Consider the following 53,203-nt stretch of genomic DNA (forward strand, 5'->3'; position numbering starts at 1 on the left):
GCATCGGTTCCAGGGCCTCCCAGTCGATGCGGTCGAACGCCGCCTGCGCGGTCACGAGGACCGCGGCGTCGAACGCGCGGCCGGGGAGGTCCTCGACCGCGACGGGGCGGGCGCCGAACTCGCCGGGATCGACGAGCGGGTCGACGCCCCAGACCTCCGCGCCGGCGTCGGTCAGCCGCTCGACCACGCCGATCGCGGGCGACGAGCGCGTCTCCGCGACGCCCGGCCGGTAAGTAAAGCCGAGGACGAGCACCGACGCGTCCGCGAGGGCGACGCCCTCGGCGGCGAGTTCGCGTTCGAGCAGGTCGACGGTGACCCCGGGCATCGCCTCGTTGATCCCCCTCGCGGTCCGGGTGAGTTCGAGGTCCCGGCCGACCCGCGAGAGCAGGAAGTACGGGTAGTTCGGGATGCAGTGGCCGCCGACGCCCGGTCCGGGGTCGTGGAGGTGACACATCGGGATGTCGTTGGCGGTCTCGATCGCCTCGCGGACCGAGACCCCGAGGTCGTCGGCGGCCGTCGCCAGTTCGTTCACGAGCGCGATGTTGACGTCGCGGTAGACCCCTTCGAACACCTTCACCGCCTCCGCGGTCGTCGCGTCGGAGACGACGTGAACCGCGTTGTCGGTGATCTCGTCGTAGAGCGCCGCGGCCGCGCGGGCGCTCTCGTCGTCGACGCCGCCGACGACCTTCGGGTACCGCCCGCGGATGTCCCGCAGGGCGGTCCCCGAGGCCGTCCGCTCGGGGCAGAACGCGACGCCGAACTCGTCGGGGTCGAGGCCGCTCTCGGCGGCGAGGTGGGGGACGAGGACGTCCCGGCAGGTCCCCGGCGGGAGCGTCGACTCGGCGATCACGAGGTCGCCCGGCGAGAGGCCGGCCGCGATGTCGTCGGCGACCGCCTCGACGGTCGTCAGGTCGGGGTCGTCCCCGTCGTCGAGCAGCGTCGGGACGATGACGACGTGGACGCGCGCCTCGGCCGCCGCGGTCGCCCCGTCGGTCGTCGCCCGCAACCGGCCGCGCTCGACCTGTTCGGCGACGAGGTCGTCGAGGCCGGGTTCGCCGGCGACGTGGCTCTCGCCCGCGTTCACGGTCTCGACGACGTCCGGGTCGACGTCGACGCCGATCACGTCGCCGGCGACGTCGGCGTAGACGGCCGCCAGCGGCAGCCCCATCTTCCCGAGGCCGTAGACGGCGACGGGAATCTCGCCGCTCGCGAACGCCTCGCGGCGCTCGCGGGCGGACGCGGAGCCGTAGGGCCCCGCGCTCATTTCGCGACCACCTCGGGCGCGCCGCGGCGGACGAGGTCGTCGATCCGGCGGACCGTTTCGAGGGCGCGCACGCCGTCCTCGGCGGTCACCGGCGGCTCTCCGCCGGTCCGGACGGCGTCGACGAACGCCCGGAGTTCGCGCCGCAACGGTTCGCCGTTCTCGACCCGCGGGCGCTCGACGACGCTCTCGTGGCGGTAACGGCGCGTCCCGTCGTCGGTGACGTACTCCGGGTAGGAATCGCGGTGGATCAGCACCGACTGCTCGAGGTAGTCCACCTCGACGAGACACTCCCGTGCGGTCACGGTCAGTTTGCGCACCTTCTTCTGGGTGCGACGGCTCGCGGTCAGCGAGACGATGGCGTCGCCGTACTGCATCGTCGCGGTGGCGTACTGGCCGTCCTCGGTGCCGGCGGCGGCGATCGAGGCCGGCGCGGCGTCGAACAGCGAGCCGACGACGTCGACGTCGTGGATCATCAGGTCGAGGGTGACGTCGTCCCTGTCGGTCCGGTCGACCGGCGGCCCGAGGCGTTCGCCCTCGACGGCGATCACCTCGAGGTCGTCGATCAGTTCTTCGAGGGTCGAGACGGCCGGGTTGAACCGCTCGACGTGGCCCACCTGCAGGACGAGGTCGGCTTCCGTGGCTTTCGCGGCGAGCCGTCGGCCCTGCTCGGGGGAGTCCGCGATCGGTTTCTCGACGAGGACGTGGACGCCGGCGTCCAGACACGCCGACACGGTCTCGAAGTGTGCGGCGGTCGGGACGGCGACGGTGACGACGTCACAGGTATCGAGCAGTTCGTCGAACTCGAAGGCGTCGGCGCCGTAGGCGTCGGCTACCGCCCGCGCCTGCCGCTCGTCGAGGTCGGTGACGCCGACGAGGTCGACGTTCCGGAGTTCGCCGTAGACGCGGGCGTGGTTCTGCCCCATCGCGCCCACGCCGACGACGCCGGCGCGGAGGGGGGTCGCGGTCGACTCGGTCCGTGCGGAGGGTGCATCGCTCATCGTGCGTCGAAGTGGTCGGCGATCGCGGCGACGACCGCGCGTGCGTCCTCGTCCGAGACGTTCGGGTGGACGGGGATCGAGAGGACGGTCTCGGCCGCCCGCTCGGTGCGCGGGAGGTCGGCCGCCGCCGTGCTGACGGTCTCGTAGGCGGGCTGGCGGTGGATCGGCGTCGGGTAGTAGACGGCGGTGTCGATCCCCCGCTCTTCGAGCGACGCCGCGAGCGCGTCGCGGTCGCCGGTCCGGATCGTGTACTGGTGGTAGACGTGGCGGTACCCCTCGGGGACCGTCGGCGTCTCGACCGGCAGATCGGCGAGGCGCTCGTCGTAGACGTCGGCGGTCTCCCGGCGCGCCTCGTTGAACTCGGGGAGGCGCTCGAGTTGGGTGCGGCCGACGGCGGCGGCGAGGCTCGTCATCCGGTGGTTCGAGCCGAGGCGGACGTGCTCGTAGCCGCGTCCGTCCTCGCCGACGTCCCGGCCGTGGTTGACGTAGCTTGCGACCCGCTCGGCGACGTCCGCGCGGTCCGTGGTCACCATCCCGCCCTCGCCGGCGGTCGCGTTCTTCGTCGGATAGAACGAGAAACAGGCGGCGTCGCCGAGGCTCCCGACGCGCCGGCCGTCGATCGCGGCGCCGTGGGCCTGACAGGCGTCCTCGACGACGATCAGGTCGTGCTCGTCGGCGACCCCGCGGATCGCGGGCATCTCGGCCGGCAGCCCGTAGAGGTGGACCGGCAACACGCCGGCGACGTCGTCGCGCTCGCGGGCGATCCGGTCGACGGCGGCCGGGTCGAGGGTGTACGTCTCCGGGTCGACGTCTGCGAAGACGGGCGTGGCGCCGACCAGTCGGATCGCGTTGGCGCTCGCGACGAACGAGAACGCCGCGGTCACGACGGCGTCGCCCTCGCCGACGCCGAGGGCTTCGAGGGCGGCGACCAGCGCGGTCGTCCCGTTCGAGGTCGCGACGGCCTCGTCGGTCCCGCAGTAGCGGGCGAATTCCTCCTCGAAGGCCCTGACTTCCGGCCCGTCGGCCAGGTGGCCGCTCTCCAGTACCGCGTGGACCCGGTCGTAGGCGGCCTCGCTCAGGTCCGGGTCGGCGATCGGCACCGATCGGTCGGTCATGCGAGTTGGTTCGGCCCGTCGAGGGGGTCGGGGAGCGTTCGCGTCGTCGCCGGCGCGCCGACGGCCAGCGTCTCCGGCGGGACGTCCTCGGTGACGACGGCGCCGGCGGCGACGAAGGCGTTCTCGCCGACGGTCACCCGCGGCAGCAGCGTCGCGTTCGCGCCGATCGAGGCGCCGTCTTCGATCGTCGGTCCCTCCAGGCCGGCGTCGGTCCGGATCGGGTACTCGTCGTTCGTGAGCACCGCGCCGGGGCCGACGAAGACGTTGCTCCCGACGGCCGTGTCCGTCGGGACGTAGACGTTCGTCTGGAGGCTGACGTGGTCGCCGATGGTCGTCCGGCCGTCGATCACCGTCTTCGTCCCGACGAGGACGTCGTCGCCGATTTCGGTCTCCTCGCGGACGAGGACGTCGTGGCCCGTCGCGAACTCGTCGCCGATCGTGACGTCGCCGTAGACGATCGATCCGGCCCGGATCGTCGCGTCGTCGCCGATCCGCGTCGGTTCGTCGAACTCGCCGTAGCCGACGGTCGCGTCCGCGTCGATCGAACAGCCGTCCCCGCAGACGTACCGGCTCACGGCCGCTCACCTCCGGGGGTCGCGTCGCGGTAACGTGTCTGTAGTACAGTCATCTGGAATCGATACCCAGCGAGGGCAGTCGTCCGGATACTTCCGGTAACGACGCTTTGTTATCCCCGTCCTGACGCGTCGGTAGCCCCGAACTACACGACCGGCCATCGAGCGCGCGCGGAACGCCCGCGAGGGGACGACGGCCGGCCAGCGCCGGCGAAATAGCTCATTCAACCGACAAAACACGTCGGCGCTCGCGTCAGTCATCGGATCCGACGGGTACAAGCGGCTTTCGACGGGGTAGACGCGTGATAGTAAAGTGTCACACTGTGGCACTGATCCCCGTGAGGCATCCGAAGACTCCCGTCGCTGCGAGGCCGGGCACGCACCCGCCTGCACGAGGTCGCCGATGACCGACGCCGGCCTCACGCAGGCGGAGCTGTTCGACGTGTTCAGCAACGCCCGCAGACGACGGACCGTCGAGTACCTGAAACGGCAGAACGGCTCCTGTGACCTCTCGTCGCTCGTCGAGCACGTCGCGGCGTGGGAGAACGACGCCGACCCGGAGGAGGTGACCCGCGCGCAGCGCCGGCGCGTCTACATCTCGCTGTACCAGACACACCTCCCGATGCTCGAGGACCACGGGATCATCGACTGGGATCCCGACGGCCACGAGATCGAGTTGCTGCCCAGCGAGGAGACGTTCGAGCCGTACCTCGACGGCGTCGGGGACGACCGCCCCTGGCACTACGCCTACGCGACCGCGACCGTCGCCGCCGCCGTCGCGCTGGGGCTGTCGTGGCTGTCCGTCGGGTCGCTGTCGGTCGCGCTCGCCCCGTGGGTCGCGCTCGCGCTGTGTTGTGTCGTCCTCTTCCTCGCGCTCGCCCAGCGCGTCTCGCGGCGCTCCAGCCTCCCCGTCCTCGTCCCGCTCGTGCGCCGCTAGGTCGGGCCGTCGTTCGCCTCCGCCCGCCGCCGTCGCCGCCCGACAGCGACGGCTCACGGCCGACAGACCGGGCGGCGAGAGGAACGGACCGCGGAGAGCGTCGAACGCGCGCTCGGCGGCCGACGCTCGCGAGAGTCGCCGGCCCGGTTCGTCACTCGTCGTCTTCGTCCTCGTCGTCGAAGAGGTCGTCTTCGTCCTCGTCGTCCTCGTCGTCGAAGAGGTCGTCGAAGCTGAACGAGTCGTCATCGTCGTCATCGTCGTCCTCGTCATCGTCGTCGCCACCCGCGTCTTCGCCCCCGCCGTCGTCCTCGTCCGTTCCGGCCTCGTCGCCGCCGTCGCCGCCGCCGGCGCCCTCGTCGGCCGCCGCGGACGCGGCGTCCTCGTCCTCGGCGACGGTCGTCCAGAAGTAGACGTCCTCGTAGGCGTTCTCGTTGGTCGGCTCCGCGGGCGGATCGCCCTCGAACAGCAGGAAGCTGACGCGGACGGTCTCGCCGGGATCGGCCGTCGGGGTGACCTCTCGCTCGGCGGTCACCCAGCCCCCGTCGCCGTGGGTGACGAGCACGTCGACGGTCCGGAGTTCCGTCCGCTCGACCACCTCCCCGTCCTCGATCACCTGCTCCTGAACGACGAGCGTGTACTCGGTCTCCTCGCCCTCGTAGTTCTCCACGACGAACGTGACGGGGATCGACTCGCCGGGTTCGACCGCGTCCGGGAACGCGCCGGCGACGAGTTCGCCGCTCTCGTCTGCGGTGTAGATCTCCAGTTCGCTGTAGCTGCTGGCGGACATCGGCGCGACGAACGCCACGAGCAGCGCGCCCGCGGCCGCGACGACCGCGAGGACGAGCAGCACCGAGGTCGCGGTGGCGACGGCACCCTCCGTCGACTCGCGGAGCCGCCGGATCGCCAGCAGCGGCGACACCGTGTACCGGTCGGGTTCGGGTACCCGAAGCCGGCGGACGGCCCCGACCTGCGCGAGGGCGACGGCCACGAGCGCGAGCGCACCGACGACGGGTTCCGCGGCCAGTCCCCGGTCGGCCAGCGGCAGCGCGAGGACGGCAAGCGCCGCGACGATCAGCGAGAGCGGCACCGAGAGGCCGAGGCGTTCGACGGTGTCGATCCCGCCCGGCCGCCGCTCCACGGCGGTCGCGGCGTCGGGCCGGGCGCGACGGGCCTGGGCCGGAAAGAGCGCCGAGACGAGCGCGTATCCCGGGAGGACGGCCACGAGCGCGAGCGCCGCCGTCAGCCGGAGGGTACTCCCCGTCGGGTACGCCGTCGCGGCGAGGTACCCGAGGACCGCGAGCACCGAGACCGCCGCGAGGTCCGTCGGATACCGGAGGACGTACCGGAACCGCGTCTCCGTCTTCGTCCGCAGGCTCATCCCGAGATCACCGCCGTCGACTGTCTCGTCGTCCGATTCGACCGCACGCCGCGCAGTCGCGTCGACATTCGTGGATCGTTCACCGAGTCGTAACTATCCGGCTTTGTTATGAGCGAGTTACCCGCGGCGGGCCGTCCGCGGGGAAAACGATCGGACGTCGCGACGCGACCTGAATCGACGGGACCCGACCGGCCGGGCGGGAGCCGCGGGGGCTCGACTCGGGACGGCCGCGGGTGTCGCGGCTACAGGCGAGTGCCCCCGAGAGCGGCGCGCGAGGCCCGGCGTCGAGCGGTCAGAAGTCGACGTACTGCTCCTCCCACTCGCGGCGTTCGTGAATTCGCTGGCGACCCTCCTCGGTGATCGCGTAGTAGTTCGTCCGTCGGTCGAGCTGGCCTTTCTCGACCAGCTCCTTGTTGACGAGGGTGTCGAGGTTCGGGTACAGTCGTCCGTGGTTGATCTCGGAGCTGTAGTACTTCTCGACCTCTTCTTTGACGCTCTGTCCAGACGGACGGTCCGCACCTGCGATCACGTACAGGAGGTCCCGCTGGAAGCCGGTCAGGTCGTGCATTGCTCAATCACGTGGACCGTTCCGCTGACTGGATATTTGTTATCCGCATCATACAGGCGTTTCACGCCTCATTTCATACTAACAGAGGTGAACGAAACTGTTCGTTCGCGTGACTTCCGTTCGCGGACGGAGGTTCGACGGCAGAGAGGAACTCCGGTCGCTCACGCCCGAACGGCGCCGATCCGTCAGGATCGCTCCTCGGGTCGCGAGACGGAGACGTCGATCCCGTCCGTTCCTATCTCAACGCTGAGGTGATCGACCGTCGCCTCGTACGCCGTCGTGTGCGTGCCGTCCTCCTCGAAGCGGATGCACTCCGCGAGCAGGTCGCTCTCGAGGAGGTTGTTGATTCGTCGATAGACCGTCGCCGACGAGCAGTCGGTCCGCGCGGTCAGTTCCTTCGCGGTCCGCGGACCGGCGCTCGTCGCGACGAGAATCGTCCGCGCGCACTCGTCGCCGAGGACTTCGAGCTGTGCCGCGGGCTCGACGCCCGATTCGGTTCTCGCGTCGTTCGCCTGTGTTGACATCGTTCGTGTTCCCATCGTCGGTCGGTTCGCTCCCGCCGCGCGGGAGGACGCTGTACGCAGCCTCTCGTGTCGACCCGCCTCGGTCGGACACACCACCGTCACGTTCCAGCGGTTCAACCGGTAATCGAAGGAGGTATTTTATAACGACCTACCTTACAGCCGGAAGGACGATCGTTACTCGCCGAAATTCCACATTTCGAAGCGGAAACGACCGGTTTCGACGCGCCGACGTCCTCGGCAACGTGGATTTTATCGGGCGAACACACCGCAATGCGGGTGAATCGACGTTGAGCGCACGGACGCCGCATCGTCGCTCGTCGGCGCCGTCGACGGGGCTACGCGGCCGAACGTCCGATCGAAACACCGTGTTTACCGGTCGCCCGAACTCCCTCGCCCAGTGAACAGTCTACGTCCTTTATTCGCATCAGTCGACGCTGATAGTAGTGACGCCCGGGGCGCCCGTCCGGGTCGCCGGCACCACCGCGGGCGGGCACCGGGTACGGACGCACTGCTCGAGAGACGGACTCGGCGACAGGAGGCCACGACCACACCATGAAACCGACACGAATCAACTGTCGGTTCAGACGAGCCGGTCGGGGCAGCTCGAGGAAAGCGAGGTATTTCACATACTCGGCAACGATCGCCGGCGGGCGATCGTCCAGATCCTGGCCGAACGGCGGAACCACGTCGGCGTCTCCGACGTCGCCACGGAGATCGCAAGTCAGGAGTCGGACTCGACGCCCGTCCCCAACAACCTCTACAAGAGCGTCTACGTCTCGCTCCAGCAGACGCATCTCCCCCAACTGGAGGAGGACGACGTCATCGAGTACGACCCCGAGGGGAAGACGATCTCCCCGGGGCCGCACTTCGACGACGTGCTCACGTACGTCGACGGCGACCACGGCGACGGGGCGGCCGTCCTGCGCCTTCACCTCGGCCTGTGCGTGTTCGGCCTCGCGCTCATCGCCCTCACGGGACTCGACCTCCCCGTGGTGTCCGCGCTCGATCCCGTCCTCGCGAGCGTCTTCGTGTTCCTCGTCGTCGCCGCGAGCAGCCTCTACTCCTTGCTGGGTTGACCGCCCGGGCCACGCGGGCGACGCCTCTCACCGGTCGTCGGTCGCGAGAAAAGACCCCCGTCCGTTGGGATAGGTCCCTCAGGTGGCGCCGATCAGCAGCGCCTCGTCGTCGTCATCGTCGCTGTCGATGACGGTGTCGCCGTCGTCGTCATCGTCGACGGTGTCGTTCTCCTCGTCCTCGTCGTCGTCGAGGTCGTCACCCTCGGTCAGTTCGATGAAAGCGACCTGTCCGAACTCGTCGGTGAGCACCATGTGGACGTAGTCGCCTTCCGCGATTCCGGTGGTGTCGACCTCGAAGACGACCTCGTCGCTCTCACCGCCGTCGAGAGTCACGTCCTGTGACCCGGCGAGGTCACCCTCCAGCCGGAACTGGACCTCCTGGGTGTCCTCCTCGTCACCGGGGTTGGAGATGGTCGCCGTGACCTCGATGGTCTCGCCGACCTCTGCGCTCTCGGGCGCGTCGAGACTCTCGACGGTGAACGACTCACCGGTCACGTCGTCGAGTTCGTCCTCCTCGTCGGTGACGTTGTCCTCGTCGTCGGTGATATTGTCGTCGTCGAGTTCGTCCTCCTCGTCGTCACCGATCTCGGTTTCTTCGTCGTCCTCGTCGGTGATGTTGTCCTCGTCGTCGAGTCCGTCATCCTCGTCGTCGAGTTCGTCGTCCTCCTCGTCGTCACCGATCTCGGTTTCTTCGTCCTCGTCGGTGATGTTGTCGTCGTCGAGTTCGTCGTCCTCCTCGTCGTCGAGTTCGTCGTCCTCCTCGTCGTCACCGATCTCGGTTTCTTCGTCCTCGTCGGTGATGTTGTCGTCGTCGAGTTCGTCGTCCTCCTCGTCGAGTTCGTCGTCCTCCTCGTCGAGTTCGTCGTCCTCTTCGACGACGTCGGCGTCCTCGAAGAGCCCTTCGAGATCCTCGGCGTCGACGTCCTCGCCGATGACGAGCACGGTGACGTTGGCGTTCGAAGCATCGACGTTCTCGACGGTCAGTTCCTCGACGACGATGAACACCGGCTGATCTTCGGGGAGTTCGTCGAGGTCGTCCTCGTCGAACTCGTCTCCGTCGAGTTCGTCGTCCTCGTCGTCACCGATCTCGGTTTCTTCGTCCTCGTCATCGAGGCCGTCGTCCTCGTCATCGAGTTCATCGTCCTCGTCATCGAGGCCATCGTCCTCGTCATCGAGGCCATCGTCCTCGTCATCGAGGCCATCGTCCTCGTCTAACTCATCGTCCTCGTCGTCGAGTTCATCGTCCTCGTCATCGAGGCCATCGTCCTCGTCTAACTCATCGTCCTCGTCGTCGAGTTCATCGTCCTCGTCATCGAGGCCATCGTCCTCGTCTAACTCATCGTCCTCGTCGTCGAGTTCATCGTCCTCGTCATCGAGGCCATCGTCCTCGTCTAACTCATCGTCCTCGTCAAGTTCGTCGCCGTCGACGGCGTCGTCTTTGACCTTGTCTTTGCTGACGTCGTCGTCACCATCGACGCGGTCCGCGTCGTCGTCCGTGACGTTGTCGTCCGTGACGTTATCGTCCGTCACGTCGTCGTCGACGACGTCGCCGTCGACGGTCACCAGCGCGACGTCGGTGACGGGTTCACCGTCCGGGGTCAGGTACGGCCCGTCCTGCTGGCCTTCGAGTTCGACGAAGTCGTACTGCTGGTTGTTGTTCGTGTCGCGGTGGGGCATCGCGATGAGCTCTTCGTCCTCTTCGAGCGGCTCGTCGAGGGTGACCTCGACGTTCTCGTGCGTGCCCTGACCGAGATACTCGGAGACGCCGATGACGCTTCCGATGACGTTACCCTGGAGCAGGGTGCTGTCGTGAATCGCCACGAAGCCCCCGCTCGCCATCGTGACCTCGTCGACGACGACGGTCTGGCCGTCGCTCGCCTGATCTTCGAAGGTCACCCAGGCGCTCTGCCCGTCGGGCGCCTCACGGTCGTCCATCGATACGTCCCCGTCGTCTTCGTCTACGGCATCGTCCGCCTGCGCGTCCTCGGACACGTTGTCGTCGGACGCGTTGTCGTCCGTGTGTTCGTCTACGCCTATACTCGCCGTTACGCCTGTCTCGTCGGAGTGTGCGTTGCTCGCTGCCGACGGGGCTGCCGCGACCGCCATCGCCCCGCTCGAACAGACAAGCATCAGCGCAGTGACCACGACGAGTAGCTGATTGCCTGCGTTCATGTTGTGCCGCGAAGGCATTCGCCAATCGTCTATTCGGCGCATAAACGGACGCAACCATTACGATGAGAAACGGGACAATGCGACGGGTGAGGTCGCCTGCGGAACGATTACAGCCCGAGAAAACGTCTATTGAGGCCGATCACTCCCCGCCGGTCGTCTCCGTCGACTGCGAGGCGGCCGGTTCGTGTCCCGGCAGGCAGACGAGGTTCTCGCGGCCGAGACGGAGTTTCGTAACCTCGCCGTCCTCCTCGAGATCGGCGAGCAGGCGGCTCACCTTCGCCTTCGACCACTCCACCGAGTCGACGATCGCCGACTGTTTCATTCGCCCGCCGTTCTCCTTGACGAGTTGCCGGACTCTCTCCCGATCGGTCACGAACTCCTCGTTCGCGGGGGCCGGCGAGTCGGTTCGTTCCTCGGAGCGTTCGAGTCGGTTCCGGATGACCAGCACGCCGCCGAGCAGCGCCAGGGCGACGATGCCGAGCAGCGCCGCGAGGTGGGGGTCCCCGCCGACTTGCGCGAGCGGACCGACGGCGTCGCTCCCGGTCAGTCCGGACCGGACCTCGGCGACGACGTCGACTCGGTAGTGATAGTTCATGACGTCTCGGCGGTGTTCGTGGGGGTCTCCGCTCGCTTCGTCGTCGGGAATCGACGCGACCGGGCCACAAAGTATTTTTTATAATTCAATTATTGTTATTATATTATCTGTATATCTGGAAGTACAACACGTCCGTGGCTCCCCATGGAACTCGTGATCAGCCGGGAGGTGCGGTCGCGAGCGGTTCGTCCTCGACGGCCGCCGGTTCGAGGGCGGCGGTCCCGTTCTCCTCGTCTTGCGCGCCGGGGTCGTCGGTGGCGTTGTCGCCGTCGGTGTCGTTCTCCGGGGCCTCTCCGGGGCCGCCACAACCGGCCATCAGGACGGCGAGCGCGATCGCGACGACGATGAGCGTCCGTTTCATGTCACGACGATACCACCGGTTGGCCGACGCCGCAGATAAACACGTCAGGACGTTCGGGACCGCTAGTGCCGAGTTTGCGCGAGTTCGAGGCGGTAAGTATTTGATTCGACGACTCTCCGGCGAGCGGTGTCGTCGTCGGTATCGGCGGCGCAGGCAACGCCGCCCTCGGGTCGGGCCGCCGGCCGTCCCGATGCGCCTCGGTCGCCGCGGACGGGGAAGGCGCCCTCGACCGTCGCCTCGTACCGGACTGCGGTCGCGCGTACCGCTGGTCCCCACCGTCGAGCGGACCGTCCGAGAACGGGATTCGTAGAGAACAGGGGAAGTCGTTGCGGCCGGCAGGGCCGCGCCGGGAGCGAGACGGTCGACGGGCGTCAGACCCCCGGGACGCCGACCGCTTCGAACGCCGTGACTTCGAGTACGGCGAGGACGTACAGCACGACGAGCACTGAGAGCCACGCGACGACGGTGATCGCGGCCGCCTGCACCCACCCGCCCGGGTACCGCGCGTTGACGACCGCGAGGTACGCGAGCAACACGAGCAGCGGGCCGAGAAGCGGGATCCAGCCGAAGAAGAATCCGACGATCCCCCAGACGATCGCCCCGATCAGCGCCGTTACGAGGGCGTACGTGTAGTCTTCCGTGTCCACGATTACCCTCGCGCCTACGTAGATGCCGAGCGCGCCGATCAGCAGGCTCACGGCGAACACGATCAGGCTGTCGACGAGTGCCATACGGCAAACCGGAGCCCGCACGCCGATAGTTATCGTCGGTCTACACGTCACGGGTCCCGACCGTCAGCGGCCGATGCGAGTCGCAGTGCGACGCTGACGCCCGACCGCCATCGGCGGGTGCGACGGAAAGGCCGAATTCACCCGCCCGCCGTCAGCCCGTAGGGCCGCCCCCGGCCCCGCGGTTCGCCGGGACGTCGACCGCGCGGTCGTCCGGGCCGCACGCGAGGTCGCTGATCCCCGATTCGAGGTCGACGCGGGCCTCGAACCCCAGTTCCCGGCGGGCCTTCGAGACGTCGGCGACGCTGTGGCGGACGTCGCCCGGGCGCGCCTCCTCGTGGACGATGGGCGAGGCGGAGTCGGTCGCCTCGCGGACGACCTCCGCGAGGTCGCGGATCGACGTGCGTTCGCCGGACCCGACGTTGTACGCCTCCCCCGTCCGGTCGGTCGTCGCGGCGACCAGGTTCGCCCGTACGACGTCGCCGACGTGGACGAAGTCGCGGGTCTGCTCGCCGTCGCCCTCGACGGTGATCGGATCGCCCGCCGACGCCTGTTCGAGGAACGTCGAGATGACGCTGCTGTACGGCCCCCGCTGGCGCGGGCCGTAGATGTTGAAGTACCGCAACGCGACCGTCGGCAGGTCGTAGAGGTCGGCGTACCGCCGCGCGTAGTGGTCGAGCGCGAGTTTCTGGATGCCGTACGGCGAGGTGGGTTCCTTGCGTGCCGTCTCCGGTACCGGGAGTTCCGCCGGGTGGCCGTAGACGGCCGCGCTGGAGGCCACGACCACCCGCGCGTCCGCCAGCCGCGCCTGTTCGAGGACCATGAGCGTCCCGTCGAGGTTCGTCCGGTCGCTCTGCCGCGGGGCCTCGACGCTCCGGGGGACGCTGACCAGTCCGGCCTGGTGGAAGATCAGGTCGACGCCGCTGGCCGCCCGCTGGAGGGCGATCGGATCGCGGACGTCACCCTCGACCAGCGTCGCGGCCTCGTGGACGTGCTCGCGCCGTCCCGAGGAGAGGTCGTCGAGAACGCGGACGTCGTTGTGGGGCGCGAGCGCGTCGACGAGGTGGCTCCCGACGAAACCGGCCCCGCCCGTCACGAGAATCGTCCGATCTGCGATCGGTGGTGAGTCCATCGCGTCCGGTGACGGCGACCGGCCCGTTTAGTATACCACTCGTACCGTCGCTTATCGAACTCTTACCGTCCCCGCCGGCCGCCGGCGGCCCCCGCCTGATAGTCGCGGACGCTCGTGGACCAACAGAAGCTATATCCGCGCCGGTTCGGAACTCCAGTCGATGACCGCGGACCTCGTCGTGCGCAACTGTACCGTCGTGACGCCCGCCGGGCGGACGCCCGACGCCGGCGTCGCCGTCGAGGACGGGACGATCGTCGCCGTCGGCCGCCCCGACAGCCTGCCCGACGCCGAGCGCGTCCTCGACGCCGGGGGGAATTTCCTCGTACCCGGGATCGTCGACGGCCACATCCACAACCGCGAACCCGGACTGGAGTACAAGGAAGACTGGGAGAGCGCCACGCGCGCGGCCGCGGCGGGCGGGGTCACGACCGTCGTCGGGATGCCCAACACCGACCCCGTCGTCGACCGGCCCGAGCACCTCGAACTCAAGTTCGAGCGCGGTGAGGCGAAAGCCCACGTCGATTTCCAGAGCTACGCCGTCGTCACCTCGGAGAACCTCGACCTGATCCCGGCGCTCGACGAGGCCGGCGCGCTCGGCTACAAGGTCTTCCTCGGGTCGACCGTCGGCGACGTCCCGCCGCCGAGCGACGGCGAGATCCTCGAAGCGATGGAGAAGATCCGGGAGACCGGCAAGCGTCTCGGTTTCCACGAGGAGAACGGCGAGATCATCGACCACTACACCGAGCGGTTCCGGGCCGAGGGCCGGAACGAACCGATCGACCACTCACACTCCCGACCCGTGATCGCCGAGCGCGAGGCGATCGAACGGATGATCACCTTCGCCGAGGAGACCGGCGCGAAGATCCACATGTTCCACGTCTCCTCGGGGTCGGGCGCCGAGGCCGTCGCCCGCGGGAAAGAGCGCGGCGTCGACGTCACCGCCGAGACCTGCCCGCACTACCTCTGGTTCACCGAGGACGTGATGGCCGAGAAGGGCAACGTCGCGCGCATCCAGCCGCCGATCCGCGACGAGGCCGAGCGCGAACGCCTCTGGAACGCCTTCGAGGACGGCGCGATCGACTGTATCGCCACCGACCACGCGCCCCACACCGACGAGGAAAAACTGGTCGACGACCCGTTCGGGAACACGTGGGACGCCATCTCGGGATTCGTCGGCCTCGAAACCGAGGTGCCCGTCATGCTCACGTTCGTAGACGAGGGCCGCCTCTCCGCGGAGGAGTGGGTCTACCGCCACTCGACCCGTCCCGCGCAGGTCTGGGGGATGTACCCGGCGAAGGGGTCGCTGCAGGTCGGCACGGACGCCGACTTCACGGTCGTCGACCCCGACAGCGAGTGGACCCTCGACGATCGGACGGACCTGCACTCGAAGAACACGGTCACGCCGTTCGAGGGCGAGACGTTCGCGGGGAAGGCGACGGCGACGGTCGTCCGCGGCGAGGTCGTCTACGAGGACGGCGCGGTCGTCGGGGAGTCGGGGTACGGGACGCGCGTGGACGTTGACGCGGACGACTGAGCGATGCGATCCGCCCGGCCTCACCCGAGATCCGCGCCCACGGCCTCCTCGACCGACGAGAAGCCGTCCCGGTCGAGCAACTCGACCAGTCCGCGGTTGATCTCGCGGGCCGTCGACGGCCCGTTGTAGATGAACCCCGTGTAGAGTTGGACGAGCGACGCGCCCGCGCGGATCTTCTCGTAGGCGCTCTCGGCGGAGTCGACGCCGCCGACGCCGACGATCGGCAGGTCGGTGTGGGTCGCCAGCGTGCGGACGACCTCGGTGGCGCGGGCTTCGAGGGGCTTGCCGCTGAGCCCGCCCCACTCCCGGCCGTTCTCCGACCGGAGGCCGTCGCGGCGGGTCGTCGTGTTCGTCGCGACGACGCCGTCGAGGTCGAACTCCTCGACGATCCCGACGAGGTCGAGGATCGACTCCTCGGGGGAGTCCGGCCCGATCTTCACGAGGATCGGGACGTCCGCGTCGTTCTCGGCTTCGAGGGTCTCGAAGATCGCCCGGAGGTGATCGGGGTCGCCCTCGTCGAACTCGTCGGGGGTGTTCGGACAGGAGACGTTGACGACGACGTAGTCGGCGAACGGCGAGAGGCGGTCGAAGACCCGGCGGTAGTCCTCGATGGCCTCCTCCTCGTCCGAGGTGTTCATCTTCCCGACGTTGAGCCCCAGCGGGACGTCGGGGCGGCCGCCGGTCTCCAGTCGCTCTTTGACCCGGTCCATCCCGTGGCCGTTGAACCCCATCCGGTTGACCATCGCCTCGTCCTCGCGCAGTCGGAAGAGGCGGGGGCGCTCGTTGCCCGACTGGGGGTACGGCGTCACGGTCCCGACCTCGACGAAGCCGAAGCCGAGCGCGGCCAGCGCGTGCGTACACTGGGCGTTCTTGTCGAAGCCGGCGGCGACGCCGACGGGGTTCGGGAACGTCGCGCCGAAGGCGTCGACCTCGAGCGCCGGGTGTTCGTACCGGTAGGCGTACCGGAGCGCGGCCCGTGCGGGCCCCACGGCGCCGACGCCCCGGAGCGCGAGCGTGCCGAGTTCGTGGGCCGTCTCGGCCGGCAGCGTGAACGCGAGCGGCCGGAGCCGCGAGTAGAGGGTCATCGTCTCGAACTGGTGACGGACGGTACGTAAAGTACTCGGACGCCCGGCCGGATACCCTCAGATAGCAGGTTCTTGATGTCCGGGAATCCACTTACTACTATATGACCTGTCGCGCCGTCCGTACAGTCGGTGAAAGATCCAATGGCAACAGAGAAGACGAGTGTCGGTGCGAACGTGTTCGAGAGCAGAATCGGTGGCGTCACGGTCAGGGGACAGGCCCACAGCCTGAGCGCGTGGTTCGTCCTCGCGCTCAGACTCATGATGGGCTTTGCGTTCCTCTACGCCGGCATCGAGAAGGTACTCGAAGCGGGCTGGTCCGCCCAGGGCTACCTCGCGAACGTCGCCGCTGTCAACGGCAACCCCCTCGAAGGGATGTTCGCGTGGATGGCCGCGACGCCGTGGTTCGTCGAGTTCGTGAACGTCGCCGTCCCGTGGGGTGAACTCCTCATCGGCCTCGCCCTCCTCGTGGGCGTGGCCGTCCGCCTCGCGGCGTTCTTCGGCGCGTTCATGATGCTCATGTTCTACTTCGGGAACTGGGGCGTCGAACACGGCCTCATCAACGGCGACTTCGCGTACATGCTCGTGTTCCTCGCCGTCGCCGCCTTCGGCGCGGGCCGGATCCTCGGGCTGGACGCGATCATCGAGCGCTACGAGGTCGACGGCGAGCCGTTGATCGAGAAGTACCCGAGACTGGACTACGTCCTCGGGTGAGTGGCCCCTTCTCCGGTCAGTTTACGTACAGCGAGTAGGTGATGACGCCGAAGCCGGCGACGGTGAGCGCGCTCTCGATGAGGACGACGTAGTCCGAGTCGAGGCCGAACGCGTGGTGGGCGGCGCCGGCGAGCAACGCGCCGAGGGTGACGAGGGCGAACCCGAGCGCGAGCGCGCCGATCGGCCGGGCGGTCGTCCGGCGGTAGGCGTTGAACGCGAAGTAGGTGATGAGCCCGCCCAGCGCGAGCGTGACCGTCTTCAGGGCGACGACGGCGGTCGCGGCGGCCGCGCTCACGGCTACGTCTCCCTCCTGACCTCGGACCAGACGTCGACGAGCCGCTGCTCCGGGTCGGACAGCGGGCGCTCGACCTCGACGCGGAAGTCCCGGTCGCCGTCGAGTTCGACCGCGATCCGGTCGAAGTGGGCCAGGTACCGGGAGCGGTGGTGGCCCCCGGCGCGGAGCTGGGTCCGCTCGGAGACGAGCGACGCCTTCCGCAGGCGGTCGAGTTTTCGGTACGTCGTCGAGAGGGGAACGTCGGCCTCGTCGGCGATTTCGCGGACGGTCATCGGCTCGTCGAGCGCCGAGACGATGTCCCGGCAGGCCTCGTCGTCGAGCACGCCGACGACCCGGTCGAGGTCGGCCCGGTCGGCTTCGGCCTCCCGTGGGTCGAACGTCATGTCGTCCCTACCGTTCGTCGCTCCCGATAAAGGTCGTTCGGTCGATCCGGCCGCCGGCCGTCGACGGTCGAAACGCGTCGACGACCGTCGTCCATGTTGGTAGATAACGAAATAGTTTTCCTGCGGCTACCGCTTGACTCGACTAACAAGAGCAGAGCTATGAGTAACGTACGACGGTCGCCCGGAGGGGTCCTCCGTGGCGACTGAGCGGGTTCTCGTTCCGCTGTCGGAGTCGGTGACGGTCCGGCAGACGGTAGCGTACGCCGTCCAGTCCGGGGTCGCGGAAGGCAACGAGACGCTCGTCTGTCACCTCGTCGTCGCCGTCCCGTTCCAGGGGGAGACCCCCGAGGGGCGACACAGCATCGAGGAGGCCGAGCGACTCCTCGACCGCGCGGAGAACTGGGTCGAGGAGGACGCCGTCGCGACGTCCGTCGACGTCGAGGTCGAGACGGCCGTCATCGGGACCGACGAGTACCTGTTCGGGCCGCGGGACTACGCCGAGGCGTTCGCGGCCTACGCCGACGCCCACGGCGTCGACCGGGTCGTCGTCGACCCCGAGTACGAACCCGGGGTGACGGCGCCGATGCTCCAGCCGCTGGAACGCGAACTCGACCGGGTAGGGCTTGCCTACGACGAGGCGCCGGTCGAGCGCCCCGCCCGCCACGAGCGGCTGGTCGGCCGCCGCGGGCGCGAGCGCGGCCGGCGGTTCCTCGCGACGTTCGCGCTCTCGTACGCCTTCTACATGATCCTCGGCGACCTCTCGTACTGGTTCGACTGGGTGACCGGCGCGGCCGTCGGCCTGATCGTCGCGCTGACGCTCTCGCAGGTGACGTTCACGGTGGCGCCGACGCTCCGGCACTCGCCCGGTCGGGTCCTGCGGTTCGTGCTCTACCTCCCCTACCTGCTGTCCGAGATCCTAAAGGCCAACCTCGCGGTCTCGCTCGTGATCCTCCGGCCGTCGATGCCGATCGACCCGCGGATGACGCGGGTGAACGCGCTCGTCCGCGGCGGCCTCCCGCTGCTCGCGCTGGCCAACAGCATCACGCTGACGCCGGGGACGCTCACCGTACGGGCGGACGACCAGCGGCTGCTCGTCCACACGCTGATCCCCGACGCTCGCGAGGACCTCTTCGACGGCGGCCTCGAACGGGGGGTCCGCTTCGTCTTCTACGGTCGCCGGGCCGCCGCGCTCGCGACCCCGCGCGAGCGCGGCGACGTCGCAGTCGTCGACGGCGAGGACGAGGCCGACGAGGCGGCCGAACCGGCGCCCGCCGGGGGTGACGGGGCGTGATCGAGGGCCTCGACGAGGTCTTCCTCGCGGCGGCCGCCGGCTTCGTCGTCCTCGCGATCGTGATGTTCTACCGTGCGCTCGCCGGGCCGACGACCCAGGACCGGCTGCTGGCGGTAAACGTCCTCGGGACGAACACGGTCGTCGTCCTCGCGCTGCTGTCGGTGGGGCTCGGCGAGCCGTGGTTCCTCGACGTCGCGCTGATCTACGCCCTGTTGAACTTCCTGATGGCCGTCGCCATCTCGAAGTTCACCGTCGAGCGGGGTGGTGTCCTGTGATCGAGACCGTGCGGTTCTGGGCGGTCATCGCCCTGCTGGCGTTCGGGCTGTTCTTCACGTTCGTCTCGGCGGTCGGCGTCATCCGCCTGCCGGACGTCTACACCCGCGCACACACCGCCTCCCAGACCGATACCCTCGGGGCCGGCTTCACCCTCGCGGGCGTCGCGCTCGCGCTCGGCTGGACGGAGGTGACGGTCTACACCGTCCTGTTGCTGTTCTTCGTGTTCATCACGAACCCCACCGCGGCCCACGCCATCGCGCGCTCGGCCGCCGAGTCGGGCATCGAGGCGTGGACGGTCGACGCCGCCGAGGAGGGTGAGGAGCGATGAGCGCGCTCGCCTACTCGCTCGCGGTGTTCGTGGTGCTCACCGCGGTCGCGACCGCGCTCTTCCGGGACGTGCTGTCGGCCATCGTCGTCTTCGGCGCCTACAGCCTCGGGATGGCGATCCTCTACGCGTTCCTGCTCGCGCCGGACGTGGCGATGACCGAGGCGGCCATCGGCGCCGGCGTCACGACGATCCTGCTGTTGCTGACCATCGCGCGCACGTCGCGGCCGACGACCGACCGCCTCTTCGAGCGGATCGATCCGCCGGCGCTCGTCGCCGTCGGCGCGTTCGTGGCCGTACTCGGCGCGTTCGTGCTCCCGGAGATGTACGCCGTCGGCGCCGAGAGCGCCCCGATCTGGTCGAACCCCGAGGTGACCCAGCACTACATTCAGAACACGTACGCACAGACCAAGGTTCAGAACGCGGTCACGGCCGTGCTGGCGGCCTACCGCGGGTTCGACACCTTCGGCGAGGCGGTCGTCGTCTTCGCCGCCGGCGTCGCCGTCCTCGTCGTGTTGAAGCGGGAGGTGTTCGTCTGATGGCCGACGGGTACACGGACACGTACACCGAGAGTCAGGTGATCCTGACCGCCGTGAAGGTCCTCGCCCCGTTCACGCTCACGTACGGGCTGTTTCTGGTCTTCCACGGCGGCGACACCCCCGGCGGGAGCTTCCAGGGCGGCGCCATCGCCGGCGTCACGATCCTGATGATGGCGTTCGCCTTCGGCATCGAACCCACCCGCCGGTGGCTGAAAAACGGCGTCGTCGTCGGCCTCGTCGCCGGCGGCGTCGCCTTCTTCGTCGGCGTCGGCGTGGCGACGGTCGCCCTCGGCGGGCGATTCCTCGAGTACAAGACGTTCGAGACGGGGCTGGGAATCGCCGCGAAGTGGGGGATGGAGGCGATCGAGGTCGGCGGCATCGCGCTGATCGTCGCCGGCGTCGTCGTCACCCTGTTCTTCGCGACGGCGGCGGGGTACACCCCCGAACGCCCCCCGGAAGCGGAAGCCGACTCCGAGACGGAGGTGCGACCCGATGATTGAGTTGCTCGCGAGCCACTACGCCTACGCGCTGACGTTCGTCCTGTTCGGGATCGGCCTGTACGTGATCATCGCCAGCGAGAACCTCGTGAAGAAGCTGATCGGGGTCAACATCTTCCAGACGGCGATCTTCCTCTTTTTCGTCTCGACGGCCTACGTCGACGGCGGCGGCGCGCCGGTCGTCCCCGCCGCGAAAGAGCCCGGCAGGCTGCTCGTCGCGAGCCCGCTGCCACAGGTGATCGTGCTGACCGCCATCGTCGTCGGGGTGGCGCTGACGGCGGTCGGTCTGGCGCTGATCGTGCGCATCTACGCCGAGTACGGCACCCTGCAAGAAGACACCCTGCGGGAGGTGCGCGCCGATGAGTGAGGCCGACCTGCTCCCCGTGGCGCTGATCGTGACGCCGATCCTCGCGGCGACGCTCCCGATCGCACTCGGCCTGCGCTTCGAGCGCGCCGGCTGGCCGGTCGCCGCGGTCACGACGACGGGGCTGTTCGCCGCGGCGCTCGCGCTCGCGACGGTCGTCTACGCCGGCGGCGAGCCAATCACGCACGAACTGGGCGGGTTCCCGCCGCAGTACGGCATCCAGCTCGTCGCCGACGGCCTGTCGGCGCCGTTTACCGTGCTCGTGACGGCGGCCGCCGCGGGCGTTCTCGTCTTCACGCGCGTCGCGGGCCCGCGCGGGAACGCCTTCTACACGGCGTACCTGCTGCTCGTCGGCGGCCTGCTCGGCATCTCGCTGACGGGCGACGTCTTCAACCTGTTCGTCTTCCTCGAGATTTCCAGCCTCGCGACGTACGCGCTGGTCGCCAGCGGCGACGGCCCCGAGTCGGCGGTCGCGGCCCTGAAGTACCTGATCCTCGGGACCCTCGGCGCGTCGATCTACCTGACCGGCGTCGCCCTGCTGTTCATGGCGACCGGGACGCTCAACATGAACGAACTCGCCGGGATGGTCCCCGCGGAACTCGACGGGCAGCAACTCGCGCTCGCCCGCGCGGCGTTCGCGTTCGTCTTCGTCGGCTTCGCGCTGAAGGTCGCCCAGTGGCCGCTGCACACGTGGCAGCCCGACGCCTACCAGCACGCCCCCGACGCCGTGACGCCGCTGATCGCGGCGCTGGTCTCGACCGCCTCGGCGTACGCGCTCGGCCGGGTGGCCTACACCGTCTTCGGGCCGGAGTTTCTCGCCTCGACGCCGTACCTGACCGAGGTCGTCGTCACGGTCGGCTCGACGAGCGTCCTCGCGGGCAGCGCGCTGGCGGCGATCCAGCAGGACGTAAAGCGGATGTTCGCGTTCTCGTCGGTCGCCCAGTTCGGCCTGATCGTCGCGGCCTACGGCGTCCTCACCGAGACGGCGTTCGCGGGCGCGGTCTTCCACCTCCTCGGCCACGGGCTGTTGAAAGGGGGGCTGTTCCTCGCGGTCGCGGCCGTCGCGCTGTCGACCGGCGCGCGGACGGTCGACGAGTACGCGGGGCTGGCCGCCCGGCGGCCGCTGCTGGCCGGCACGATGTCGGTCATGCTCGTCGCGCTCGTCGGCGTCCCGCCGTCGGTCGGCTTCGTCGGCAAGTGGTACATCGCCATCGGCGCCGTCGAGGCCGAGGCGTGGCCGGTCGCCGCCGTCGTCTTCCTCAGCACGATGTTCACCCTCGCCTACGCCGCCCGCCTGCTGGAGAAGATGTACTTCACGCCGCCGACGCCGGTCGAGGCGCCCCACGCGCCCGGCGCGGTGGCGACCGACGGCGGTCGCGACCGGGTGACCACCGGGATGTGCGTCGTCCTCGTCGCCGTCGCGGTCGCCGCCGTCGTCTTCGGCTTCGCCGGCGGCGTCTTCTACGACTCGCTGCTCGGACCGTTCCTCGAAACGATCTCGATCGGAGGTGTCTAACCGATGACCGAACACGTCGTTACCGACCCGCGTCCGCTCGCCGCGGTTCTCGTCTCCGCCGCGGCCGTCGTCCTGATCGTCGCCTCGCACCGCCACCCGAACGTCCGCGAGGGGTGGTCCGTCCTCGCCGCGGTCTCGAAGTTCGCCATCGTGGCGAGCATGCTCCCCGGCGTCCTCTCGGGCACCGTCTACGAGTGGCACCTCGGGTGGACGTTCGTCGGCGGCGGCGACGCCGCGATCGAGTTCGCGCTGCGGGCCGACCCGCTCGGGATGCTGTTCGCGACGCTCGCGAGCTTTCTCTGGATCTTCACCGCGTTCTACGCGACGGGCTACATGCGCGGGTTAGACGAGCACTCCCAGACGCGCTTTTTCGCCGCGTTCGCGGCCAGTCTCTCGACGGCGGTGGGGATCGCCTTCGCGGCGAACCTCGTGACGATCTTCGTCTTCTACGAACTGCTGTCGCTCGTGACCTACCCGCTGGTCGCACACAACGAGGACCGCGAGGCGCGCGTGGCCGGCCGCAAGTACCTCACGTACACGTTCTTCGGCGGCGGGGTGTTCCTGCTGGCGGGGACGGTCATGGTCTACTGGCTCACCGCCGGCGTCGGCGAGCCGACGGTCGCGTTCGAGGCCGGCGGCATCGGGGCGCTCGCGGCGGCCGCGGCCGCCGACCCGCTCGCCGCGCGGGTCGCCTTCTACCTGCTGATCGCCGGCTTCGGCGTGAAGGCCGCGGTGATGCCGCTGCACTCGTGGCTGGCCGACGCGATGGTGGCACCGACGCCCGTCTCCGGGCTGCTCCACGCCGTCGCGGTCGTCAAATCCGGCGCGTTCGGGGTCGCCCGGGTGATCCTCGAAGTGTACGGCGTCGACCTCGTCGGCAGTTCCGACCTCGCCATCCCGCTCGACGCCGTCGGGCTCCCGTACGAGATGGGGATGAACGTCCCCGTCGCGGCGGTGGCGGCGTTCACGCTCGTCGCCGCGAGCATCATCGCGATGCGCAAAGACCACCTCAAACGCCGGCTGGCGTACTCGACGACCGCTCAACTGTCGTACATCGTCCTCGGGCTCTCTCTGTTGCACCCGTACGCCGTCCTCGGCGCGCTGTTTCACATCCCGGCGCACGCGTTCGGCAAACTGACGCTGTTTTTCTGTGCCGGCGCGATCCACGTCGAGACCCACACCGACTACATCAGCGAGATGGCCGGCATCGGCAAGCGGATGCCGCTGACGATGGGCGCGTTCGCCGTCGGCGCCGCCGGGATGGCCGGGATGCCCCCCGTCGCCGGCTTCGTCAGCAAGTTCTACATGCTGATCGGCGCCGGCGAGGTCGCCGGCGGCTACTGGCTCTTCGCCGCCGCGCTGTTGCTCTCGGGGCTGCTCAACATCGCCTACTTCTGGCCCGTCGTCTACACCGCGTTCTTCGAGAGCGAGGAGCGCCACGACGCCAAGCCGCTGCTCGAGTTCCCCCTCGGCGGCGAGCGGGAGTCCTACGTCGCCGCGGATGCCGCCGAGGAGCGCGTCGCCGCGGACGGGGGCGACCGCGAGGCGAGCGACGACCGCGACGACGGCGACCGCGAGGCCGACGAGGCGGCGTACGAGTACGCCGTCGACGAGTACCCGAGCGACCACGCCGACGAGTCGGTGCCGGAGGCGACGGCCGGTGAGCACGTCAGCGCCGTCGACCACCACGGCGACCGCGACGACGCCCACACCGGCGGCCCGCCGGCCGGCGGCTGGGCGCGCCGGTCGCCGCTCGGCGAGAGCACGTGGCTGATGCTCGTGCCGATCGCCGTCATCGCGACCGGCGCGGTCGTCCTCGGCATCGTGCCGGACTACGCGGTGTTCCTCGAACTGGCCGCACGCATCGTCGAGACGGTCACGGGGGTGACGGTCCCGTGACGGAGGTCGCCGGCCTGCCGCTGGCGGCGCTTTACCCGCCGGCGCTCGTGCTCGCCGCGGCGATCCTCGCGCTCGTCCTGCCGCGGGCGCTCGGCCACGCCGTCGGGGCGCTCAGCCTCGTCGCCGTCCTCGTCGTCTCGCTTACCGTCCCCGACGGGACGACCCTGACGGCCACCTTCCTCGGCTTCTCGGACGTCCGGCCGTTCTTCGTCGACGACTTCAGCCGGGTCGTCGGGGCCGGCCTCGGCTTCCTCGGGACGTTCGCCGTCGTCTACGCCTACTCGACCGACGCGAGCGAGGGGATGACGGCCATCGCGCTGGCGTACGTCGCCTCCTGTCTCGCGACGGCGTTCGCCGGCGACTGGCTCACCCTCGTGTTCGCCTGGGAGCTGATGGCGATCACCTCCACCGTGTTGGTCTGGCACCACGGCGGCGACGCCGTCCGCGCGGGCTTCCGGTACGCCATCGCCCACGGCATCGGCGGGACGCTCGTCCTGTTCGCGGTGATCGCCCACTACGCCCAGGTCGGCGAGTTCGTCTACGGCGCGGGCGCCGCCGGCATCGCCGTCGGGCTCCCGCAGTTGCTCGCCGCGCTCGGGGTCGGCGTCAACACCGCGTTCATCGGCCTGCACACGTGGCTGCCGGACACCTACCCCCGGCCACACGTCGCCGCGTCGGTGTTCCTCTCGGTGTTCACGACGAAGACGAGCGCGTACGTCCTCTACCGGGCGTTCCCCGAGGGCGAACTCGCGCTCGCGTACATGGGTGGGCTGATGGCCGTCTACGGCGCCGGCTTCGCGTTGCTCCAGCACGACATGCGCGCGCTGCTGTCCTACCACATCCAGGCCCAGGTCGGCTACATGGTCGCCGGCATCGGCATCGGGAGCGCGCTCGCGGCCGCCGGCGCGATGGGCCACCTGCTCAACAACGTCCTCTTCAAGAGCCTGCTGTTCATGGCCGTCGGCGTCATCATCTACCGCACCGGCGAGGAGGACCTGTACGAACTCGGCGGCCTCTGGCGCGAGATGCCCCTGACCGCCGTCGGCTTCTCGCTCGGGGCGCTCTCGATCACCGCCGTTCCCGGCTTCAACGGCTTCGTCACCAAGGGGATGATCCTCGACGCGGCCGATCCGGGCTACTACGGCACCCCCGAGTACCGGGCGGTGTACTACCTGCTGTTGCTCGGCGCCGTCGGAACGTTGCTCTCGTTCATCAAACTCGGCTACTACGCGTTCCTCCACGGCGAGAGCGACGTCGAGGTGGCGGACGCGAAGCCGGGCCAGACGGTCGCGATGCTCGCCGTCGGCGCCGCGTGTCTCGCGCTGGGGGTCTGGTGGCAGGGGCTCGTCGACTTCCTGCCGAACGTCCAGGGGACCGCGTTCACGTATTCCGGCGGCGAGAGCCACCTCCACCCCTACAGCGCGAGCCACCTCACCGAGACGGCGGGGCTGGTGGCCGTCTCGCTCGTCGGCTTCGTCGCGATCCGCAAGCCGCTGTCGAAACTCGACCTCACCGACCCCGCGACGGTCGTCGAACCGATCACGTACTACGCCGGCCGGTGGTCGATGCTCGCGGTCACGGAGACCTACCGGGCGGTCGACGCCGCCGCCGTCGCGCTCGTACGCCGGTGCTACTGGGTCGGCAACAACCCGGTGCTCGCCGTCGAGGCGGCCGCGCGGCGCCTGCCGAACTGGATGGTCGAGGTCGAGGGACGCCGCCCCGCCGACGGCGGCCGCCCGTCGACGATCCACCTCCGGGCGAGCATCGGCCACACCGTCCTGTTCCTGACGCTCGTGCTGACGATCGTCCTCTGGTTGCTGGTCTGAGCGGATTCGGCGTTCGAAACCGCCGCCATCCGGCTGTACGCCGACGCTACCGCCCCGCGTAGCCCGCCCCTAGCCCGGCGGCGCCTGCGGACCGCTCTCGGGACGCGTTCTGCCGGCCGACTCCCCGCGGCGCTCGCCGACCCGCTCGCGCGGGCCGCGAACGCCCCGCGCGGCTAACTCGCGGCTACCGCGCCCACATGGCTCGAATAACAATGGTTCGAGGTGGGGACGCCGCGAGTAGATGAGGGTAACCGCGACAGCGCCACCGACGACGCCGCGTTTCGACGACGGGACCGACGCGACGGTCGCACCTCCGGCGGGGTGATCCGGTGTACGGAGACAACACGGTCGCCGTCGTCGTCCCCGCGTACAACGAGGCGGGGTTCGTCGGCGACGTGATCGAGACGATGCCGTCGTTCGTCGACCGGATCTACGCCGTCGACGACCGCTCGACCGACGGCACCTGGGAGGAGATCGTCGCCCACGCACGGCGGCCCGCCGACCGGCGCGGGGGCGAGGGGGGCGAACCGGCCGCCGAGGACGACGCGGCCGCCGTCGAGGCGAGCCCCGACGCCGAGGGGGCGGTCGCCGACGGGGGCGCGACGGGGGACCCCGCGGTCGTCCCGATCCGTCACGCGGAGAACCGCGGCGTCGGCGCCGCGATCAAGACGGGCTACCGCCGCGCCCTCGAAGACGGAATGGACGTCACGGCCGTGATGGCCGGCGACGGCCAGATGGACCCCGACCAGCTCGACCGCCTGCTCGACCCGGTCGTCGAGGGGCGGGCGGCCTACGCGAAGGGCAACCGCCTCGACGGCAGCGCCCACCGCACGGAGATGTCGACCTGGCGGCTGTTCGGCAACCTCCTGCTGACGTTCCTGACGAAGGTCGCCAGCGGCTACTGGGAGATGCTGGACCCCCAGAACGGCTACACGGCCATCTCGCGGGCGGCGCTCGAAGCGGTCGACCTCGACCGACTCTACGACCGCTACGGCTTCGCGAACGACCTCCTCGTGTCGCTCAACGCCTGCGGGTTCCGGATCGCCGACGTGTCGATGCCCGCGGTCTACGGCGAGGAGCGCAGCCACATCCGGTACCGCTCGTTCGTTCCCTCGCTCTCGTGGCTCCTGCTTCGCGGGTTCGTCCGCCGGCTGGGCTACCGGTACGTCTTCGGGGAGTTCCACCCGCTCGCGCTGCTCTACGCCCTCGGGGCCGCCGCCAGCGCCGCCGCGGCCGCGGGGCTGGCGTGGGCCGTCCGCGTCCGGTCCGACGCCGACTCCCGGATCGCGGGCGTCCTCGCGTCGGTCGCCGTCCTCGTGCTGGGGGCGCTGTGTCTCGTCCTCGGGATGGTGTTCGACCGCGACGTCAACGAGGGAACGGTGGTGAGCGTCCGGTGACGATGCGGGTCGTCGTGACCATCCAGCACCCCGCGCACGTCCACTTCTACCGGAACGTGATCGACATCCTCGAGGACCGGGGCCACGAGGTGTTCGTCTTCGCCCGCGAGAACGACCTCGCGGTGCCGCTGCTCGAACGCTACGACCTCCCCCACGAGGTGCTCGCGGGGACACAGGACTCGCTGGCCGAACTGGCGAAGGTCCAGTTGAGCTACGAGTACCGCCTGCTCAGGCGGGCGCGGGAGATCGATCCCGACGTGATGACGGCCATCGGCGGCGTCGCCGTCTCGCACGTCGCCCCCCTCGTCGGCGCGCGCAGCGTCGTCTTCATCGACAACGAGGGCGTCGCCTCCCACCGGATCACGACGCCGTTCGCCCACGTCGTCTGTACGCCGCGGCGGTTCGAGGAGGAGTACGGCTCGAACCACGTCCGCTACGACGGCTACCACGAACTCGCCTACCTCCACCCCGACCGGTTTTCCCCCTCGCCGGATCGACTGCGCGAGCGCGGCGTCGACCCCGACGAGCGGTACTTCCTGTTGCGCTTCAAGAAGTGGGACGCGCTCCACGACGTGGGCGAGCGCGGCCTCTCCCCGCGCGGAAAGCGACGGCTGGTCTCGCTGCTCGCAGACGAAGGCGAGGTCTACATCACGAGCAGCGACGACCTGCCGCCGGACCTCGAACGCCACCGCCTGCCGGTGCCCCCGGACCTCGTCCACGACCTGCTGTACCACGCGGACCTGTACGCGGGCGACTCGGCGACGATGGCGACCGAGGCGGCCTGTCTCGGGACGCCCGCGGTCCGCATCCAGTCGTTCGCCGCGAGAGAGCGGGACATGAGCAACTTCGTCGAACTGGAGCGGCGGTACGACCTCCTCCGGTCGACCCCCGACGAGGAGACGGCGCTCGCGTACGTCCGCGACCTGCTGGACCCCGAGGCCCCCGACCGCTGGCGCGAGCGGCGGGCACGGCTCTTCGAGGAGAAGATCGACGTCGCCGCGTTCGTCGCCGAACTGCTCCGTGCACAGGCCGGCGAGTCGACGCTCGCCCGGCGGTCGGAGGTGCCCGCGCCGACGTGAGGGCTAGTCGGTCCCGGCGCCCGGGACGTCCTCGGCGACGACGATCGACCGTTCGAGGTACGACTCCCTGAGCGCCGTCCCCGGCGAGGTCGCGGCGCGCCGTCGCGAGCGCTCGCCGAGCGCCCGCCGGGCGCCGCCGGGCTTGAGGTAGCCGCCGTCGACGTCGACGTCGGCGTCCGCACAGAGGCGCTTGAGGATCGACCGGGCCCCCTCGGTCGTGATCGCCGGCGGGGGGATCGAGCGCTCGCGCGCGAGTTGACTCGCGGTGGTCCCGTCGAGCAACGCTTCGATCTCGTCGTCGTCGTGGCCGCGCTCGGCGAGGACCGACCGGACCCGGCCGGCGATGGAGGGGGCGTGCCGGGTGGGGAACAGCGGCCACTCGTTCGACGGCGGGTCGAGGACGACGCGGTACCGGCGCAGCGGCGTCCGCGCCGCCGCCGGCAGCAACACCTCCTCGAAGCGCTGGGAGGTGCCGAGCACGCGGATCGTCCCCGTGTAGAAGTCGACGTCGTCCCAGGTGGCGCCGCTGCGGCGGTCGTCGGCGGGCACGCGGAACAGTTCGCCGGCGCGGACGCCGGCGTGGGCCAGCACCGCGACCATCGCGTAGTCCCGCAGGCGGCCGAGGCGCTCGCGGCGGTCGTCGTCCTCGGCGTCGAGGGCCCGCTGGCGGACGTACTCCTCGAGGGTGCACCGTTGTTCGCGGGTCCAGAACTGCCCCTCCGAGCGCTCGGCGGCCGGCAGCGCCCGCTCGGCGGCCTCCGTCGCCGCCGGGTTCGATTCGAGGATGCCCCCGCGGACGCACCACGAGAGGAACGCGCGCACGACCGCGAAGTAGGTGTGGGCCGTCGACGCCGCGTACTCGCCGCGGTCGACCCGGTCGGCGAGGGTCGCGGCGTACGACCGGAGGTGTTCGACGTCGAGGTCGAACAGCGAGGTGGTCCCGTGTTCGGATTCGAGCCACGCGGTCCACCGCCGGAGGATCGACTCGGCGTTCGAGGCGTAGGTCCCGGCGCCCCGCTCGTCCGGGTCGCCGACGGCTTTCCGGCGGAGGTAGGCGGACACCGCGTCCTCGACCGCGACGTCGCTCACGCACCGATCACCCGCCGCGCCCGCCGACGCGACGCGGCGGGGTACGATCGGTCGGCCGGACGGTCGGCGATCATCTCTGGTCCGACGTACGTGATCGCCCTAAATCTGCCTTTCGGTCAGTCGGTTTCGGAAAGAAAGGAAACGGCCGGCCGGTCGGCTCAGTCGTCCGCGGTGACCGGTTCCGGGCGGTAGCCCCGGCTGATCGCCTTCCACCGGCCGGTCGAGAACCGGTAGTAGTTGATCGCGGCGGGGACGCCGGTCTCGGCGACGAACCCGAGGTACAGCCCCCACAGCCCGATCGCGGGGATCGACACCGCGGGGAGGGTGACGCCGACGAGGGGGACGGTGACCGACGGGATCGACAGCCCGGCCGCGCCGAGGTACGCGAGCGGGATCTCGACGCCGAACATGCCGAGAAACTGGCTGTAGAAGGGCCAGCGGGTGTCGCCGGTGGCGTCGAGGGCCCCGGCGGCGCTGCCGGCGACGCCCTGAAAGACGACGGCGACGCAGGCGGCGTAGACGAGCGTCACGGCCGTCGGGATCGACAGTTCGCTCGGGTCCTCGGTGAACGCGAGAGTGATCGGCTCCGCGAAGAGGAAGACGATCGTCGCGGAGACGACGTAGACCGCGACGGCGAAGCGGACGATCTCGCGGCCGTAGCGTTCGGCGGTCCCCTCGTCGCCGGTCCCGAGCACCTGCCCGACGAGGCTCGACGCGGCCAGCCCGAACCCCCAGCCGGGCGTGTTCATGACCCCCCAGATGCGCCGGACGATGACGTAGGCGGCGACCGTGTCCCGGCCGAAGATGTCGACGATGGCGAGCATGGGGAACTCCGCGACGGTCCAGACGAGGTTGCGTCCCATCACGGGGAGGCCGATCGTGATCAGGTCGCGGATCGTCTCGGGGTCGACGTAGCGGCCGACCGGGTCGACCGCGACGGGGAACCGCCCGGCGCCGGGGAGCCGACCCGCGACGAGGCCGGCCGCGAACGCCGTGGTCACGACGACGTTCGAGATGACGGTCCCCAGCGCGGCGCCGGCGACGCCCATCTCGAAGCCGAAGATCAGGGCGGCGTTGAGCACGACGTTGACCATCGCCCCGCCCGCCCGGAGGAGCATCGGCGTCCGGGCGTCGTCCATCCCGACGAAGACGCGGCTGCCGATGAGGTTGAGGCCGGCAAACGGGATGCCGAAGCCGACGATCCGCAGGTACGTCGCCCCGTAGGCGACGGCCTCGGGGTCGTCGCTGATGAGCGAGATCAGTTCGGCGGGGTACGTCCAGAAGACGGCCGTAATCGGCAGGGAGACGGCGACGACGAGGAACGCGCTCGACCGCACCGCCTGGGCGAGGCCGCCGTACGCGCCGGCGCCGTAGCGCTGGGAGACCAGCGCGATCGTCCCGGCGGCGATCCCGCCGCCGATCGAGAACGCGAGCCCCCAGAACGGCGAGGCGAAGCCGACGCCGGCGATGGCCGCCGAGCCGAGGGCGACCCCCACCATCGCGACGTCGACGGCGTTCTTCGACATCCGGGCGATGCCGGTGACGACACGCGGCCACGCGAGGTCGGCGGTACGCCGCGCTCGCTCGGCCTCGATCAGCCCGGCTCGCGCCAGCGCGAGTCCGATCCAGAGGATCGACAGCCGGATCGGATTCGGGACCCGTCGTGCCACGAGAATCGGCCGATCCTTGACTACCCCCGCAAAAAGACCTTCCCGACCCGGCAGGGTCGACCGGTTTCGAATCGATACCCATTCGCACGCGACCGGCGGGGCGACGGCACGTCGTCCACGTCGCCCCCGGCGCTACTCGCCGGAGGCCGCCGTCCCCGTCTCCGAGAGCCGTCGCTCGTACTTCGCGAGCGCCTCGTCGAGCGCCGCCGACGCGTCGACGTCGACGGCCTCGCAGACCGAGAGCAGCGAGAACAGCGCGTCGCCCAGTTCGTCGCGTGCGACCGCGACGTCGTCGGGGCTCGCGCCGTAGTCGGTCGACTCGTTTACCTCCGTGGCGACCTCGCCGACCTCCGAGACGAGGTCGAGGACGCGGTTCTCGGGCGCCGCGTCGAGGTCGTACGTTTCGAGGAACGTCGCGACTCGATCCTGTTCGTCCATGGGTCGTGGGGATTTCGACGGCGTCGGCAAAAGCGTCTCGGCCACGGTCGCGTCACCGGACGACCAGCACCGGGACCGAGGCGGCCTCGAAGACCCGGTCCGAGGTGCCACCCCGGAGGAGCCGATCCAGTCCGCGCCCCCGGCCCACGACCACGAGGTCGACGTCGTGGGCGTCGACGTAGTCGAGGATCGCCCGGTGGCGCAGCCCGTGGGTGACGGCGGTCTCGACGTCTTCGAGTCCCGCCTCCCGCGCCGTCGCCGCGACGTGGTCGACCGCGTCCCGGCCGATCGATTCGAGGTCCTCGAAGTCGACGCCGGGCGCGATGGCCGACGAGTTGACGACGTACAGCGCGTGCAAACGCGCGTCGTGGACGGTTGCCAGTTCGATCGCCTCCTCGATCGCCCGCTCGGCGCCGGCCCCGCCGTCGGTCGCCACCAGGATCGCGTCGTACATCGGTCGACGGTTCGACGCGGAGGGTGAAAATCCTCGCCCCCGAACCGGGATACGCTTTTGGCCCGGGTCGACGAACCCCCTCGCATGGCCCACCGCGTCCTGGTCGCGCTCGACGGCTCCGCGCAGTCCGTCGCCGCGTTCGAACACGCAGTCGAGACGTTCCCCGACTCGACGATCGTCGTCTTCCACGCGCTCGACCCCTTCGACGCCGACCCCGAGGGGGAGACGGCCCAGCCGCTGACCGACGCGTGGCACGAGGCCGAACGCGAGCGGGCCGAGCGGCTGTTCGACCGCGCCCTCGACGCGGTCGGCGTCGACCCCGACGGCGTCGAGCGCGAGACCAGCGTCGGCCCGCCCGCGGAGACCATCGTCGCCTTCGCCGAGGAGAGCGACGTCGACCACGTCGTGCTGGGGAGTTACGGTCGCGGCGGGGCCTCGCACCTCCACCTCGGGAGCGTCGCCGAGGTCGTCGTCCGGCGCGCCCCGGTCCCGGTCACCGTCGTCCGGTGACCGCGCCCTCGTCGGAACCGCTCACCCGTCGACGCCGTCGAGGTGGCCGAGTCGCTCCGCGAGACACGCTTCCTCGTCCGGATTCACGGCCCGCAGATCGCCGAGCCCCGGCGTCGCGACCCCTTCGGTCTCGAACAGTTCGACCGCCGCGAGGACGGTCGTCTCCGGATCGAGGTCGAACTCCGCGGCCGCGTCGATCGTCCGCTCGCCGTCGACGCCGCCGACGGGTTCGACGATGGTCCCGACCGCGCCGTCGCCGGAATCGAACGCGATCGAGAGGATGACGTCAGCGTAATCGCCGACGATCCGGACCCGTCCGCAGTCGAGGAACGTGACCCGCTTGCCGGCCTTCCCGTCGCCCGCGGACGCCGGATCGTCGGCGTCCGCGCCGCGCTTCGCTTTCGAGCCGTCGCGGCCGTCGGCTGTCCGGTCGTCACAGCCGGTCGGTTCGTCGTCGGCGTCGGCGCCGGCGTCGTCGTCGCGATCCGCTCCCGTCTCGTCGGCCGCGTCCGCCGTCCGGGCCGGCCGCTCGCGGTCGTCGGCCGCGCGGTCGCGCTTCCGCCGGGCGACGGCGGCGGCCGCCGGGCCGACCGTCGCCGTCGTCGCCGTCGCGAGCAGGAATCGCCGCCGGTGGGGCGCTGTCATGGCGCCGGCTTTACCGACTCCGCCCATCAATCATTGTTCCCTACACCGGGACTCTCAGGCCGGACGAGGGGAGTAGCCCCCGGTTTCCTCAGTCGCCGGCGCTCGTGCCGTCGCCGTCGGGTTCGACGGTCGTCTCGCGCTCTTCGACCGAGTCGAACGGCGACGCGGGGCCGTCGCCGCCGAGTTCGGCCTCGACCTTCTCGGTGAGCAGGTCGACGGCCATCCGGTTTGCACCTTCGGGGATGATCACGTCGGCGCGTTTCTTCGTCGGCGCGACGAACTGCTCGTGCATCGGCTTGACCGTCCCGAGGTACTGCTCGATGACCCCTTCGAGGTCGCGGCCGCGATCGATGACGTCTCGCTGGATGCGCCGGAGGATGCGGACGTCGGCGTCGGTCATCACGTACACCCGGAGGTCGAGCATGTCGAGGACCGCCTCGTCGTACAGCGCGAAGATCCCTTCGAGGACGATCACGTCCGTCGGTTCGACGCGGACCGTCTCGTCCTTGCGGTTGTGCCGTTCGAAGTCGTACTGGGGCATCTCGACCGGCTGGCCCATCGTCAGCGCGTCGAGGTGCTCGCGCAGGAGTTCCCACTCGAACGCCGAGGGGTGGTCGTAGTTGACCGTCTTCCGTTCCTCGTAGTCGAGGTGCGAGAGGTCCTCGTAGTAGTTGTCGACCGGAATCCGGGTGACGGCCTCGCCGACGGTGTCGGCGACCTCCCGAGCGACCGTCGTCTTGCCGGCCCCCGTCCCCCCCGCGATGCCGATGACGAACGACGGAATGCTCATCGTCCGAACGTGGTAAGCGACGGTTAAGAAGGCCCTGATCCCGTCTCGCGCCGAGAGAATCGCCCCACTGGGAGGAGGTCGGACCGCGTTCGACCCGCTCACGCGGGGCCGCCCCGAGCGCCGACGAAACACTGACGGAGCGCGGTTGCGACCTCGACGCCATGAACGAAGCCGACGCCGTCGAGCGGGTCGACGAACCGGTCACCGTCGCCTCGCTCGCCGACGACCTGCGCGCACTCGGGGTCGAGGCGGGCGACACCCTCCTCGTCCACTCGTCGCTGAGCGAACTCGGCTGGGTCGCCGGCGGCGCGCAGGCCGTCGTCGAGGCCCTGCGGACGGTCGTGACCGACGCGGGGACGCTCGTGATGCCGACCCACTCGGGCCAGTACTCCGACCCCGCGGCGTGGTCGAACCCGCCGGTCCCGGAGTCGTGGGTCGACATCATCCGCGAGTCGATGCCGCCGTTCCGGCCGGCGGTCACGCCGACGCGGGGGATGGGCGCCGTCCCGGAGTGCTTTCGCACCTACCCGGACGTCGTCCGGAGCGACCACCCGACCGTCTCGTTCGCGGCGTGGGGCGCCGACGCCGAGGCGGTCGTCGCCGACCACGCCCTCGACGACGCCCTCGGCGAGGGGTCGCCGCTGGCGCGCATCTACGAGCGCGACGGCCGGGTGCTCCTGCTCGGCGTCGGCCACGACAGCGACACCTCGCTGCACCTCGCGGAGTACCGGGCCGAGATTCCGACGGCGACCGTCTCCAACGCCGCGGCCGTCCTCCGGGACGGCGAACGGGTCCTCGCGGAGTACGAGGACATCGAGACGAGCACCGAGGACTTCCCCGACCTCGGCGCGGCCTTCGAGCGGGAGGTCGGCCTCGCGGAGGGGCCCGTCGGCGCCGCGACGGCGAAACTGGCGAGCCAGCGGGCGCTGGTCGACTTCGCCGTCGAGTGGTTCGAGGCGAACCGGTGACGCCCGCCACGTTCGATCGCGATCGTCTCGCGGAAGGTATTTACGACGCGAGAGGGGTGTCGACGGCATGTCGGATTCCGGAACGCCGTCCGACGGCCGGCCGTCCCGCGACGGCGAGGAGGTCCGCGCGATGGTGCTCGGCACGTACCACATGGACGAGCCGGGGCTGGACGCGGCGACCCTCGACGTCGACGACGTCCTCGTGCCGCGCCGGCAGGCCGAACTCGAGGAACTGACCGACTCGCTCGCCCGCTGGAACCCCGACCGCGTCGCCGTCGAACGGCCCTACGACAGGGCCGACGCCGTGAACGCCCTCTACGACGAGTACCGCGCCGGCGAGCGGGCGTACGACCGCGAGGAGGAGATCGACCCGCCACACCCCTTCCGGAACGAGCCGGACACCGAGTGTCGCAGCGAGGTCGTCCAGATCGGCTTCCGGCTCGCCGAGAAGCTGGACCACGAGCGCGTCTCCCCGATCGACAGTCCGACGAAGCTCGGCAACGAGGAGGTCGAGGCCCTGCGCGAACGGGGGTTCGAACCGGAGACGAAGGTGTCGGCGTCGCTTCCGGACCCCGAGGAGAGGGTCCGGGAGTGGGGGCGGCGACTGGCCGACTCCTCGATCGTCGAGTTCCACCGGTGGCTGAACCGCGAGGAGCAGGTCTCCGCGAACAACGAGGCGATGTTCGACGAGTACCTCCGACTCGGCGAGGGCGACAACTTCGGCGGCCCGCGGCTGCTCGCGACCTGGTACGAGCGAAACCTCCGGATGGTCCACGCGCTCTGGCGCGCGATCGAACCGGACGACCGGCGGGTGCTGGTCCTCGTCGGGAACGGGCACGTGCCCGTCCTCCGGCACCTCTTGGAGGAGACGCCGACGTTCCGTCCGGTCGGCCCGCGTTCGCATCTGTGACGGCGATTCCCACCGCGCCGAACCGACCCCCGACACTTGAGTACGCGCGGGCCGTCGCCTCCCCCATGCGCCTCGGAATCATCCTCGAGACGAACGACCCGGAACGCGTCTGGAACGCCTTCCGACTCGCGAACACCGCCCTCGACGCCGACCACGACGTCGAGGTGTTCCTCCTCGGCGACGGCGTCGACGCCCCCGACCTCGAACACGAGAAGTTCAACCCCCACGGCGTGATGGTCAAGTACACCCGAAACGGCGGCGAACTCCTCGCGTGCGGGACCTGCCTCGACTCCCGCGACATCGAACCGGACGACCTCCGGCCCCGCTCGACGATGGGAGACTGCCTCCGCGTCGTCGAAGACGCGGACGAAGTCCTCACGATCGGCTGACCCCGGAGCGCGGTCAGTCGGCGCTCCCCGGTGCGGCGTCCGGCGAGTCCGCCCGCAGCGGGTTCGGCCCGGCGGTGGCCGTGACCAGCCGCAGGTAGCTGCCGGCGTTCGTCAGGAGCTTGTTCTCCGCCTTCCGGAGGTGCTCCTCGAACGTCGAGCGGGCCACGGCGGTCCGCTCGGCCAGCTCGCGCAGCGACGTCCCCCGCGGCTGTTCGTAGTAGCCGTTCTCGAGGGCCAGTTGCAGCGCCGCAAGCTGCCGGTCGGTCAGCCCCTCGAACAGCTGGTCGACCGGCGCCAGCATGCTGTGGGAGATCCGCTGTTCCGCGATGGCGGTCTTCGAGAGCAGGTCGATGTCCCGGTCCGCCTCGAGGTCACGCAGCAGCGCCCGGACGTCGGCCTCGTCGAACGCGACCACCGTGTAGTGCTCCCAGCCCTGACGGTGGATCGTCGGCGGCTGGTAGAGGCAGTCGTGTTCCTCGAACCGCTCCAGAATCGACCCTTCGAGCGAGCAGAGACAGGACTGCGTGACGACGTGCAGGCCGGTCTCGTCGATCGATTCGTGGAGGATCGTTCCCAGTTCGTCGATCTCCTCGAGTAACTCCTCGGTCGGCGACTCCGGGGACGTGATCTCGATCACCTGGCAGTCGCTCAGGTACCACTCGCGGATCGTGAGGTCCGGGTGTCGCTCCGAGATCTCGCGGTACGGACACTCGTGTTTGACCCGGAACGAGGCTTCGTAGAGGCTCATATCCGTACCGACCGTCCGAAGATCATTAACGGTACCGGTCATGGCCGGCAGTACCTATATTCTACTAGTTCTCTTACGGGTGAACATCGATGTCGGAGATCAGTCCCGAGGAACTCGACGAACGAGTACGGGCCGGCGGGGACGACCCGCTCGCGCTCGACGCTCGCCACGAAGCGGAGTACGACGACCGGCAGAGTCCGGACAGCCTCAACGTCGACGGCGACGACGAACTGACCGGCCGCGAACCGGGTCCGAACAACTGCGCGGCCGAGTGACCCATGGGCACGGAATCCGATCTCACACAGGGCATCCGCGAACACGTCGGGCAGTTCTCGCTGCACGTCCTGCTGGTGTTCGCGACCGGGCTGACCATCGGCTCCGAGCGCACCGTTGTCCCCGTCCTGGGCGAGGACCTCGGCGTCGAGTCGTTTCTGGTCATCGGCTCGTTCGTCGTCTCCTTCGGCTTCGTCAAGGCCGTGCTCAACCTCTACGCCGGCAAGTGGGGCGAGGAGTACGGCCGCAAGCCGGTCCTCGTCCTCGGCTGGGCGACCGCACTTCCCCTCCCCGTGATCCTCATCTTCGCCCCCAGTTGGGGCTGGATCACGGTCGGGAACGTCCTGCTGGGCGTCAACCAGGCGCTGACCTGGAGCATGGCGATCAACGCCAAGATCGACCTCGCGGGGCCGGAACAGCGCGGCCTCGCGGTCGGCATCGACGAGTCGTTCGGCTACACGGGCGTCGCCGTCGGCGCGTGGCTCACGGGCGCCATCGCCGCCCGGACGGCCCTCCGGCCGGAGCCGTTCTACTTCCTCGCCGTCGTCGTGGTGCTCGCGCTGCTCGTCTCGATCTTCCTGATCGAGGAGACGGTCCAGTACGCCCGTCTGGAGGGCGACGACGACCACCACGACGCGAACCTGCCGTTCGGCGAGGTGCTGAAGCGGGCGACCTACGGCGACCGGACGCTGTTCGCGGCGGCGCAGGCGGGCCACGTCGAGAACTTCGTCGACACGCTGTTCTGGATCGCCGTGCCGCTGTACCTCACGAGTCGGGACCTCGGCATCGAGGCCGTCGGCGTCGTCGTCGGCGTCCACAGCGCGATGTACTTCCTCCAGATCGGTACCGGCGGCCTCGCCGACCGCATCGGGCGGCGCCCGCCCGTCGTCTGGGGGATGTTCCTCGCCGGCGCCGGCGTCCTCGGGATGGTACTCGTCGACGGCTACCTCCCGTGGGCCGTCCTCGCCGGCGTCTCCGGTCTGGGGATGGCGCTGCTCTACCCGAACCTGATGACCGTCCCCGGCGACGCCGCCCACCCGACGTGGCGGTCGGCGGGGATGGGCGTCTACCGGATGTGGCGCGATTCGGGGTACGGCGTCGGCGCGATCCTGATCGGCCTCTCGATGGAGTTCGTGAACCTCGAAGCCGCGTTCTACGCGACCGCGATCCTGATGTTCGCCTCCGGCGCGGTCGTCTACCTGTGGATGGAGGAGACCCACCCCGAGTTCGGCACCCACGAACCGCCGGCCCCCGCCCCGGAACCGCCCCGCGGGGTGACGGCCGAGGACTGAGGTTCGGACCTGTCCGTCGAGCGAACGGATCCCGTCGCGATAGCGGCGTTCGCAGCGGCGTCGGACGGGCCACGAGTGCAGTCCGGGAGCCGATCGTGAACCCGTCCGGCCCCCGTTCGGCAGGATCGCCCCGTCTTCCGCGAACGAAACGCGGACCCCTTGCTCTCCCACTCCGGTGAACTGGCTCACCCGAGCCGCCTCGTACGTCGGCTGCTGCCGATTCTCTCGCCGTTCGGCCTCGTTCAGGTAGCTGACGTCCGTGTCGCTATGTGGCGAACCGAAGGTGGCTTCCTCCCACGGAAGTCACAAAATCACGGGATAGGCGCCTCGGTTCGAGTATGCGGATGAACCCGGCCGGACGTCGGTAGATACCCTCTCAGAACAGGCCGACGACGAATCCTGCCCCCATGATGATGAGGACGGCGGCGGAGAACGCCGGGAGGTACGGTGTGTACTGCTCGACTCTCTCCTCGGAGTGGTGGTAGCCCGCAATCAACAGCATCGTCAGTCCGACGATACCCACGATGACCGTGAGAGCGTACGCACTCATCAGTTCGATGCAGTAGTTCGACCCGGCACAGAGCGCGATGATCTCGAACTCCTCTTCGTGTGCGAACCCGAGGACGAACGCGAACCACGCGATGCCGAGAAGCCCCCGGTCGGCGGCCTCGTCGAGGTCATCGTGTGAGTGAGCGTGCCCACCGACGAACGGGACGTACCGTTTTAGACGGGAGGGGAGTCCACCGCCGTCGTGGTCGTGCGAATGGCCGTCGTCGTGGTCGTGCGAATGGCCGTCGTCGTGGTCGTGCGTATGGTGGTGATGCTCGTCCGAATCGTGTTCTTGGTCGTCCGGGTGTCCGTGATCGTGGTCGTGGTCGTTCCCGTGGGAGTGGCCGTGGAAGTACTCGCGGATGCCGAGGCCGATCAGCAGGACACCGGCCACGAGACTGACCGGCCCACCGATCCGGAAGCCACCGAGTATCGTGATCGGTTCGTTGACCTGTGTGAGGTCGAAGTAGCCCTTCGCGTAGAAGAACACTCCCACCATCGCAATACTGCTGACGAGGTGGCCGACGCCGATGATGAAACTCGCCGCGAACCCGTAGGCCCACTTGTTGGCTTGATCGAGCGCGTACGAGGCGGCAACTGGCCAGCCGTGGCCCGGTTCGAGGCCATGAACGGCACCGAGTGCGACCGCACCTACGAGCGGACCGAGCAGTTCGTTGGGGAACATCGCCTCACCTGGTACTCAGAAACGGCTGACTTTAGGGATTGTTAATATCGAACGAGGGGATTCGTCATAACGAGTCTCTTGTAGCTGCACGGTACAGTACCGGGTAATGAGAACGAGTTTCAACATCCCCGACGACGTAGTCGAGGAGTTCGACCGAGTATGGCAGGACGAGGGGATCGGAAATCGGTCACGGGCGGTGAGAGAAGCGATGCTGGAGTTCATCGAAACCCACTCTCGCCTCGAAGATACGACCGGCGAGATCGTCGCGCTCGTCGGTTTCGACTACCGCCACCACGAGGTAATTCAGGAACTCCACGCTGTCCAACACGAGTATCAGGACGTTATCCTCAATACGAGCCACACGCATCAAGGCGAGTGGTGCCTCGAATCGCTGTTCTGTCGCGGGGCCGCCGAGCGGGTCCGTGAGCTTACGTACCGGCTCCGTGATTTCGACGGTGTTCGCAGGGTGAAGGTGATGGTGATCCGGGATAACGTCGAATAAACTGCCCTCTTCGTCGAAGCGACTCGTTCGTACACTCGGTTTCGCTCTCGCCGATCGAGCGAGAAACGAAAGGGCAACTGCCGAAAGAAGATTTGGCTACCCGACCAGCAACGGAAACCCCCCGGATTCGACTACCGGTTCTCTCGCTGCTCTACTTTGTTCAGTTCGATAACTCACGTTGCACTGTTTCGTGTATTTTTCCGGTTTTTCGCTACGTTAGCTCAGCTTTCGACCGAGCGAATGAGCTTCGCATTAGGATTTTTAAGCGTGCATGTAGTACTGTGTACTAAGATGGCGACGAAAACGATTTCACTCGACGAGGAAGCCTACGAGCGGCTGAAAGCCCGAAAAAAAAGAGGGTGAAAGCTTCAGTGAAACCGTCAAGCGCCTTGCGGGAGAACGGTCGTGGAACGAGGTCACAGGGATTCTCTCCGAGGACGAGGCGGCGGACCTCGAGGCCGCTATCGAGGAGGGACGAACGAAGTCCAGCGAACGGAGTGACCGCCTCACAGCAGCGTTAGACGAAGTTGGAGATGACGAGACATCGGAATGATTCAGGACACATCGTTCATTATCGACTTATTACGTGGCGATGAAAACGCAAAACGAATTCTCGATATCGTCGAAAAAGAAGCGCGGCCACAAAAAGTGTCCTCCGTGACGGTTTTGGAACTCTACGAGGGCGTTGTTCGGTCTCAAACGCCGGAGACGAAGCGGGAGCGAATTCTCGAGATACTGGAAACGAAGCACGTCGTGAGTGCCGACCACACCGTGATGCGAAAAGCCGGAAAACTCTCCGGTAAGCTAATCAATGGCGTCGAACGGATTGAGCGAGAAGACTGTATTATCGCTGCGACTGCGCTTCTCAACGACGAACCAGTTATCACGAGAAACACCAAGCACTTCGGACGTATCGACGGCCTCGAAGTACGGACGTACTAGGGCTATGATTGTGTGAGGTGTTACCTGTTTTCACGCTGCTCAACTTTGTTCAGTTCGATCAACAGCCGAAAGATCGCTTTCACGAGGTTCGCGTCGACGTCGAAGCGGTCGGCGTTCTCGCCCGCGCGTTCCATCACGCGCACTTCCTGCTTCTCGTCGGTCGTCGGCAGCCCTTCGGCGGACTTGACCCGTGCGATGGTGTCGGCGACGTACGTACGGCGGGCAATGAGTTCGACGATGTCGCGGTCGATCTCGCGGATCTCCTCGCGGAGTTCGTCCAGATCCATCTCCTCGGGGGTTCGGTTCTCGCCTCCGTCGGTCGTAGCTGCGTCGTCTCCTGTCATGTCGTGGTCGCTCCGTCGGACCGCGTCGCGAGCAGTCGCGTCGTCCCCGGGCGGTCCTCCCAGCGGTCCCGGACCGTCGCCAGCGCCTCGCGCTCGCCGACGGCGACGTAACTCGGGCCGGTCCCCGACAGCGAGACGCCCGCGGCGTCGGGGAGGGCATCGAGCAGCGGCGCCGTCGGGAAGCCGAGCGCGCCGCAGAAGGCGAAGCCGTTGACCGTCATCGCCTCGGCGTACCGGCCGTCGAGGGCGAGTTCGGCGACGAGGTCCGCCACCGGGGCGATCCGCTCGCAGGCGGCGACGTCGGCGTCGGCGCTGAACGCCTGCTCGGGCGGCGTGTAGACGACCGCGTGCCAGTCGACCGCCTCGCGGGCGAGCAGTTCGTCGCGCGTATTGTCGGTGACGGTCACGCCGCCGAGCATGCTGGCGCTGGCGTCGTCGAACGCGCCGGTCACCGTCACGCCGGCCTCGCGCGCCGCGTACACGCCGAGTCGACAGGCGTCGACCCGGTCGACGGCGTCGGCGATTTCGAGGGCGTCGAGGGTCGCCAGCACGGCCGCGTTCGCCGCGGCGCTCGAACTCTTCAGCCCCGCGGCCAGCGGCACCTCGCTCTCGGTGTGGACGCGCGCGCCGACGTCCCGTCGCTCACGTCCCGCCGCCGCCGCGTGGCGGTCGAGGGTGACCGCGACGCCGCGCTCGATCAGTTCGGCGTCCGCCTCGGGGTCCTCGGCGATCGTGCCCTCGATCTCGCCGTCGTCGGTGAGGTCGACCGTCGCGGTCGTCTCGAGGTCGATCGCGAACGCCGACCCGGTGCCCGTCGCGAGCGCGTTCAGTACGGTGCCGGCGGCGGGGGCGACTGCCCGACCGTCCATAGAGGGAGTCTCTCGAAGGGATACTTACGGCTGGCGGTCGGTGCGGTTCTGGCCGGGTTCCGGCGACGGATGCGGGCCGGGAGCGGTCGGAAACGGCAAGTGTCCGGGCGAGCGACGTAGAGACGATGACGCCCGAATCGCTGCGAGCCGAGATGCCGGCGCTCGAGGACGTGACGTACCTGAACTTCGGCGCGGCCGGGCCCAGCCCCCGCCGGGTCGTCGAGGCCGCGGAGTCGTTCCTCGAACACCACGAGTACGTCGCCCCCGGACGCGAGGGGCCGTACACGGCCGCGTTCGACGCCTACGACGACGCGCGGGCGACCGTCGCCGACTTCCTCGGCGCGAGCGAGGGGGAAGTCGCGCTCACGGGGAGCACGACCGACGGCATCAACCGGGTCGGCTGTGCGCTCCAGTGGGAACCCGGGGACGTCGTCGTCCGGACCGACCTCGAACACCCCGCGGGGATCCTGCCGTGGCAGCGACTCGAACGGCTGGGCGTCGAGGTCCGGGTCGTCGAGAGCGAGCGCGGCCGCCTCGACCTCGACGCCTATCGCGAGGCCGTCCGCGGAGCGAAACTCGTCTGCTTCAGCGCGCTCACGTGGAACTACGGGACCCACCTGCCGGTCGACGAACTCGTCGAGATCGCCCACGACGCGGGCGCGCTCGTCATCGTCGACGCGGTGCAGGTCCCCGGCCAGACCCCGCTTGCCGTCGACGAGTGGGGCGCCGACGTCGTCGCCGCGGCGGGCCACAAGTGGCTGCTGGGAACCTGGGGCGCCGGCTTCCTCTACGTCGATTCGGCGGTCGTCGACCGGTTCCAGCCCCGGGCGGTCGGCTACCGGGGCGTCGTCGACCCCGGCGACCCGGACCCCGAGTTCGAACCCGGCGCCCGGCGGTTCGAGATCGGTACCGCGAACCCGGCGCCACACGTCGCCCTCGGGACGGCGATCGAGACGGTCGAGGCGATCGGCGTCGAGGAGATCGACGCCCGGATCGCGACGCTCGCGGGCCGTCTCGCCGACGCCGTCCCCGACGAGCGGCTCCTGAGCCCCGCGACGCCGGAGTCCGGGCTGGTGACGATCGACGTCGACGACCCCGAGGCGACGGTCGAGCGTCTCGCCGACGAGGGGATCGTCGTGCGGTCGCTACCCGCTCCCGACGCGATCCGGGCGTCGATCCACGCCGTCACCACCGAGGCGGAGGTCGACGCCCTCGTCGAGGCGCTCGAACCGGAGTGGTGAGCGATCAGAATTGTACGCCGCCTACAAAGGTCTTATGCTACTCTAGGACCAACCCGGAGGCAGAACGATGCCCGACTCGATGATCGAACAACTGCAGCGGGACATGGAGTGTGAGGGGTTGCTGGAGTGTTTCCACGGGTTGAAACAGCTGGACAAGGAGTGTTTCCGGGTGCTCGTCGATAGCGACGAGCCGTTGACGATCGACGAGGTCGCCGAGGCGGTCGACCGCGAGCGCTCGACGGCCTACCGCTCGATCCAGCGGCTGCTCAAGGCGGGGTTCATCCAGAAAGAGCAGGTCAACTACGATCAGGGCGGCTACTACCACGTCTACTCGCCGACGGACCCGTCACAGATCGCAGACGACATGCAGCGGCTGCTCAACGACTGGTACGCCAAGATGGGCCAGCTCATCCAGGAGTTCGAGGACAAGTACGAGCAGGCCGACGAACGCCCCGTCGCCGTCGACGGCTGACCGGTCCGTTCGAGAGCGCGGTTCGCGATCAGGCGAACTGGTCGATCAGCCCTTCGAGCGTCCCCCGGTCCTGAACGCCGACGAGGCGTTCGACCGGTTCGCCGTCGGCGTAGAGCACGAGCGTCGGGACGCCCTGGACGCCGAGCTGTCGGGCGAGGGTCTGGTGGGCGTCGACGTCCACCTTCGCGACCGCGGCGTCGGTCTCGGCCGCGAGCGCCTCGACCGTCGGTTCGAGCATCTGGCAGGGGCCACACCAGTCGGCGTAACAGTCGACGAGGACGACCCCGTGGGTTTCGACGACGGATTCGAGGTGGTCGCCGCCCTCGATCGGAATCGGCTCGTCGGGGGCGCCGGCGTCGGTCGCGGCCGCCTCCGACCCGTCGCCGCCTTCGAGGCGGTTCATCAGTTCCCGTTTCTTTTGCTCCCTGATCCGTTCCCGTTCCTCGTCGAGCGTGTCGCTCATCGCGTCGACGTACGGGCCGAACCGACATAATGGTTGTGTGTCCGGCGAGCAATATAGCCCGGGCGGCGCGTCCCGGATCGACGGCCGAGCGGGCCCGGTATTCGATTCGATCGCGGATGCGCGCACGGAGCGACCGAACGCAGTCGCCTTCCGGGTCCCGTTCCGTGGCGGTCGAACCGACGGGACGCCGTCGTTCGTCCGCCGCTCCGCCGTTTCCCACTATATTGGAATACCCGCACAATATTATATGGGGTCGGCGCCTACCATCAACCGGAGACCGTACACGATGACCGAACCGCAACTCGACACCGACGTAACGATCGACTCGCGCGGCGCGTCCTGCCCGGGGCCACTGATGGACCTCATCGGGAAGGTGAAGACGCTCGACCCCGGCGCCGTCGTCGAACTACAGACCTCGACGCGCAACTCGACGACTGACGTCCCCGAGTGGCTCGACGAGGCCGGCCACGAACTCCTCGAGATCGAAGAGCACGACGACTACTGGAGCATCTACCTGGAGGTGTCCTGATGCACCGAATCGCCGTCGTCGGCGGCGGGACCGGCGGGACGGTCCTCGCGAACCGGCTCGCGAAGGAACTGCGGTCCGAGATCGACGCCGGCGAGGTGGAGGTCCGGCTAATCACCGACGACCCGGACCACGTCTACAAGCCGACGTTCCTGTACGTCCCGTTCGGCAAGAAGACGGTCGACGACGCGAAGCGACCGATCGCCGACCTGCTCGACCGGCGCGTGACCCTCGAAATCGACGAGGTCGCCGGCGTCGACACGGAGGCGAAGAAACTGCAGTTCGCCGACGGCTCGCTGCTCGCCTACGACCAGCTCGTGCTGGCGACCGGGGCCACCCTCGAACCCGAGGCCGTGCCGGGGCTCGCCGAGGGCGGGCACCACTTCTACGGCCCCGACGGGGCCGAGCGCCTGCGGGACGCCCTCGCCGAGTTCACCGAGGGCCACCTCGTGTTGAGCGTCGTCGGCGTGCCGCACATGTGCCCGGCCGCGCCCGTCGAGTTCGTGCTGATGGCCGACGCGTGGCTCCGCGAGCGCGGCCTGCGCGAGGACGTCGAGCTTACCTACACCTACCCGATCAACCGCGCCCACGGCCTCGAATCGATCGCCGACTGGGCGACCGACCTGTTCGAGGAGCGGGACATCAACCTCGAGACGTTCTTCAACGTCGAGTCGGTCGACCCCGACGCGGAACTCATCGAGACGGTCGAGGGCCGGGAACTCGACTACGACCTGCTGGTGGCCATCCCGCCCCACGCGGGCAGCGACTTCGTGGTCGACGCCGGCCTCGGCGAGGACGGCTGGGTCGACGTCGACCGCAACACCCTCGAGGCGACGAACGCCGAAGACGTCTACGCGATCGGTGACGTCGCGGACGTGCCGACGAGCAAGGCCGGCAGCGTCGCCCACTACGAGGCGGGCGTCGTCGCCGACCGGATCGCCAGCCGCGCCCGCGGCCTGCCGCCGACGGCGACCTTCGACGGCAAGACCGTCTGCTTCCTCGAAGCCGGCATGGACGAAGCCACCTTCGTCGAGTTCAGCTACGGCGAGGAGCCGTACGTCCGCGAGCCGTCGAAGCCGCTGCACTGGGCGAAACTCGGCTACAACGAGTCCTACTGGCTCACCGCGAGGGGGTTACTGTGACGTCGGACGCGGAGTACGCGACCGAGGACGCCGCGGAGCCGGACCTCGAGGCGCTCGTCGCCGAACACCCCGAGGAGGTCGCCCGGTTCATCGAACGGCTCGGCGTCGCAAACGAGTTGCTCGACACCGCGGAACTCGCCACGGCCGCGATGGACGACGACATGGTCCAGGAGCTGTCGGGCACCGCGACGAACCTCGCCGCCGCGGCCGACGGGCTGGCGACCGAGGAGGTGGCGAAGGTCGGCGAGGCGACCGGCGAGAACGCCGGGGACCTGGCCGACGCGGTCGAGACGCTCGCCCGCCTGCAGCGGTCGGGGACGCTCGACGACCTCGCCGCGCTGGCGGACCTCGCCGGGCTCGCGACCGGCGCGATGGACGACGACATGGTGGTCGACCTCGCGGCGACCGGCACCCGGCTTGGCGAACTGGCGGACACGGCAGCCGACGACGACGTCGCCGGGACGCTCGCGTCGCTGCTCTCGGCGGTCGGGGAGGCGGGAGCCGAACCGGTCGAACCGGTCGGCGCCATCGGACTGGCGCGTGCGCTCCGGGACCCCGAGGTCCGGCAGGGACTCGGCTTTCTGGTCGCCGTCGCCCGCGAGACGGGCGCCAGCTTCGACGGGAAGCGGTGAACCGCCCCGGGCGGTCCGTTCGACGGATGGACCACAAACGATACTCGCGTTCTGCACCTAGCGTCGACGAGGGGGACGGCGTCCGGACGCCGTCGTACGCATCGCTATGATCGATCCAGTCTCGGCGAGTCGAATCCAGTTCGCGCTCACGACGATCGTCCACATCGTCTTTCCCGTGGTCAGTATGGGTCTCGCGCCCTTCCTGATATACTTCACGTGGAAGGAGATCCGCACGGGCGAGGCGATCTACGAACAGTTGCGCCGCTTCTGGACGCGGATCTTCGCCGTCAGTTTCGTCGTCGGCACCGTCACGGGGATCGTCCTCGAGTTCGAGTTCGGGACCAACTTCGCGGCGTTCTCGACGGCCGCCGGCGAACTGTTCGGCGGCCCGCTGGCGGTCGAAGGGATGATGGCGTTCATGCTCGAAGCGACGTTCCTCGGCGTCTTCGTCTTCGGGCGCGAGCGCGTCGGTAACGCGCTCTACATGGTGTCGGCGGTGGCCGTCGGCCTCGGGACGTGGCTCTCGGCGGTGTGGATCCTGATCGCCAACTCCTGGATGCAGACGCCCCGCGGCTTCGAACTCGTCACGGAGAACGGCCAGCCGATCGTCACGCTGGTCGACCCGATCGCCGCCTACGCGAACCCGCGGTTCCCGTGGATGTTCGTCCACATGCAGAACGCGGCCGTCGAGTCCGTCGCGCTGTTCATGGCCGGCCTCGGCGCCTACTTCGTCTTCCGTCACTACGTCTGGGAGTACCCCGTCGAGAACGTCCGGTTCTGGGAGGCGACGCTGAAGTTCGGCCTCCTCGCGTTGCTGATCACCGCGCCGCTGCAGGTCGTCCACGGCGACCTCTACGCCCGCCACGTCTTCGTGACCCAGCCCCAGAAGTTCGCCGCGATGGAGGCGGTCTGGGAGACCAGTTCGTACGTCCCCGAGTACGTCGTCGCCTTCCCGACGAGCCTCGGGGACCTGCTGGACCCGCGGGCGAAGGAAATCTTCGGGATCGGCATCCCCGGCGGCGCCTCGTGGCTCGCCAGCGGCGGCGACCCGCAGGCGACCATCCAGGGCCTAGAGGAGTTCGAGGGCCCCCAGCCCCCGGTCGCGCTCGTCTTCTGGGCGTTCCGGCTCATGGTCGCGCTGGGCTTCTGGTTCGTCCTGCTGGCCGTCTGGGGCGGCTACCGGTGGTGGCGCGGCGAACTCCGCGAGGACGACCTGCTGCAGAAGGCGCTGATGCTCTCCGCGCCGCTCGGGATCGTCGCGGTCGAACTGGGCTGGATCGTCACGGAGGTCGGCCGCCAGCCGTGGGTCATCCAGGACGTGCTGAAGACCGCCGACGGCGTCTCGTCGGGGCTGACCGCCGCCGAGGCGACGACGACGCTCGTCGGCTTCGCCGTCGTCTACCTCGCGTTGCTCGCGCTCTACGCCTACGTCGTCGCCCGGATCGTCCGCGCCGGCCCGCCGGCGGTGACCGACGCCCGCGACCGCACTGTGACGGCCGTCACGGAGGCGAGCGCCGATGACTGACCCCGCGACGCTGGCCGGCGAGCCCCTGTTCGGCCTCCCGCTCCCCGACGTCTGGTTCGGGCTGTTGTTTTTCATCTTCGCCACGTTCCTCTTTCTGGACGGCTTCGACTTCGGCGTCGGAGCGCTGTTCGCCGGCCGCGAGGACGAGGCCGACCGCGAGCGGTTGCTCGCGGCGATCGGACCGTTCTGGGACGGCAACGAGGTGTGGCTCGTCGTCTTCGGCGGCGCGATGTTCGCGGCATTTCCGTCCGTCTACGCCAACCTGTTCAGCCGCCACTACCTGCTGATGTTCGCCATCCTCGGGGCGCTCATCCTCCGGGGGCTGGCTCCCGAGATGTACGAACAGCGCCACGACGAGACGTGGCAGCGGTGGTGGGGGCGGGCGTTCGTCGTCGGCAGCGTCACGGCCCCGTTCTTCCTCGGACTGTTCGTGGCGAACTGGCTGCTCGGCGCGACGACCATCGTCACGCTGCCGGGGGTGGTCGTCGGCCTCGCCGTCGTCGCCCTGACCGTCGTCGACGGCGTGGCGTTCCTCCGCGTGAAGACCCGCGGCGAGTTGCGCGAGAACCTCCGATCGACCGGCTACCGCGCGCTCGCGGCCTACCTCGCCCTGATCGTGGCGACGCTGGGGTACGTCTACGTCGCCGTCCCCGCGTTGCGGCCGCGGCTGTTCGCCGCGCCGGTCGCCGCGCTCGTCCTCGCCACGCTCGCCCTCGCCGGCGTCTACGCGGCGGCGACGCGGGCGGACCGCTACTACGTCGCGTTCGGCGCCGCCGCGGGCCTCGTCTTCGCGCTGGTCGGCGTCGTCGCCGGCCTGCTGTACCCCGTCGTCGATCCGGTTACGGGGCTGACCGTCGAGGACGCCATCGTGTCGACGCTCCCGCTGAACCTGATGACCGTCGCCGCGGCCGTCCTGCTCCCGCTGGTCGTCGTCTACTTCGTGGTCCTCTACTCGGCGTTCAGCGGCCCGATCGAACCGGGGGAGACGTACTGATGGGGACCGGGGGGCCCCACCTCGGATCGCGAGTGCTGGTGACGTGGTTCGAACTCACCCTCGTCGGCCTCGTCGGCGGGGCCCTCGGGACGACCGTCGGCGGACCGCCGGGGTTCGTGATCTACCTGACGACGACGCTGCTCTCCGTCGCCGTCCTCTTTTACAACGTAAACGAACTCGTCGCGGCGCGACTGCGGGCGTCCGACGCCGAGCGTCGGGGCGAGTAGCCGCCGTCGGCCTCACTCGACTCGGACCTCGCCGTCGGCGTCGACCGTCACGCGGTAGCCGCGGTAGGAGAAGGTGAGCCGTTCGACGACGGTCGAGTCGCCGAACAGGCGGTCGATCGCGATCGGATCGACGACGGCGCCGAGCGGCGGGTCGAGCGCCGCGGGGTCGACTCCCTCGGCGTCGGCGATGGCCTCGACGATCGCGAGACTGATCCGTTCGGTCGCGGCCGAGAGCGTACGCGAGTCGGTCATCGTGGTCGGGGGATCGGGGTGGTCATGTGCAGTTCTTGAATCACCGCGCAATAACGTTTCGGACCGTAAGTACGTTCCGGAACGCGAGTTCCGTTTACGAGTGTTGTTCCGGGGCCGCTCAGTCGAGGTTCCCCGAGAGGACCTTCGCGGCCGTGAGGATCGGGTCCCAGACGGGGCTGAACGGCGGCGCGTACGCGAGGTCGAGCGACTCGACCTCGTCGACGGTCATGCCGGCGGAGAGCGCCGTCGCGACCGTGTCGATGCGTTTCGCGCCGTCGCGACCGACGACGCTGCCCCCGAGGAGGCGGCCGGACTCCCGGTCGGCGACGAGCGTGACCCGGAGGTCCTCGGCGCCCGGATAGTAGTGGGGCCGCGTGGGCGCGGTGATCGTCACCGAGGCCGGGTCGAAGCCCGCCTCGCGGGCCTCGTCCTCGTCGACGATCCCGGTCCGGGCGGCGCCGAGGTCGAACGCCTTGACGATCGCCGTCCCGGCGGTGCCCCCGACCCGGGTAGGCTCGCCCGCGACGGTCTGGCCGATGGCCCGGCCCGCCCGGTTGGCGGTCAGCGCGAGCGGGACGTGGTCGGGGTCGCCGGTGACGACGTTGGTCGCCTCGGCGCAGTCGCCCGCGGCGTAGACGTCCGGGGCGTTCGTGCGACCGTACTCGTCGGTCGCGATCGCTCCCGTCGGCCCGAGTTCGATCCCCGCCTCCTCGGCGAGGTCGGTGTTGGGCGCGACGCCGACGCCGACGATCACCAGGTCAGCCGGGACGGTCCCGTCTTCGAGTTCGACCCTCTCGACCCGGCCGTCGCCCGAGAACCCCTCGACGGGCGTGTCGAGGCGGAGGTCGACCCCCTGCTCGCGGAGGTGGTCCTCGACGACCCCGGCGACCGGGTCGCCGAACGGCTGGAGCACGTGCGGGAGCATCTCGTACAGCGAGACCGACAGCCCCCGTTCGTCGAGCGCCTCGGCCATCTCGATCCCGACGTAGCCGCCGCCGACGATCGCGGCCGTCTCCGGATCGTGTGCGTCGACGTAGTCGTCGATCGCGTCGGCCTCGTCCATGTCGTGGATCGTGAACACGCCGTCGAGGTCGATCCCGTCGAACGGGGGTTCGATCGCGTGCGCGCCGGTACCGATCAGCAGGTGGTCGTACGGCTGTTCGAAGCGTTCGCCGTCGGCCTCGACGGTGACGACCTTCGCCTCGGGATCGATCGAGACGACCTCGTGGCCGGTCCGCAGGTCGACGTCGCGCTCCTCGCGGAACTCCTCGGGGGTCACCGCGACCAGATCGTCGAGGTCGTCGACCGCGCCTTTCACGTAGTAGGGCATCCCGCAGGCGGCGTAGGAGACCCACTCGCCTTTCTCGAAGACGATCACGTCGAGGTCGGGGTCGTCCCGTTTCGCCTTGCTCGCCGCGCTCATTCCCGCAGCGTCGCCGCCGACGATGACGAACGTCTCTCCCATGGGCGCAGATATGACGTCCGGCGGCTAAAGAATTTCGTAGTTCTTGCAATACCAAACACTTGTGTTTCGCCGCTCCGTACCGTCGTCCATGAGCGACCAGTGGCGAGCGCGACTGCTCGAGGCGCGCGAACGGAAAGACGAGTACTTCGGCGGGAACCCCCACTCGCCGATCCCGGACGACGAACGCGACTCGTTCGACGGCCTCGACTACTTCGAACCGGACGAGCGCTACCGGTTCGAACTCCCGCTCTCCGAACACGAGGAGAAGGAGACGGTCGTCGTCGGCACGAGCACCGGTACCGAACGGGAGTACGTCCGCTGGGGCGAGTTCCGGTTCGACCTCGACGGCGAGGAACTGAGCCTGCAGGCGTACAAGGGCGACCCCGACGAGGAGCGACTGTGGGTCCCGTTCCGCGACGCGACCAGCGGCGAGGAGACGTACGGGGCCGGCCGGTACCTCGACCTCGAACCCGACTCCCACCGGACCGAGTCGGGCGAGTGGCTCCTCGATTTCAACGAGGCGTACAACCCGACCTGCGCGTACTCCGACGTCTACGAGTGTCCGCTGCCGCCGACGGAAAACTGGCTCGACGTTCCGGTCGAGGCCGGCGAGAAACGCTACCAGTAGCCGGCACCCGTCGGTCGCCGCTAAAATACCTGTAGTATGAAGCGCGACCGTGACCAGTGCGTGGACCGTTCGTCTACGCGTGATGCAATCGCAATCCCGCCACCTCCACTCCGAGACCGCGTCGGAGGTCGCCGCCGCGGACGTCGACCCGCCGACGGGCGGTAGCCGGGTGCTCTACGAACTCGTCTTCGAACTGGACGACGACCTCGGCGACCGCCACGGGGAGCGAATCTCGGACGCGGTCTTCCAGTGTCTCTCGGCCGACGGCGTACAGGGACTGTGGGCGTATCAGACGGCCAACGACGACCGGCCGCGCAACCGCCTCACCCTCGAGTTCGACGACGCCGCCAGCTGGGCCGAGTTCTCCCTCAGCGACGCACACCGCGACCTCGTCGCGACGCTCGAAGTGCTGTGTCGGTCCGTCCGGACCGACCTGTGGGCGCCGGCCGGGGTCTCCCTGAGCGGGGGCGGCCCGCCGATCGTGGGACTCGAGTGAGCGGGACCACCCGGAGCGGAGCGCGAGACGTGGGGGGTACTTGAATGACTGTAGTATTCAGCGACGCCACCATTCGCTTATAGCTCGTCCGTGCCACCGTAGGCGTCCCGACGGCGTGACGCCGTTCGACGCCCGCGCCGACCGTATCGTACGCCGAGTATACCACCACCGGCTCTTCGGAGTCGACTGACGATCGGATCGGAAATGGAAATACGACGATGACTGAACACTGGACCGTAGCCGTCGGGGTCAAGCAGGTCCCCGACGACGACGAGGTACGGATCGACCCGGACACGGGGCGTCTCGACCGGGCGAGCGCGCCGGCCGTGATGAACGGCCCGGATCGCAACGCTTTGGAGGCCGCCCTCCGGCTCCGAGACGAGGTCGGCGGCCGGGTCGTAGCGATGACGATGGGCCCGCCGACTGCGACCGACGTACTCGAGGAATCGGTCGCGATGGGCTGTGACGACGCCCTGCTCGTCTCCGACAAGGCCTTCGCCGGCAGCGACACGTGGCCGACCAGCCTGACGCTCGCGAAGGCGGCGGAATATCTCGACGCGGACGTCGTCGTCTGCGGCGAGGAGACCACCGACTCCTCGACGGGGCAGGTCCCGCCGGGGATCGCCGCGCACAACG

The 53,203-nt window shown here is 69.2% G+C and carries 62 protein-coding genes and 1 pseudogene (2 of these 63 cut by a window edge); 35 read left to right on the forward strand and 28 right to left on the reverse strand.

Translation table 11 applies throughout. The features are described 5' to 3' along the window. The 4 genes in view from NKG98_RS04970 to NKG98_RS04985 are tightly spaced (each overlapping or abutting the next) and all read right to left on the reverse strand, a layout consistent with a single transcriptional unit that may run on beyond the window. Positions 1-1,264, reverse strand: the 5' portion of a protein-coding gene (locus tag NKG98_RS04970) for a nucleotide sugar dehydrogenase (RefSeq protein ID WP_254768558.1). 164 nt of this gene lie to the left of the window's left edge; 1,264 of the gene's 1,428 nt are visible here — the first part of the coding sequence; its start codon is at positions 1,262-1,264; its stop codon lies off the left edge, out of view. Then, complete coding sequence (locus tag NKG98_RS04975) at positions 1,261-2,262, reverse strand: Gfo/Idh/MocA family protein (RefSeq protein ID WP_254768559.1); 1,002 nt, start codon at positions 2,260-2,262, stop codon at positions 1,261-1,263. The genes NKG98_RS04970 and NKG98_RS04975 overlap by 4 nt, the downstream gene beginning before the upstream one ends. Then, the gene (locus tag NKG98_RS04980; RefSeq protein ID WP_254768560.1) at positions 2,259-3,377 is read right to left on the reverse strand and encodes a DegT/DnrJ/EryC1/StrS family aminotransferase; all 1,119 of its coding nucleotides are present in this window, start codon (positions 3,375-3,377) and stop codon (positions 2,259-2,261) included. Before NKG98_RS04980 ends, NKG98_RS04975 begins: the two co-directional genes overlap by 4 nt. Beyond that, positions 3,374-3,952, reverse strand: a complete 579-nt coding sequence (locus NKG98_RS04985; RefSeq protein WP_254768561.1) for an acyltransferase — start codon at positions 3,950-3,952, stop codon at positions 3,374-3,376. The genes NKG98_RS04980 and NKG98_RS04985 overlap by 4 nt, the downstream gene beginning before the upstream one ends. A 400-nt stretch (positions 3,953-4,352) precedes the next feature. Here NKG98_RS04985 and NKG98_RS04990 point away from each other — a divergent pair, with 400 nt between their 5' ends. After that, positions 4,353-4,886, forward strand: a complete 534-nt coding sequence (locus NKG98_RS04990) for a DUF7344 domain-containing protein (protein ID WP_254768562.1) — start codon at positions 4,353-4,355, stop codon at positions 4,884-4,886. A 151-nt stretch (positions 4,887-5,037) separates the two neighbouring features. Here the strand turns inward: NKG98_RS04990 and NKG98_RS04995 are convergent, their stop codons facing one another. The 3 genes from NKG98_RS04995 to NKG98_RS05005 form a co-directional block, all read right to left on the reverse strand. Beyond that, positions 5,038-6,264 (reverse strand): DUF1616 domain-containing protein, encoded by a 1,227-nt coding sequence (locus NKG98_RS04995; RefSeq protein WP_343230421.1) that lies wholly within the window; start codon positions 6,262-6,264, stop codon positions 5,038-5,040. A 292-nt stretch (positions 6,265-6,556) separates the two neighbouring features. Then, complete coding sequence (locus NKG98_RS05000) at positions 6,557-6,832, reverse strand: PadR family transcriptional regulator (RefSeq protein ID WP_254768563.1); 276 nt, start codon at positions 6,830-6,832, stop codon at positions 6,557-6,559. A 185-nt stretch (positions 6,833-7,017) separates the two neighbouring features. Next, positions 7,018-7,356, reverse strand: a complete 339-nt coding sequence (locus NKG98_RS05005; RefSeq protein ID WP_254769425.1) for a winged helix-turn-helix domain-containing protein — start codon at positions 7,354-7,356, stop codon at positions 7,018-7,020. Positions 7,357-7,928: 572 nt separating this feature from the next. On the opposite strand from NKG98_RS05005, the gene NKG98_RS05010 reads away from it, so the two are divergent. Beyond that, entirely contained in the window at positions 7,929-8,432 is a 504-nt protein-coding gene (locus NKG98_RS05010; RefSeq protein ID WP_254769426.1) for a helix-turn-helix domain-containing protein, read from the forward strand. Positions 8,433-8,510: 78 nt separating this feature from the next. Here NKG98_RS05010 and NKG98_RS05015 read toward each other — a convergent pair whose 3' ends face one another. From NKG98_RS05015 to NKG98_RS05035, 5 genes are all read right to left on the reverse strand, one after another. Continuing rightward, positions 8,511-10,367: a DUF7282 domain-containing protein gene (locus tag NKG98_RS05015; protein ID WP_254768564.1), complete on the reverse strand. Its 1,857-nt coding sequence runs from the start codon at positions 10,365-10,367 to the stop codon at positions 8,511-8,513. A gap of 376 nt (positions 10,368-10,743) precedes the next feature. Further along, positions 10,744-11,199 carry a helix-turn-helix transcriptional regulator gene (locus NKG98_RS05020; protein ID WP_254768565.1) on the reverse strand — a complete coding sequence of 152 codons (456 nt, stop codon included), beginning with the start codon at positions 11,197-11,199 and terminating at the stop codon, positions 10,744-10,746. Between the two features lie 157 nt (positions 11,200-11,356). Beyond that, positions 11,357-11,560, reverse strand: coding sequence for a hypothetical protein (locus NKG98_RS05025; RefSeq protein WP_254768566.1), 204 nt, complete (start codon positions 11,558-11,560; stop codon positions 11,357-11,359). Positions 11,561-11,931: 371 nt separating this feature from the next. After that, entirely contained in the window at positions 11,932-12,291 is a 360-nt protein-coding gene (locus tag NKG98_RS05030; RefSeq protein ID WP_254768567.1) for a hypothetical protein, read from the reverse strand. 151 nt (positions 12,292-12,442) lie between these two features. Beyond that, a complete protein-coding gene (locus tag NKG98_RS05035) occupies positions 12,443-13,420 on the reverse strand; it encodes an NAD-dependent epimerase/dehydratase family protein (RefSeq protein ID WP_254768568.1) in 978 nt (325 codons plus the stop codon). Positions 13,421-13,580: 160 nt separating this feature from the next. Here NKG98_RS05035 and allB point away from each other — a divergent pair, with 160 nt between their 5' ends. Further along, a complete protein-coding gene (gene allB / locus NKG98_RS05040; protein WP_254768569.1) occupies positions 13,581-14,954 on the forward strand; it encodes an allantoinase AllB in 1,374 nt (457 codons plus the stop codon). A gap of 20 nt (positions 14,955-14,974) precedes the next feature. Here the strand turns inward: allB and NKG98_RS05045 are convergent, their stop codons facing one another. After that, a complete protein-coding gene (locus tag NKG98_RS05045) occupies positions 14,975-16,039 on the reverse strand; it encodes a quinone-dependent dihydroorotate dehydrogenase (protein WP_254768570.1) in 1,065 nt (354 codons plus the stop codon). Between the two features lie 141 nt (positions 16,040-16,180). Here NKG98_RS05045 and NKG98_RS05050 point away from each other — a divergent pair, with 141 nt between their 5' ends. Then, entirely contained in the window at positions 16,181-16,750 is a 570-nt protein-coding gene (locus NKG98_RS05050) for a DoxX family protein (RefSeq protein WP_254768571.1), read from the forward strand. Positions 16,751-16,766: 16 nt separating this feature from the next. Here NKG98_RS05050 and NKG98_RS05055 read toward each other — a convergent pair whose 3' ends face one another. Continuing rightward, entirely contained in the window at positions 16,767-17,045 is a 279-nt protein-coding gene (locus NKG98_RS05055; protein ID WP_254768572.1) for a DUF7521 family protein, read from the reverse strand. Positions 17,046-17,047: 2 nt separating this feature from the next. Beyond that, positions 17,048-17,428, reverse strand: a complete 381-nt coding sequence (locus NKG98_RS05060) for a winged helix-turn-helix domain-containing protein (protein WP_254768573.1) — start codon at positions 17,426-17,428, stop codon at positions 17,048-17,050. 196 nt (positions 17,429-17,624) lie between these two features. Here NKG98_RS05060 and NKG98_RS05065 point away from each other — a divergent pair, with 196 nt between their 5' ends. From NKG98_RS05065 to NKG98_RS05115, 11 genes are all read left to right on the forward strand, one after another. Further along, positions 17,625-18,719 carry a monovalent cation/H+ antiporter subunit E gene (locus NKG98_RS05065; protein ID WP_254768574.1) on the forward strand — a complete coding sequence of 365 codons (1,095 nt, stop codon included), beginning with the start codon at positions 17,625-17,627 and terminating at the stop codon, positions 18,717-18,719. Further along, entirely contained in the window at positions 18,716-18,994 is a 279-nt protein-coding gene (locus NKG98_RS05070) for a cation:proton antiporter (RefSeq protein WP_254768575.1), read from the forward strand. Before NKG98_RS05065 ends, NKG98_RS05070 begins: the two co-directional genes overlap by 4 nt. Further along, complete coding sequence (mnhG, locus tag NKG98_RS05075) at positions 18,991-19,323, forward strand: monovalent cation/H(+) antiporter subunit G (protein WP_254768576.1); 333 nt, start codon at positions 18,991-18,993, stop codon at positions 19,321-19,323. Before NKG98_RS05070 ends, mnhG begins: the two co-directional genes overlap by 4 nt. Beyond that, complete coding sequence (locus NKG98_RS05080; protein ID WP_254768577.1) at positions 19,320-19,859, forward strand: DUF4040 domain-containing protein; 540 nt, start codon at positions 19,320-19,322, stop codon at positions 19,857-19,859. Before mnhG ends, NKG98_RS05080 begins: the two co-directional genes overlap by 4 nt. Continuing rightward, on the forward strand, positions 19,859-20,359 hold the full coding sequence (locus NKG98_RS05085) for an MnhB domain-containing protein (RefSeq protein WP_254768578.1): 501 nt from the start codon (positions 19,859-19,861) through the stop codon (positions 20,357-20,359). Before NKG98_RS05080 ends, NKG98_RS05085 begins: the two co-directional genes overlap by 1 nt. After that, entirely contained in the window at positions 20,352-20,723 is a 372-nt protein-coding gene (locus NKG98_RS05090) for a cation:proton antiporter subunit C (RefSeq protein ID WP_254768579.1), read from the forward strand. The genes NKG98_RS05085 and NKG98_RS05090 overlap by 8 nt, the downstream gene beginning before the upstream one ends. Next, a complete protein-coding gene (locus tag NKG98_RS05095; RefSeq protein ID WP_254768580.1) occupies positions 20,716-22,236 on the forward strand; it encodes a proton-conducting transporter transmembrane domain-containing protein in 1,521 nt (506 codons plus the stop codon). Before NKG98_RS05090 ends, NKG98_RS05095 begins: the two co-directional genes overlap by 8 nt. A 3-nt stretch (positions 22,237-22,239) precedes the next feature. Further along, complete coding sequence (locus NKG98_RS05100; protein WP_254768581.1) at positions 22,240-24,135, forward strand: proton-conducting transporter transmembrane domain-containing protein; 1,896 nt, start codon at positions 22,240-22,242, stop codon at positions 24,133-24,135. Continuing rightward, positions 24,132-25,961 (forward strand): Na(+)/H(+) antiporter subunit D, encoded by a 1,830-nt coding sequence (locus NKG98_RS05105; RefSeq protein ID WP_254768582.1) that lies wholly within the window; start codon positions 24,132-24,134, stop codon positions 25,959-25,961. Before NKG98_RS05100 ends, NKG98_RS05105 begins: the two co-directional genes overlap by 4 nt. A 329-nt stretch (positions 25,962-26,290) precedes the next feature. Next, positions 26,291-27,358, forward strand: coding sequence for a glycosyltransferase family 2 protein (locus NKG98_RS05110; RefSeq protein ID WP_254768583.1), 1,068 nt, complete (start codon positions 26,291-26,293; stop codon positions 27,356-27,358). Positions 27,359-27,360: 2 nt separating this feature from the next. Then, positions 27,361-28,437, forward strand: a complete 1,077-nt coding sequence (locus NKG98_RS05115) for a DUF354 domain-containing protein (protein ID WP_254769427.1) — start codon at positions 27,361-27,363, stop codon at positions 28,435-28,437. 3 nt (positions 28,438-28,440) lie between these two features. Here NKG98_RS05115 and NKG98_RS05120 read toward each other — a convergent pair whose 3' ends face one another. From NKG98_RS05120 to NKG98_RS05135, 4 genes are all read right to left on the reverse strand, one after another. Next, positions 28,441-29,526, reverse strand: coding sequence for a tyrosine-type recombinase/integrase (locus NKG98_RS05120; protein WP_254768584.1), 1,086 nt, complete (start codon positions 29,524-29,526; stop codon positions 28,441-28,443). 158 nt (positions 29,527-29,684) lie between these two features. After that, positions 29,685-31,196 carry an MATE family efflux transporter gene (locus NKG98_RS05125; protein WP_254768585.1) on the reverse strand — a complete coding sequence of 504 codons (1,512 nt, stop codon included), beginning with the start codon at positions 31,194-31,196 and terminating at the stop codon, positions 29,685-29,687. Between the two features lie 132 nt (positions 31,197-31,328). After that, positions 31,329-31,634, reverse strand: a complete 306-nt coding sequence (locus NKG98_RS05130) for a MazG-like family protein (RefSeq protein ID WP_254768586.1) — start codon at positions 31,632-31,634, stop codon at positions 31,329-31,331. A 52-nt stretch (positions 31,635-31,686) separates the two neighbouring features. Then, entirely contained in the window at positions 31,687-32,088 is a 402-nt protein-coding gene (locus tag NKG98_RS05135; RefSeq protein ID WP_254768587.1) for a universal stress protein, read from the reverse strand. Positions 32,089-32,172: 84 nt separating this feature from the next. Here NKG98_RS05135 and NKG98_RS05140 point away from each other — a divergent pair, with 84 nt between their 5' ends. Continuing rightward, positions 32,173-32,598: a universal stress protein gene (locus NKG98_RS05140; RefSeq protein ID WP_254768588.1), complete on the forward strand. Its 426-nt coding sequence runs from the start codon at positions 32,173-32,175 to the stop codon at positions 32,596-32,598. 21 nt (positions 32,599-32,619) lie between these two features. Here the strand turns inward: NKG98_RS05140 and NKG98_RS05145 are convergent, their stop codons facing one another. Further along, positions 32,620-33,243: a hypothetical protein gene (locus NKG98_RS05145; RefSeq protein ID WP_254768589.1), complete on the reverse strand. Its 624-nt coding sequence runs from the start codon at positions 33,241-33,243 to the stop codon at positions 32,620-32,622. Positions 33,244-33,331: 88 nt separating this feature from the next. After that, positions 33,332-34,033 carry a uridine kinase gene (gene udk, locus NKG98_RS05150; protein WP_254768590.1) on the reverse strand — a complete coding sequence of 234 codons (702 nt, stop codon included), beginning with the start codon at positions 34,031-34,033 and terminating at the stop codon, positions 33,332-33,334. Positions 34,034-34,194: 161 nt separating this feature from the next. Here udk and NKG98_RS05155 point away from each other — a divergent pair, with 161 nt between their 5' ends. The 3 genes from NKG98_RS05155 to NKG98_RS05165 all read left to right on the forward strand — a co-directional run bounded on the left by NKG98_RS05155 (position 34,195) and on the right by NKG98_RS05165 (position 36,300). Beyond that, positions 34,195-35,001, forward strand: a complete 807-nt coding sequence (locus tag NKG98_RS05155) for an AAC(3) family N-acetyltransferase (RefSeq protein ID WP_254768591.1) — start codon at positions 34,195-34,197, stop codon at positions 34,999-35,001. 67 nt (positions 35,002-35,068) lie between these two features. After that, positions 35,069-35,911 (forward strand): DUF5694 domain-containing protein, encoded by an 843-nt coding sequence (locus NKG98_RS05160; protein ID WP_254768592.1) that lies wholly within the window; start codon positions 35,069-35,071, stop codon positions 35,909-35,911. A gap of 65 nt (positions 35,912-35,976) precedes the next feature. Then, a complete protein-coding gene (locus NKG98_RS05165) occupies positions 35,977-36,300 on the forward strand; it encodes a DsrE family protein (RefSeq protein WP_254768593.1) in 324 nt (107 codons plus the stop codon). Positions 36,301-36,313: 13 nt separating this feature from the next. On the opposite strand, the gene NKG98_RS05170 is transcribed toward NKG98_RS05165, so the two are convergent. Continuing rightward, a complete protein-coding gene (locus tag NKG98_RS05170) occupies positions 36,314-37,048 on the reverse strand; it encodes a helix-turn-helix domain-containing protein (protein ID WP_254768594.1) in 735 nt (244 codons plus the stop codon). 89 nt (positions 37,049-37,137) lie between these two features. Here NKG98_RS05170 and NKG98_RS05175 point away from each other — a divergent pair, with 89 nt between their 5' ends. Both NKG98_RS05175 and NKG98_RS05180 read left to right on the forward strand, forming a co-directional pair. Continuing rightward, positions 37,138-37,323, forward strand: a complete 186-nt coding sequence (locus NKG98_RS05175; protein WP_254768595.1) for a hypothetical protein — start codon at positions 37,138-37,140, stop codon at positions 37,321-37,323. Between the two features lie 3 nt (positions 37,324-37,326). Beyond that, positions 37,327-38,613, forward strand: a complete 1,287-nt coding sequence (locus NKG98_RS05180; protein ID WP_254768596.1) for an MFS transporter — start codon at positions 37,327-37,329, stop codon at positions 38,611-38,613. 376 nt (positions 38,614-38,989) lie between these two features. Here the strand turns inward: NKG98_RS05180 and NKG98_RS05185 are convergent, their stop codons facing one another. Then, positions 38,990-39,847 (reverse strand): hypothetical protein, encoded by an 858-nt coding sequence (locus NKG98_RS05185; RefSeq protein WP_254768597.1) that lies wholly within the window; start codon positions 39,845-39,847, stop codon positions 38,990-38,992. Positions 39,848-39,953: 106 nt separating this feature from the next. On the opposite strand from NKG98_RS05185, the gene NKG98_RS05190 reads away from it, so the two are divergent. From NKG98_RS05190 to NKG98_RS05200, 3 genes and pseudogenes are all read left to right on the forward strand, one after another. Continuing rightward, complete coding sequence (locus NKG98_RS05190; RefSeq protein ID WP_254768598.1) at positions 39,954-40,349, forward strand: CopG family ribbon-helix-helix protein; 396 nt, start codon at positions 39,954-39,956, stop codon at positions 40,347-40,349. A 291-nt stretch (positions 40,350-40,640) separates the two neighbouring features. Further along, positions 40,641-40,902: pseudogene (locus NKG98_RS05195) on the forward strand (antitoxin VapB family protein). Next, positions 40,899-41,291 (forward strand): type II toxin-antitoxin system VapC family toxin, encoded by a 393-nt coding sequence (locus NKG98_RS05200; RefSeq protein ID WP_254768599.1) that lies wholly within the window; start codon positions 40,899-40,901, stop codon positions 41,289-41,291. The pseudogene NKG98_RS05195 and the gene NKG98_RS05200 overlap by 4 nt, the downstream one beginning before the upstream one ends. A gap of 20 nt (positions 41,292-41,311) precedes the next feature. Here the strand turns inward: NKG98_RS05200 and NKG98_RS05205 are convergent, their stop codons facing one another. Together NKG98_RS05205 and NKG98_RS05210 are read right to left on the reverse strand one after the other, a co-directional pair. After that, positions 41,312-41,635, reverse strand: coding sequence for a chorismate mutase (locus tag NKG98_RS05205; RefSeq protein ID WP_254768600.1), 324 nt, complete (start codon positions 41,633-41,635; stop codon positions 41,312-41,314). Then, the gene (locus NKG98_RS05210; RefSeq protein WP_254768601.1) at positions 41,632-42,504 is read right to left on the reverse strand and encodes a shikimate kinase; all 873 of its coding nucleotides are present in this window, start codon (positions 42,502-42,504) and stop codon (positions 41,632-41,634) included. The genes NKG98_RS05205 and NKG98_RS05210 overlap by 4 nt, the downstream gene beginning before the upstream one ends. Positions 42,505-42,629: 125 nt before the next feature. On the opposite strand from NKG98_RS05210, the gene NKG98_RS05215 reads away from it, so the two are divergent. Both NKG98_RS05215 and NKG98_RS05220 read left to right on the forward strand, forming a co-directional pair. Beyond that, a complete protein-coding gene (locus NKG98_RS05215; protein ID WP_254768602.1) occupies positions 42,630-43,745 on the forward strand; it encodes an aminotransferase class V-fold PLP-dependent enzyme in 1,116 nt (371 codons plus the stop codon). A gap of 67 nt (positions 43,746-43,812) precedes the next feature. Further along, a complete protein-coding gene (locus NKG98_RS05220; protein ID WP_254768603.1) occupies positions 43,813-44,217 on the forward strand; it encodes a helix-turn-helix domain-containing protein in 405 nt (134 codons plus the stop codon). A gap of 28 nt (positions 44,218-44,245) precedes the next feature. On the opposite strand, the gene NKG98_RS05225 is transcribed toward NKG98_RS05220, so the two are convergent. Beyond that, complete coding sequence (locus NKG98_RS05225) at positions 44,246-44,680, reverse strand: thioredoxin family protein (protein WP_254768604.1); 435 nt, start codon at positions 44,678-44,680, stop codon at positions 44,246-44,248. A 286-nt stretch (positions 44,681-44,966) separates the two neighbouring features. Between NKG98_RS05225 and NKG98_RS05230 the strand changes: the two genes are divergently transcribed. From NKG98_RS05230 to NKG98_RS05255, 6 genes are all read left to right on the forward strand, one after another. Next, entirely contained in the window at positions 44,967-45,209 is a 243-nt protein-coding gene (locus NKG98_RS05230; protein WP_254768605.1) for a sulfurtransferase TusA family protein, read from the forward strand. After that, complete coding sequence (locus NKG98_RS05235; RefSeq protein WP_254768606.1) at positions 45,209-46,348, forward strand: NAD(P)/FAD-dependent oxidoreductase; 1,140 nt, start codon at positions 45,209-45,211, stop codon at positions 46,346-46,348. Before NKG98_RS05230 ends, NKG98_RS05235 begins: the two co-directional genes overlap by 1 nt. Beyond that, the gene (locus tag NKG98_RS05240) at positions 46,345-46,980 is read left to right on the forward strand and encodes a helical membrane plugin domain-containing protein (RefSeq protein WP_254768607.1); all 636 of its coding nucleotides are present in this window, start codon (positions 46,345-46,347) and stop codon (positions 46,978-46,980) included. Before NKG98_RS05235 ends, NKG98_RS05240 begins: the two co-directional genes overlap by 4 nt. 106 nt (positions 46,981-47,086) lie before the next feature. Then, positions 47,087-48,505 carry a cytochrome ubiquinol oxidase subunit I gene (locus NKG98_RS05245; RefSeq protein WP_254768608.1) on the forward strand — a complete coding sequence of 473 codons (1,419 nt, stop codon included), beginning with the start codon at positions 47,087-47,089 and terminating at the stop codon, positions 48,503-48,505. Then, on the forward strand, positions 48,498-49,499 hold the full coding sequence (locus NKG98_RS05250; protein WP_254768609.1) for a cytochrome d ubiquinol oxidase subunit II: 1,002 nt from the start codon (positions 48,498-48,500) through the stop codon (positions 49,497-49,499). Before NKG98_RS05245 ends, NKG98_RS05250 begins: the two co-directional genes overlap by 8 nt. Further along, a complete protein-coding gene (locus NKG98_RS05255) occupies positions 49,499-49,726 on the forward strand; it encodes a hypothetical protein (RefSeq protein ID WP_254768610.1) in 228 nt (75 codons plus the stop codon). The genes NKG98_RS05250 and NKG98_RS05255 overlap by 1 nt, the downstream gene beginning before the upstream one ends. A gap of 12 nt (positions 49,727-49,738) precedes the next feature. On the opposite strand, the gene NKG98_RS05260 is transcribed toward NKG98_RS05255, so the two are convergent. Further along, positions 49,739-49,978 carry a HalOD1 output domain-containing protein gene (locus tag NKG98_RS05260; RefSeq protein WP_254768611.1) on the reverse strand — a complete coding sequence of 80 codons (240 nt, stop codon included), beginning with the start codon at positions 49,976-49,978 and terminating at the stop codon, positions 49,739-49,741. 118 nt (positions 49,979-50,096) lie between these two features. Beyond that, positions 50,097-51,443, reverse strand: coding sequence for an FAD-dependent oxidoreductase (locus NKG98_RS05265; protein WP_254768612.1), 1,347 nt, complete (start codon positions 51,441-51,443; stop codon positions 50,097-50,099). An 88-nt stretch (positions 51,444-51,531) separates the two neighbouring features. On the opposite strand from NKG98_RS05265, the gene NKG98_RS05270 reads away from it, so the two are divergent. The 3 genes from NKG98_RS05270 to NKG98_RS05280 form a co-directional block, all read left to right on the forward strand. After that, positions 51,532-52,071, forward strand: a complete 540-nt coding sequence (locus NKG98_RS05270) for a DUF1684 domain-containing protein (RefSeq protein WP_254768613.1) — start codon at positions 51,532-51,534, stop codon at positions 52,069-52,071. Positions 52,072-52,153: 82 nt separating this feature from the next. Further along, positions 52,154-52,567, forward strand: coding sequence for a hypothetical protein (locus NKG98_RS05275; protein ID WP_254768614.1), 414 nt, complete (start codon positions 52,154-52,156; stop codon positions 52,565-52,567). Positions 52,568-52,785: 218 nt separating this feature from the next. Beyond that, on the forward strand, positions 52,786-53,203 hold the 5' portion of the coding sequence (locus NKG98_RS05280) for an electron transfer flavoprotein subunit beta/FixA family protein (RefSeq protein WP_254768615.1). The gene runs 374 nt beyond the window's last position; the window shows 418 of its 792 coding nt (coding positions 1-418); its start codon is at positions 52,786-52,788; its stop codon lies off the right edge, out of view.

Source organism: Salinilacihabitans rarus (genome assembly GCF_024296665.1).
In the GTDB taxonomy this organism is placed as follows: domain Archaea; phylum Halobacteriota; class Halobacteria; order Halobacteriales; family Natrialbaceae; genus Salinilacihabitans; species Salinilacihabitans rarus.

Excerpts from the sequence above, each read along its gene's own strand:
- NKG98_RS05180 (WP_254768596.1), top strand. The coding sequence starts at position 37,327 with ATGGGCACGGAATCCGATCTCACACAGGGCATCCGCGAACACGTCGGG.
- NKG98_RS05115 (WP_254769427.1), top strand. The coding sequence starts at position 27,361 with ATGCGGGTCGTCGTGACCATCCAGCACCCCGCGCACGTCCACTTCTAC.
- NKG98_RS05215 (WP_254768602.1), top strand. The coding sequence starts at position 42,630 with ATGACGCCCGAATCGCTGCGAGCCGAGATGCCGGCGCTCGAGGACGTG.
- NKG98_RS05030 (WP_254768567.1), bottom strand. The coding sequence starts at position 12,291 with ATGGCACTCGTCGACAGCCTGATCGTGTTCGCCGTGAGCCTGCTGATC.
- NKG98_RS05210 (WP_254768601.1), bottom strand. The coding sequence starts at position 42,504 with ATGGACGGTCGGGCAGTCGCCCCCGCCGCCGGCACCGTACTGAACGCG.
- NKG98_RS05130 (WP_254768586.1), bottom strand. The coding sequence starts at position 31,634 with ATGGACGAACAGGATCGAGTCGCGACGTTCCTCGAAACGTACGACCTC.
- NKG98_RS05175 (WP_254768595.1), top strand. The coding sequence starts at position 37,138 with ATGTCGGAGATCAGTCCCGAGGAACTCGACGAACGAGTACGGGCCGGC.
- NKG98_RS05270 (WP_254768613.1), top strand. The coding sequence starts at position 51,532 with ATGAGCGACCAGTGGCGAGCGCGACTGCTCGAGGCGCGCGAACGGAAA.
- NKG98_RS05185 (WP_254768597.1), bottom strand. The coding sequence starts at position 39,847 with ATGTTCCCCAACGAACTGCTCGGTCCGCTCGTAGGTGCGGTCGCACTC.
- udk (WP_254768590.1), bottom strand. The coding sequence starts at position 34,033 with ATGAGCATTCCGTCGTTCGTCATCGGCATCGCGGGGGGGACGGGGGCC.
- NKG98_RS05015 (WP_254768564.1), bottom strand. The coding sequence starts at position 10,367 with ATGGACGACCGTGAGGCGCCCGACGGGCAGAGCGCCTGGGTGACCTTC.
- NKG98_RS05220 (WP_254768603.1), top strand. The coding sequence starts at position 43,813 with ATGCCCGACTCGATGATCGAACAACTGCAGCGGGACATGGAGTGTGAG.
- NKG98_RS05235 (WP_254768606.1), top strand. The coding sequence starts at position 45,209 with ATGCACCGAATCGCCGTCGTCGGCGGCGGGACCGGCGGGACGGTCCTC.
- NKG98_RS05090 (WP_254768579.1), top strand. The coding sequence starts at position 20,352 with ATGATTGAGTTGCTCGCGAGCCACTACGCCTACGCGCTGACGTTCGTC.
- NKG98_RS05135 (WP_254768587.1), bottom strand. The coding sequence starts at position 32,088 with ATGTACGACGCGATCCTGGTGGCGACCGACGGCGGGGCCGGCGCCGAG.
- NKG98_RS05095 (WP_254768580.1), top strand. The coding sequence starts at position 20,716 with ATGAGTGAGGCCGACCTGCTCCCCGTGGCGCTGATCGTGACGCCGATC.
- NKG98_RS05080 (WP_254768577.1), top strand. The coding sequence starts at position 19,320 with ATGAGCGCGCTCGCCTACTCGCTCGCGGTGTTCGTGGTGCTCACCGCG.
- NKG98_RS05045 (WP_254768570.1), bottom strand. The coding sequence starts at position 16,039 with ATGACCCTCTACTCGCGGCTCCGGCCGCTCGCGTTCACGCTGCCGGCC.
- NKG98_RS05275 (WP_254768614.1), top strand. The coding sequence starts at position 52,154 with ATGCAATCGCAATCCCGCCACCTCCACTCCGAGACCGCGTCGGAGGTC.
- NKG98_RS05140 (WP_254768588.1), top strand. The coding sequence starts at position 32,173 with ATGGCCCACCGCGTCCTGGTCGCGCTCGACGGCTCCGCGCAGTCCGTC.
- NKG98_RS04980 (WP_254768560.1), bottom strand. The coding sequence starts at position 3,377 with ATGACCGACCGATCGGTGCCGATCGCCGACCCGGACCTGAGCGAGGCC.
- NKG98_RS05060 (WP_254768573.1), bottom strand. The coding sequence starts at position 17,428 with ATGACGTTCGACCCACGGGAGGCCGAAGCCGACCGGGCCGACCTCGAC.
- NKG98_RS05000 (WP_254768563.1), bottom strand. The coding sequence starts at position 6,832 with ATGCACGACCTGACCGGCTTCCAGCGGGACCTCCTGTACGTGATCGCA.
- NKG98_RS05245 (WP_254768608.1), top strand. The coding sequence starts at position 47,087 with ATGATCGATCCAGTCTCGGCGAGTCGAATCCAGTTCGCGCTCACGACG.
- NKG98_RS05260 (WP_254768611.1), bottom strand. The coding sequence starts at position 49,978 with ATGACCGACTCGCGTACGCTCTCGGCCGCGACCGAACGGATCAGTCTC.
- NKG98_RS05225 (WP_254768604.1), bottom strand. The coding sequence starts at position 44,680 with ATGAGCGACACGCTCGACGAGGAACGGGAACGGATCAGGGAGCAAAAG.
- NKG98_RS05145 (WP_254768589.1), bottom strand. The coding sequence starts at position 33,243 with ATGACAGCGCCCCACCGGCGGCGATTCCTGCTCGCGACGGCGACGACG.
- NKG98_RS05100 (WP_254768581.1), top strand. The coding sequence starts at position 22,240 with ATGACCGAACACGTCGTTACCGACCCGCGTCCGCTCGCCGCGGTTCTC.
- NKG98_RS05190 (WP_254768598.1), top strand. The coding sequence starts at position 39,954 with ATGAGAACGAGTTTCAACATCCCCGACGACGTAGTCGAGGAGTTCGAC.
- NKG98_RS05230 (WP_254768605.1), top strand. The coding sequence starts at position 44,967 with ATGACCGAACCGCAACTCGACACCGACGTAACGATCGACTCGCGCGGC.
- NKG98_RS05025 (WP_254768566.1), bottom strand. The coding sequence starts at position 11,560 with ATGAAACGGACGCTCATCGTCGTCGCGATCGCGCTCGCCGTCCTGATG.
- NKG98_RS05170 (WP_254768594.1), bottom strand. The coding sequence starts at position 37,048 with ATGAGCCTCTACGAAGCCTCGTTCCGGGTCAAACACGAGTGTCCGTAC.
- NKG98_RS05020 (WP_254768565.1), bottom strand. The coding sequence starts at position 11,199 with ATGAACTATCACTACCGAGTCGACGTCGTCGCCGAGGTCCGGTCCGGA.
- NKG98_RS05085 (WP_254768578.1), top strand. The coding sequence starts at position 19,859 with ATGGCCGACGGGTACACGGACACGTACACCGAGAGTCAGGTGATCCTG.
- NKG98_RS04990 (WP_254768562.1), top strand. The coding sequence starts at position 4,353 with ATGACCGACGCCGGCCTCACGCAGGCGGAGCTGTTCGACGTGTTCAGC.
- NKG98_RS05205 (WP_254768600.1), bottom strand. The coding sequence starts at position 41,635 with ATGACAGGAGACGACGCAGCTACGACCGACGGAGGCGAGAACCGAACC.
- NKG98_RS04975 (WP_254768559.1), bottom strand. The coding sequence starts at position 2,262 with ATGAGCGATGCACCCTCCGCACGGACCGAGTCGACCGCGACCCCCCTC.
- NKG98_RS05265 (WP_254768612.1), bottom strand. The coding sequence starts at position 51,443 with ATGGGAGAGACGTTCGTCATCGTCGGCGGCGACGCTGCGGGAATGAGC.
- NKG98_RS05250 (WP_254768609.1), top strand. The coding sequence starts at position 48,498 with ATGACTGACCCCGCGACGCTGGCCGGCGAGCCCCTGTTCGGCCTCCCG.
- NKG98_RS05160 (WP_254768592.1), top strand. The coding sequence starts at position 35,069 with ATGTCGGATTCCGGAACGCCGTCCGACGGCCGGCCGTCCCGCGACGGC.
- NKG98_RS05165 (WP_254768593.1), top strand. The coding sequence starts at position 35,977 with ATGCGCCTCGGAATCATCCTCGAGACGAACGACCCGGAACGCGTCTGG.
- NKG98_RS04995 (WP_343230421.1), bottom strand. The coding sequence starts at position 6,264 with ATGAGCCTGCGGACGAAGACGGAGACGCGGTTCCGGTACGTCCTCCGG.
- NKG98_RS05050 (WP_254768571.1), top strand. The coding sequence starts at position 16,181 with ATGGCAACAGAGAAGACGAGTGTCGGTGCGAACGTGTTCGAGAGCAGA.
- NKG98_RS05005 (WP_254769425.1), bottom strand. The coding sequence starts at position 7,356 with ATGTCAACACAGGCGAACGACGCGAGAACCGAATCGGGCGTCGAGCCC.
- NKG98_RS05200 (WP_254768599.1), top strand. The coding sequence starts at position 40,899 with ATGATTCAGGACACATCGTTCATTATCGACTTATTACGTGGCGATGAA.
- allB (WP_254768569.1), top strand. The coding sequence starts at position 13,581 with ATGACCGCGGACCTCGTCGTGCGCAACTGTACCGTCGTGACGCCCGCC.
- NKG98_RS05035 (WP_254768568.1), bottom strand. The coding sequence starts at position 13,420 with ATGGACTCACCACCGATCGCAGATCGGACGATTCTCGTGACGGGCGGG.
- NKG98_RS05255 (WP_254768610.1), top strand. The coding sequence starts at position 49,499 with ATGGGGACCGGGGGGCCCCACCTCGGATCGCGAGTGCTGGTGACGTGG.
- NKG98_RS05155 (WP_254768591.1), top strand. The coding sequence starts at position 34,195 with ATGAACGAAGCCGACGCCGTCGAGCGGGTCGACGAACCGGTCACCGTC.